53 protein-coding genes (1 of these 53 only partly in view) are annotated in these 57,480 nt (G+C 72.3%); 24 read left to right on the top strand and 29 right to left on the bottom strand.

All coding sequences use genetic code 11. From position 1 onward, the window contains the following. Together A8711_RS08490 and A8711_RS08485 are read right to left on the bottom strand one after the other, a co-directional pair. Positions 1-956, bottom strand: the 5' portion of a protein-coding gene (locus tag A8711_RS08490) for a ParB/RepB/Spo0J family partition protein (protein ID WP_083296958.1). 16 nt of this gene lie to the left of the window's left edge; only the first 956 of its 972 coding nucleotides appear in the window; its start codon is at positions 954-956; its stop codon lies beyond the left edge, outside the window. Positions 957-1,481: 525 nt separating this feature from the next. Further along, positions 1,482-3,134, bottom strand: a complete 1,653-nt coding sequence (locus A8711_RS08485) for a condensation domain-containing protein (RefSeq protein WP_124778784.1) — start codon at positions 3,132-3,134, stop codon at positions 1,482-1,484. Positions 3,135-3,209: 75 nt separating this feature from the next. Between A8711_RS08485 and A8711_RS08480 the strand changes: the two genes are divergently transcribed. The 7 genes from A8711_RS08480 (at position 3,210) to A8711_RS08450 (ending at position 9,320) form a co-directional block, all read left to right on the top strand. Continuing rightward, positions 3,210-4,298 carry an ATP-binding cassette domain-containing protein gene (locus A8711_RS08480; RefSeq protein ID WP_231915555.1) on the top strand — a complete coding sequence of 363 codons (1,089 nt, stop codon included), beginning with the start codon at positions 3,210-3,212 and terminating at the stop codon, positions 4,296-4,298. A 5-nt stretch (positions 4,299-4,303) separates the two neighbouring features. Beyond that, on the top strand, positions 4,304-5,137 hold the full coding sequence (locus A8711_RS08475) for an ABC-2 family transporter protein (protein ID WP_233607695.1): 834 nt from the start codon (positions 4,304-4,306) through the stop codon (positions 5,135-5,137). Further along, entirely contained in the window at positions 5,127-5,930 is an 804-nt protein-coding gene (locus A8711_RS08470) for an ABC transporter permease (protein ID WP_069087891.1), read from the top strand. Before A8711_RS08475 ends, A8711_RS08470 begins: the two co-directional genes overlap by 11 nt. A gap of 58 nt (positions 5,931-5,988) precedes the next feature. Beyond that, positions 5,989-6,927: a hypothetical protein gene (locus A8711_RS08465; RefSeq protein ID WP_069087890.1), complete on the top strand. Its 939-nt coding sequence runs from the start codon at positions 5,989-5,991 to the stop codon at positions 6,925-6,927. A gap of 167 nt (positions 6,928-7,094) precedes the next feature. After that, on the top strand, positions 7,095-8,261 hold the full coding sequence (locus tag A8711_RS08460; RefSeq protein WP_069087889.1) for an AMP-binding protein: 1,167 nt from the start codon (positions 7,095-7,097) through the stop codon (positions 8,259-8,261). Then, complete coding sequence (locus tag A8711_RS08455; RefSeq protein ID WP_069087888.1) at positions 8,258-8,992, top strand: SDR family NAD(P)-dependent oxidoreductase; 735 nt, start codon at positions 8,258-8,260, stop codon at positions 8,990-8,992. The genes A8711_RS08460 and A8711_RS08455 overlap by 4 nt, the downstream gene beginning before the upstream one ends. Positions 8,993-9,041: 49 nt before the next feature. Then, entirely contained in the window at positions 9,042-9,320 is a 279-nt protein-coding gene (locus A8711_RS08450; protein ID WP_051611113.1) for a phosphopantetheine-binding protein, read from the top strand. 78 nt (positions 9,321-9,398) lie between these two features. Here the strand turns inward: A8711_RS08450 and A8711_RS08445 are convergent, their stop codons facing one another. Both A8711_RS08445 and A8711_RS08440 read right to left on the bottom strand, forming a co-directional pair. Then, positions 9,399-9,875 (bottom strand): MarR family transcriptional regulator, encoded by a 477-nt coding sequence (locus A8711_RS08445; RefSeq protein ID WP_231915556.1) that lies wholly within the window; start codon positions 9,873-9,875, stop codon positions 9,399-9,401. Positions 9,876-9,883: 8 nt separating this feature from the next. Next, the gene (locus A8711_RS08440) at positions 9,884-11,131 is read right to left on the bottom strand and encodes an NAD(P)/FAD-dependent oxidoreductase (protein ID WP_043325312.1); all 1,248 of its coding nucleotides are present in this window, start codon (positions 11,129-11,131) and stop codon (positions 9,884-9,886) included. A 90-nt stretch (positions 11,132-11,221) separates the two neighbouring features. Between A8711_RS08440 and A8711_RS08435 the strand changes: the two genes are divergently transcribed. Both A8711_RS08435 and A8711_RS08430 read left to right on the top strand, forming a co-directional pair. Next, positions 11,222-11,605, top strand: a complete 384-nt coding sequence (locus tag A8711_RS08435; protein WP_043325311.1) for a PadR family transcriptional regulator — start codon at positions 11,222-11,224, stop codon at positions 11,603-11,605. After that, positions 11,602-12,498 carry a hypothetical protein gene (locus A8711_RS08430; protein WP_069087887.1) on the top strand — a complete coding sequence of 299 codons (897 nt, stop codon included), beginning with the start codon at positions 11,602-11,604 and terminating at the stop codon, positions 12,496-12,498. The genes A8711_RS08435 and A8711_RS08430 overlap by 4 nt, the downstream gene beginning before the upstream one ends. A 167-nt stretch (positions 12,499-12,665) precedes the next feature. On the opposite strand, the gene A8711_RS31955 is transcribed toward A8711_RS08430, so the two are convergent. Together A8711_RS31955 and A8711_RS08420 are read right to left on the bottom strand one after the other, a co-directional pair. Further along, positions 12,666-13,613, bottom strand: a complete 948-nt coding sequence (locus A8711_RS31955) for a matrixin family metalloprotease (protein WP_124778781.1) — start codon at positions 13,611-13,613, stop codon at positions 12,666-12,668. 551 nt (positions 13,614-14,164) lie between these two features. After that, entirely contained in the window at positions 14,165-15,253 is a 1,089-nt protein-coding gene (locus tag A8711_RS08420) for an epoxide hydrolase family protein (protein ID WP_064447354.1), read from the bottom strand. Between the two features lie 405 nt (positions 15,254-15,658). Between A8711_RS08420 and A8711_RS08410 the strand changes: the two genes are divergently transcribed. Further along, positions 15,659-16,636, top strand: coding sequence for a phosphotransferase family protein (locus A8711_RS08410; protein WP_069087885.1), 978 nt, complete (start codon positions 15,659-15,661; stop codon positions 16,634-16,636). An 8-nt stretch (positions 16,637-16,644) separates the two neighbouring features. On the opposite strand, the gene A8711_RS08405 is transcribed toward A8711_RS08410, so the two are convergent. The 4 genes from A8711_RS08405 to A8711_RS08390 all read right to left on the bottom strand — a co-directional run bounded on the left by A8711_RS08405 (position 16,645) and on the right by A8711_RS08390 (position 19,030). Then, complete coding sequence (locus tag A8711_RS08405) at positions 16,645-17,058, bottom strand: nuclear transport factor 2 family protein (protein ID WP_064447356.1); 414 nt, start codon at positions 17,056-17,058, stop codon at positions 16,645-16,647. Positions 17,059-17,133: 75 nt separating this feature from the next. Further along, a complete protein-coding gene (locus A8711_RS08400) occupies positions 17,134-17,463 on the bottom strand; it encodes a cupin domain-containing protein (protein WP_069087926.1) in 330 nt (109 codons plus the stop codon). A gap of 13 nt (positions 17,464-17,476) precedes the next feature. Next, entirely contained in the window at positions 17,477-18,730 is a 1,254-nt protein-coding gene (gene fmdA / locus A8711_RS08395; RefSeq protein ID WP_069087884.1) for a formamidase, read from the bottom strand. Positions 18,731-18,751: 21 nt separating this feature from the next. Beyond that, the gene (locus A8711_RS08390) at positions 18,752-19,030 is read right to left on the bottom strand and encodes a zinc ribbon domain-containing protein (protein WP_069087883.1); all 279 of its coding nucleotides are present in this window, start codon (positions 19,028-19,030) and stop codon (positions 18,752-18,754) included. A gap of 203 nt (positions 19,031-19,233) precedes the next feature. On the opposite strand from A8711_RS08390, the gene A8711_RS08385 reads away from it, so the two are divergent. Together A8711_RS08385 and A8711_RS08380 are read left to right on the top strand one after the other, a co-directional pair. Then, complete coding sequence (locus A8711_RS08385) at positions 19,234-20,409, top strand: cellulose binding domain-containing protein (protein ID WP_064447358.1); 1,176 nt, start codon at positions 19,234-19,236, stop codon at positions 20,407-20,409. Positions 20,410-20,420: 11 nt separating this feature from the next. Continuing rightward, positions 20,421-21,545 (top strand): glycosyl hydrolase 53 family protein, encoded by a 1,125-nt coding sequence (locus tag A8711_RS08380; protein ID WP_069087882.1) that lies wholly within the window; start codon positions 20,421-20,423, stop codon positions 21,543-21,545. Between the two features lie 36 nt (positions 21,546-21,581). Here the strand turns inward: A8711_RS08380 and A8711_RS08375 are convergent, their stop codons facing one another. Beyond that, a complete protein-coding gene (locus A8711_RS08375; RefSeq protein ID WP_069087881.1) occupies positions 21,582-21,986 on the bottom strand; it encodes a DoxX family protein in 405 nt (134 codons plus the stop codon). 98 nt (positions 21,987-22,084) lie between these two features. Continuing rightward, positions 22,085-22,423, bottom strand: a complete 339-nt coding sequence (locus A8711_RS08370; protein WP_069087880.1) for a hypothetical protein — start codon at positions 22,421-22,423, stop codon at positions 22,085-22,087. A gap of 172 nt (positions 22,424-22,595) precedes the next feature. On the opposite strand from A8711_RS08370, the gene A8711_RS08365 reads away from it, so the two are divergent. Then, on the top strand, positions 22,596-23,186 hold the full coding sequence (locus A8711_RS08365) for a hypothetical protein (RefSeq protein WP_233607694.1): 591 nt from the start codon (positions 22,596-22,598) through the stop codon (positions 23,184-23,186). 12 nt (positions 23,187-23,198) lie between these two features. On the opposite strand, the gene A8711_RS08360 is transcribed toward A8711_RS08365, so the two are convergent. Together A8711_RS08360 and A8711_RS08355 are read right to left on the bottom strand one after the other, a co-directional pair. Beyond that, entirely contained in the window at positions 23,199-25,007 is a 1,809-nt protein-coding gene (locus tag A8711_RS08360) for a hypothetical protein (RefSeq protein WP_069087879.1), read from the bottom strand. A gap of 17 nt (positions 25,008-25,024) precedes the next feature. Further along, positions 25,025-25,750: a DUF899 family protein gene (locus A8711_RS08355; protein ID WP_069087878.1), complete on the bottom strand. Its 726-nt coding sequence runs from the start codon at positions 25,748-25,750 to the stop codon at positions 25,025-25,027. A gap of 94 nt (positions 25,751-25,844) precedes the next feature. Between A8711_RS08355 and A8711_RS08350 the strand changes: the two genes are divergently transcribed. Then, positions 25,845-27,248 carry an NDP-hexose 2,3-dehydratase family protein gene (locus A8711_RS08350; protein ID WP_064447364.1) on the top strand — a complete coding sequence of 468 codons (1,404 nt, stop codon included), beginning with the start codon at positions 25,845-25,847 and terminating at the stop codon, positions 27,246-27,248. 44 nt (positions 27,249-27,292) lie between these two features. On the opposite strand, the gene A8711_RS08345 is transcribed toward A8711_RS08350, so the two are convergent. The 3 genes from A8711_RS08345 to A8711_RS08335 form a co-directional block, all read right to left on the bottom strand. Further along, positions 27,293-27,724, bottom strand: coding sequence for an SRPBCC family protein (locus tag A8711_RS08345; protein WP_176722772.1), 432 nt, complete (start codon positions 27,722-27,724; stop codon positions 27,293-27,295). Between the two features lie 101 nt (positions 27,725-27,825). After that, a complete protein-coding gene (locus tag A8711_RS08340; RefSeq protein ID WP_205798118.1) occupies positions 27,826-28,641 on the bottom strand; it encodes an ABC transporter permease in 816 nt (271 codons plus the stop codon). Between the two features lie 5 nt (positions 28,642-28,646). Next, positions 28,647-29,651 (bottom strand): ATP-binding cassette domain-containing protein, encoded by a 1,005-nt coding sequence (locus tag A8711_RS08335; RefSeq protein ID WP_051611109.1) that lies wholly within the window; start codon positions 29,649-29,651, stop codon positions 28,647-28,649. A gap of 164 nt (positions 29,652-29,815) precedes the next feature. On the opposite strand from A8711_RS08335, the gene A8711_RS08330 reads away from it, so the two are divergent. The 5 genes from A8711_RS08330 (at position 29,816) to A8711_RS08310 (ending at position 34,848) form a co-directional block, all read left to right on the top strand. Continuing rightward, positions 29,816-30,640 (top strand): cyclopropane-fatty-acyl-phospholipid synthase family protein, encoded by an 825-nt coding sequence (locus tag A8711_RS08330; RefSeq protein WP_043325280.1) that lies wholly within the window; start codon positions 29,816-29,818, stop codon positions 30,638-30,640. Positions 30,641-30,675: 35 nt separating this feature from the next. Next, positions 30,676-31,908 carry a class I SAM-dependent methyltransferase gene (locus A8711_RS08325; protein WP_069087877.1) on the top strand — a complete coding sequence of 411 codons (1,233 nt, stop codon included), beginning with the start codon at positions 30,676-30,678 and terminating at the stop codon, positions 31,906-31,908. Continuing rightward, entirely contained in the window at positions 31,905-32,657 is a 753-nt protein-coding gene (locus tag A8711_RS08320; RefSeq protein ID WP_233514704.1) for a trans-aconitate 2-methyltransferase, read from the top strand. Before A8711_RS08325 ends, A8711_RS08320 begins: the two co-directional genes overlap by 4 nt. Further along, the gene (locus tag A8711_RS08315) at positions 32,654-33,637 is read left to right on the top strand and encodes an NAD(P)-dependent oxidoreductase (RefSeq protein WP_069087876.1); all 984 of its coding nucleotides are present in this window, start codon (positions 32,654-32,656) and stop codon (positions 33,635-33,637) included. The genes A8711_RS08320 and A8711_RS08315 overlap by 4 nt, the downstream gene beginning before the upstream one ends. Before the next feature lie 95 nt (positions 33,638-33,732). Next, entirely contained in the window at positions 33,733-34,848 is a 1,116-nt protein-coding gene (locus A8711_RS08310) for a nucleotide disphospho-sugar-binding domain-containing protein (protein ID WP_069087875.1), read from the top strand. A gap of 43 nt (positions 34,849-34,891) precedes the next feature. On the opposite strand, the gene A8711_RS08305 is transcribed toward A8711_RS08310, so the two are convergent. Beyond that, a complete protein-coding gene (locus A8711_RS08305) occupies positions 34,892-36,646 on the bottom strand; it encodes a hypothetical protein (protein ID WP_199744081.1) in 1,755 nt (584 codons plus the stop codon). A 470-nt stretch (positions 36,647-37,116) separates the two neighbouring features. Between A8711_RS08305 and A8711_RS08300 the strand changes: the two genes are divergently transcribed. From A8711_RS08300 to A8711_RS08290, 3 genes are all read left to right on the top strand, one after another. Continuing rightward, positions 37,117-38,226, top strand: a complete 1,110-nt coding sequence (locus A8711_RS08300; protein WP_043325277.1) for a DegT/DnrJ/EryC1/StrS aminotransferase family protein — start codon at positions 37,117-37,119, stop codon at positions 38,224-38,226. A gap of 73 nt (positions 38,227-38,299) precedes the next feature. After that, positions 38,300-38,845: a pyridoxamine 5'-phosphate oxidase family protein gene (locus A8711_RS08295; RefSeq protein WP_030503323.1), complete on the top strand. Its 546-nt coding sequence runs from the start codon at positions 38,300-38,302 to the stop codon at positions 38,843-38,845. An 86-nt stretch (positions 38,846-38,931) separates the two neighbouring features. Next, on the top strand, positions 38,932-40,275 hold the full coding sequence (locus tag A8711_RS08290) for a cytochrome P450 (RefSeq protein ID WP_043325274.1): 1,344 nt from the start codon (positions 38,932-38,934) through the stop codon (positions 40,273-40,275). 55 nt (positions 40,276-40,330) lie between these two features. Here the strand turns inward: A8711_RS08290 and A8711_RS08285 are convergent, their stop codons facing one another. From A8711_RS08285 to A8711_RS08240, 10 genes are read right to left on the bottom strand one after another with little or no spacing between them, the layout of a single operon-like run. Next, on the bottom strand, positions 40,331-40,873 hold the full coding sequence (locus A8711_RS08285) for an EF-hand domain-containing protein (protein WP_030503321.1): 543 nt from the start codon (positions 40,871-40,873) through the stop codon (positions 40,331-40,333). A 29-nt stretch (positions 40,874-40,902) separates the two neighbouring features. After that, entirely contained in the window at positions 40,903-41,763 is an 861-nt protein-coding gene (locus A8711_RS08280; RefSeq protein WP_043325273.1) for a class I SAM-dependent methyltransferase, read from the bottom strand. A 26-nt stretch (positions 41,764-41,789) separates the two neighbouring features. Beyond that, positions 41,790-42,485 (bottom strand): copper resistance CopC family protein, encoded by a 696-nt coding sequence (locus tag A8711_RS08275; RefSeq protein WP_069087874.1) that lies wholly within the window; start codon positions 42,483-42,485, stop codon positions 41,790-41,792. Continuing rightward, complete coding sequence (locus A8711_RS08270) at positions 42,482-43,045, bottom strand: hypothetical protein (RefSeq protein ID WP_051611104.1); 564 nt, start codon at positions 43,043-43,045, stop codon at positions 42,482-42,484. Before A8711_RS08270 ends, A8711_RS08275 begins: the two co-directional genes overlap by 4 nt. After that, positions 43,042-43,605 carry a flavin reductase family protein gene (locus A8711_RS08265; RefSeq protein ID WP_233514703.1) on the bottom strand — a complete coding sequence of 188 codons (564 nt, stop codon included), beginning with the start codon at positions 43,603-43,605 and terminating at the stop codon, positions 43,042-43,044. Before A8711_RS08265 ends, A8711_RS08270 begins: the two co-directional genes overlap by 4 nt. Beyond that, a complete protein-coding gene (locus A8711_RS08260; RefSeq protein ID WP_030503316.1) occupies positions 43,598-44,047 on the bottom strand; it encodes a thioesterase family protein in 450 nt (149 codons plus the stop codon). Before A8711_RS08260 ends, A8711_RS08265 begins: the two co-directional genes overlap by 8 nt. Position 44,048: 1 nt before the next feature. Continuing rightward, on the bottom strand, positions 44,049-49,820 hold the full coding sequence (locus A8711_RS08255; protein WP_069087872.1) for an SDR family NAD(P)-dependent oxidoreductase: 5,772 nt from the start codon (positions 49,818-49,820) through the stop codon (positions 44,049-44,051). Between the two features lie 32 nt (positions 49,821-49,852). Next, positions 49,853-50,824, bottom strand: a complete 972-nt coding sequence (locus A8711_RS08250) for a hypothetical protein (RefSeq protein WP_043325264.1) — start codon at positions 50,822-50,824, stop codon at positions 49,853-49,855. Next, positions 50,821-52,773 (bottom strand): CRTAC1 family protein, encoded by a 1,953-nt coding sequence (locus tag A8711_RS08245; RefSeq protein WP_043325262.1) that lies wholly within the window; start codon positions 52,771-52,773, stop codon positions 50,821-50,823. Before A8711_RS08245 ends, A8711_RS08250 begins: the two co-directional genes overlap by 4 nt. A gap of 4 nt (positions 52,774-52,777) precedes the next feature. Beyond that, positions 52,778-53,749: a DUF1702 family protein gene (locus A8711_RS08240; protein ID WP_064447377.1), complete on the bottom strand. Its 972-nt coding sequence runs from the start codon at positions 53,747-53,749 to the stop codon at positions 52,778-52,780. A 413-nt stretch (positions 53,750-54,162) separates the two neighbouring features. Here A8711_RS08240 and A8711_RS08235 point away from each other — a divergent pair, with 413 nt between their 5' ends. Then, positions 54,163-54,969, top strand: a complete 807-nt coding sequence (locus A8711_RS08235) for an AraC family transcriptional regulator (RefSeq protein ID WP_223201160.1) — start codon at positions 54,163-54,165, stop codon at positions 54,967-54,969. Further along, positions 54,969-55,946, top strand: coding sequence for an adenosine deaminase (add, locus tag A8711_RS08230; RefSeq protein ID WP_176722771.1), 978 nt, complete (start codon positions 54,969-54,971; stop codon positions 55,944-55,946). Before A8711_RS08235 ends, add begins: the two co-directional genes overlap by 1 nt. On the opposite strand, the gene A8711_RS08225 is transcribed toward add, so the two are convergent. Continuing rightward, the coding region (locus A8711_RS08225; protein WP_069087871.1) for an AAA family ATPase at positions 55,937-57,480 on the bottom strand (1,544 nt) is incomplete at its 5' end. The genes add and A8711_RS08225 overlap by 10 nt on opposite strands.

Here is a 57,480-nt window from a genome sequence, read left to right as displayed (position 1 = left end):
TGGACGCGGATCGCCGCTCGCGCGGAGAGTTGCTCCCACTGCTGCGACAGTCCGCGACTGAGGCGGGCCACCAGCGGGAGGCAGTGCGGTGGAAGAGCGTTGATGATGTCGTGGTCGGAGACGAGGCTGAGTTGTTGATGCAGCATGCGCAGCAGGGTGCGCCCGGCCTCGGTGTAGCGCACGGACGGATCCTTGGCGAGGTTCTCCAGCGCCAACGCGGTGACGTCCCGGCTCGGCTCGGGCGCGCCGGGCGCCTCCTTGACCGCGGACAGTGCCCGTGCCGGCGACGGTGAACCCGCCGCACCTTCGTTCTGTTTGCGGCGTATGGTGCGGACCGTATTCGGTGAGACGCCGGCCAACCGGGCGATTTCCCGCAGCGAAGCATCAGGTCGTTCGGCCAGGAGCGCGACGACAGCTTTCCGGCCGGCGTCGGCGTCTGTCGGCCGGACCCGTCCGTCCCGGCCGGTCCGCTCGGCCGGCATCGGCTGGCCGCTGCGCTGCCTCAATGTGCTGATCGTCTTGGCCGACAGCCCGGTGGCGCGGCCGAGTGACCGGTCCGACCAATGCGCGAACATCTCCAGCAGACGTTCGGCCGCCGCCCGGCGGTCGGCCAGGGTCAGCGGCAGGCCGTGCTTGATGTTGCTCGTGACGCTGCGCAGGAAGGCCATCTGGTCGTCGTCGTCGAGCATCAGCGCGTGAATCGAGTCCGCACCACGGAGCAGTGCCGCCTGCAGACGATGCATCCCGTCGATGACGCGCATGGTGCTGCGCTGCACCAGGATCGGCGGGTGCTGGAGTTCGGACTGGGCCAACAGCTGTACGTGCGTCTCGTCGACCCCGTGCCGGCGGGGGCCCTGACCGGGCAGGAGCGACCGGATCGGTACCGATACGGCCTCCTGCTGGCTTCCTTCGGTCCAGCTCTCCACAACCTGCAGCGGATCGTTGGCGTCGATCAACCTGTCCTCCCCGTGAACAGCTGCTGATGCCTCGCTGACCGGCTCTTCGTGGGCTCAGTCGTCGCCTCTCGTGAGTGGAACCGGTCCGATAAATCAGAGAACAACTTGTCGGAAATTTCGGGCTCCGGTGATGCTGCTGGTAATGGGCCGATCCTGAGTGCTCTGGCGGCCCGCGGCATGTGCAACTGTAGCTTCTGACCGCTTGCACAGGTGCCCCGTGGCACCCGGAAATTTCTCGGATTCAATGCGTCGACGCTCTTTTCCCTGCTTGGCGGTCGGTCTCGCTGTGGTGTAGGGCAGGGGGTCACCTACGCGGTCGCGGGTGGCATGCCGTGCGACCCGGTGTCGCGTGCGCAGCTGCGGAACCGCATCAATGCCGCGCCGGGATTCTCGGTGCCTTTCCGTAACTTCCGGGAGTGAGAGGGCCATGGCGACCTGGGCGCCGCCTACCGGTTCGAGAGCGACTGCGGCCTGCTGTCCTCGCGTGCCCGGGCACCCGGGCCGCGAGGCGGTCCACGTCGCCGATCAGTCCTGTACATCCCCTGCCCTCGAGACGAACCGGTGCGGGCGCATGCCGACCCGGCAGCCACGAAGCGCCTCGACGACAACGGTGGCGGAAGGAGCGCTGGTCTCGCGGCCGCTCCGAGGACTGGCCACCATCGCCACCAGGGAAGCCTCACCACCGGGAGTCTCAACCGCAAGTCGTAGGGTCATGCCCGGAAGCGCCGCATGCAGGCGTGCCGCCGTGGTGGGTAGGTGGATCCAGCTGTGGTCGATCTTGACCCAGTCGTCCGTCGCGCGGAACGACACGACGCCGGTCTCCGCGACGAGAGCGTCCGCGCTGAGCTCCGGTCGCAGGACCGCGGTGACGAGAATCGACTCGAACGCACGCAACCACTGCTCCGCCTCGGCGGGAGCGACATAGGCGGTGTCGACGAGCATCAGCACTTCGAGTATGTCGTCGCGGCGGTCCAGGTAGCAGAAGAGGGTGCTCGTGCTGCACTGGTCGCCGCCCAGCCACCGGACCGAGGTCCTGGCCGCTTCCTCCCGTATCCGCGCGGCGTTCGGTGCCTCCGCGGGGAGCGGCACGAACAGTCGGCTGTTGAGCCAGTAGGAGAGATCCAGCGGGAAGCCGCGCCGCTTCTCGACGCGCTCGCGCACCTCCATCAGGCCTCGGTGCGGGAAGCGCCCGGTCAGTGTCGCGTGGTGGATGGCGCCGGCGGATCGCCGCAGCAGCGCGTCGAAGTCGGCGTCGTCGATCGCCACGCAGGTGGGAACGTCCTGGGTGAGGCAACCCACCACGGCAGCCGTGTCCCGACCGGCCCGGTTGCTGACGCACACCTGGAGGTGAGCCCGGCTCAGCCCGCTGACGTGGGCCAGAACGAGGGAGAGGGCCGCGTGGCCGACCGCCGTCTCGCTGACCCCGTGCCGCTTGGCCAGGTGACTCAGGCACCACGCGCCGGCTGACGTCTGCATCACCACGTACCGATAGCGGGGATGCAACGGCTCGACCGGGAGCCGGGGCAGCATGCTCTGAGGCATGCGTGCAAGGCTCCGTTCGTGCCGGAGCAGCGCACGGGCCCCTTCCCGCCGGCCGGCCTCACTGCTCTCCCAGTGGCTGACATCGACGGGGTGGATCGCCGACGGCTCGCCGTCGGAGAAGTCAGCCTGGAGGACGTGGCGGAGGTGCCAGGTCATCCAGTGAGCGCCGAGGTAGTCCGACGCGAGATGGTTGATGGCCAGCAGGACGAAGGCCGGGCCACTCCGATCGGTCAGGATGCCCACGCGAACGGGGAGGTCGTCGGCCCCGAACGGGGTGCCCGCCAGCTCGGCTGCCGATTCGAGAGCCGATGTGAAGGTGGCTGTCACGGCGGTGATCACCGCGACGTGCAGGACTCCCTCGGTTGTGACCCTTTGCTGTGCGGAGGGCGCGTCCGGCTCGAACAGGGTTCGCGCGGACTCGCAGGCCTCGACCATTCCTCTGATGGCGGACGCGACCTCGTCGGCTTTCAGACCCGGCTTGATCCGGTGAGCGAACTTGAGGTTGAGTGAGGCGTTGTTCGGCTGGAGATCCGCCATCAGTTGCGCCATCCTCTGCTGTCCCCAGGTCAGATCGGCGGTTCGCCCGGACGGCGCACGAAAACGAATTTCCAATTTTTCTCCGTCCCGCAGTGACATCTTCTCCGTTGAACAGGACACCGAAAACAATTCGATTCAGAGAGAGGCTTGCGTCGAAGGCTATCGCTGGCATCCGTGCGGGGCAAGGTGGTTGGCGCGGCGATGGAAATGGTGCATGCTCGTCCGGTGACATTGATCCAAGTCGCAGGACTGCGTAAGGTCTTCCGCAAGCCGGAGAAGGCGCCGGGGCTACGCGGTTCCCTCCGGCACCTGCTCCAGCGTAGATTCTCCGAGCACGTCGCTGTGGACGGCATCGATCTGTCTGTGGCACAGGGCGAGGCAGTGGCCTACGTCGGTCCGAACGGCGCCGGCAAGTCCACCACGGTGAAGATGCTTTCCGGGATCCTGGTCCCGACCGCTGGACAGGTCCTCGTCGACGGCTTGGTGCCGTACCGGGCGAGGGTGGAGAACGCGCGACGCGTCGGCGTCGTCTTCGGGCAGCGAACGCAGCTGTGGTGGGACCTGCCCGTACGTGACTCGCTCGAACTGCTGCGGGACATGCACGGTCTGGGCGCCGCGCGGTACCGGGAGACACTGGCCCGCCTCGACGACGTCCTCGGCTTGGCCGACCTTCTCCCGGTGGTCGCCCGTAAGTTGTCGCTGGGGCAACGCATGCGGGCCGACCTCGCCGCGGCGCTGCTCCACGAACCGCGGATCGTCTACCTGGACGAGCCGACGATCGGCTTGGACATCGCGGTGAAGGACCGGGTGCGTTCCTTCGTGCGTCGGCTGGTGGCGGACGGGACGACGGTCATGCTCACCACCCACGACCTCGCCGACATCGAGGACATTTGCCGGCGCATCGTGATCATCGACGCGGGACGTGTGGTGTACGACGGTGACCTGCAGTCGGTGAAGGACACCCATGTCCGCGAGCGGTCGATGTCCTTCGAGCTGGCCGCCGGCTTGCCGGGCGTCGATCGGATCGCCGCGCGACTGCCGGGCGCTCAGGTCCGCGCGGGGTCGGACGACCGCGAGCTCACGGTCACCTTCGACCGGATGACGCTCGGCGCGCGAGAGGTGCTGGCGGCAGTGCTCGCCGAGGCGGAGATCGTCGACATGCACATCGACGAGCCGGCCATCGAGACGGTCGTCCGGAAGGTGTACGCGGGGCAGTTGCGGCCCGAGCCCGGCGGCGGGGTCGATCGGGAGACCGTGTCATGACATTCGTGACCGCCGGTGCGGTGCCGTTGCCGGCTGATACCCGATCACGCCGGATACGTGCCTATCGGAGCATGGCCCGGATGGCGCTGAAGAGCCTTCTCGCCTATCAGACGAGCTTCCTCTTCGGCATGCTGGCCTCGGCGTTCGGCGTCCTGTCCATGCTGTACCTGTGGCGCTCGGCACTCGCCGCCGGCCCTCGGCAAGGATTCGACTGGCCGCAGATGAAGGCGTACCTGTTGGTGGCGTTCGTCGTCGGTTCGCTGGTGTCCAGCTATACCGACTATCGAATGGCCAACCGCATCCAGCAGGGCGACGTGGCCATGGACCTGGTTCGGCCGGTCGACTACCAGTGGTCGCGCCTGGCCGAGAGCGTCGGGTTCGCCGTCTACGAAGCCGGCACGGCGATCGTGGTCGTCCTGGCAGCCGCCGCGATCTTCGGCGGCATGTCGCCGCCGGACCGGGACACCCTGCCGCTGTTCATCCTGTCCGCCTTGCTGGTGCTGCCCCTGCGGTTCGGAATCGTGTACCTGAGCGGTCTGCTCGTCTTCTGGACACAGAACTACGTGGGTGTGCAGGCCGCCCGGATCGCCCTGATCACGCTGTTCTCCGGGGCACTCGTACCGCTGGCCTTCCTGCCCGAGTGGATGCGGGTCATCGCCACGTACCTGCCGTTCGTCGGAATGGCGTCGACCCCGGCGCTGCTCTACACCGGCTCACTGGAGGGCAGCGACGCGACGACCGCCGTGCTGGTGCAGGCGGCCTGGGCGGTCGCGCTGTGGTGGCTGGCGCGGTTGATGTGGTCGGCCGCCGCTCGGAAGCTGACGGTCCATGGTGGCTGAAGTACGACGAGCGCTGTGGCTCTACCGCCGTCTGTTCGGTGCCCAGGTGCGCGCCACTCTCCAGTACGAGGCCGACTTCTGGATCATGAGCCTGTCGGCAGTTCTCGTGCAGGCCGTCGGCGTGGTCTTCCTGTGGGCGATCTTCCGGAGCATCCCGGAGATCAACGGCTGGCAGTTCTGGGAAGTCGTGCTCATCTACGCGCTGGTGGTCGTCGCGGAAGGGCTGAGCGTGCTGGTCGCGCAGGGAGCCTGGACTCTCGCGGTGACTGTCAACTTCGGACAGCTGGACGCGATGCTGTTGCGGCCCTATCCACCGGTCCTCCAGGTGCTCAGCTCCGCGGTGGGAATGAACGGACTGGGCAATCTCGTCCTCGGCACCGGTCTGCTGATCGCCGCGGTGCGGCACGTCGACGTCAGTTGGAACGTCGGTCGCGTCGCGCTCGGGCTGCTGCTCGTGGTTGCGGCGGCCGGTGTGAAGATCGGGCTCAACCTCCTCACGAACTGCGCCGCCTTCTGGTTGCGTTCCCCGTACTCCATGTYCGCGTTCTCCATGCACAGCTTCGGGGAACTGGCTCGTTTTCCGGTCACCATCTACGGCCTTGGGGTCCGGATCACCCTTACCGTCGTCCTGCCCTATGCGTTCATGAGCTTCTTCCCCGCCGCGGCTGTCCTCGCGCACGGGCCGGCTCGTTGGCTGGGGCTGCTGACACCGGTCGTCGCCATCTACTGCCTGTGGATCGGGACGACCGTCTTCCGGTACGGGCTCTCACGATATGAAAGCTCCGGTCACTGATGTGCGAACACATCGGCCGCCACGCCGATTCCGTCGTCCAGTCTCTCGGAGCCCTCGGATGAGTCTCGTCGGAGGGCTGCGGGACGTCGTGCCGACTCCACCCGAGCACCGGGTGTGGATCAGCAGGGCCGAGGCGCTGGACACCTTGCGGTGTACGCCCGAGGAACTGGCGCAACTGGTTGCCGCCGGCCTCGTGGAGGAGGACGGCCGACACGACTACTGCGACGTGTGGAACGTGGGCCTGCTCAGCGGCACCGGACGCAGCAGTCCGGAGCGGATCATGATCTTCTTCGCGAGGATGCTGAAGTCGTACGGCGCGGACTGGGTCTCCGCGCGGGCCTACGAGATCGTCGGCTGGGCCCAGTGTCCCCGCGCGGAGCACTGCCCGTCGTCCGAGTGGAGCGCGCCTGTCCTACCGGACGTGCAGTGGCAGCATGAAGAGATCCAGGCCGGCAGGGCGGAGTGGCGCGGCAGGGTCGAACTGACCGGGAACACCGCCACGGTGCGAGACCCGAGGGTGCGGGAGGTCTGGGACGACCTGCTGCGGCGGTACCGCTTCCACTTCACACCCATGACCCTGTCCTCCGATGTCGCCGGCACCAGGCACCGGGGCGTCGGCGACTGCGACTCGCTGTGCCAGGTACTGATGTCTGAACTGCTGGACCGTGGTGTGGCGGCCGAGCAGGAGTCGGGTTACATCTTCGGAGGCGCACGCCTGGGCCTGCATTCCTGGGTACGGCTCGTGGACGCCGACGGGGAGGTCAAGATTCTCGACCCGGCCATGGCCCTGTTGTCCGACCTCTTCTTCACGCCCGAGTACAAGGCGTTCTGCTGCGGGTCCGGCAGTAACCGGGTGCTACGTCGCGCGAGTCGCGAGGGCATGTTCGCGGCTCATCCGTGCGTCACCGAAGACGGCAGGATCTTCTACGAGTTCACGCTCCGGTCGATCCGCCCCGGTCGGGCGCCGGGCCCGCGGTGCAGTGAGGGAGCAGGATGAACGGTCCTGAGGGGGAAGTCGCAGACCATGACGGGACGCGCGGCGGAGCGGGGGCCGCTGCCGTCGGTCGTCCGGTCGTCATCGACGGCCGGTCTCCGCCGCTCACCTCGCACGACCTGCACGCTGACGTTCTCGGCCTGCGACGTCGCGTACCCCGGGGTGCGACCGTGGCCCTGGTGGGGCAGAGTTCCCGCCTGGTCGCCTCAGCCATCGTCGCACTCGAGGGCTGGGCCGCCCGGGTCGAGTTCGTGGGTGACCTGAGTCCGACCGTAGGCTCGGCGGAGGCGGTGGTCCTGCGCGAGGCCGGGGATGATGCCCCAGCTGCCGCCTACGCATCCCACGGCGAACTGTCGGCCGGCGACGCGAGCACCGACGTGCATACGCTCTGGCGTGTCTTCTCCTCAGGCACGACGGGGACGCCCACCCCGACCGACCACAGTCTCGACTCGCTGACGCGGCGGATTCGCCCGGTACGCCCGGCGCGGAATCCCGGCGACCGCGAGCAGCGGCGGTGGGGTCTCCTGTTCTCTCCTACCCGGATGGCGGGCATCCAGGTCGTCCTCCAGGCGATCCACGGCGACACCCTGGTGGACGCCCACCACGCCGCCGGGCTCGACGAGCGCCTCCAGCTGTTCGCCGGAGCCGGCGTCGACGCACTGTCCGCGACTCCGACGATGTGGCGGATGATTCTGCGCAGCAGGGCCTGTGACGACCTCCGGCTGCAACAGATCACGCTGGGTGGTGAGATCGCGACACAGTCGCTGATCAATGCGTTGCGGCGGCGGTTCGATGCGCGCGTCACGCATGTCTACGCGTCCACCGAGGCCGGTGCCGCCTTCTCGGTGAGCGACGGCAGGGAAGGTTTCCCCCGGCATCTTCTCGAGCCGGCTCCCGGCCGTGTGGCACTGGAGATCCGCGACGGCGTCCTGTTCGTCCGGGCGCCGGGAAGCAGCACGGCGCAGCCGGACGGATTCGTCTGCACGGGCGACCTCGTCGAGCCTCGCGGTGACCGGGTCTACTTCGTCGGCCGGAAGTCGCAGACGGTGAACGTCGGAGGGGACAAGGTCTCGCCGGAGCGGGTCGAGGAGCTGATCCGGCGGCATCCCGCAGTACATGATGCCGTGGTGACGCCCAGGCGCAGCCCGATCACGGGCTGGATCCTGACCGCCCGGGTTGTGCCTTCGCCTCTCGGCAGTGGGCTCGACCCCGACGAACTGCAGTCGGCCCTGCGGTCATTCGTCGCCGACCATCTGCCCCGGTCGCATACTCCTGCCTCGATCACCGCGGTAACCGAGTTCTTCTTGTCGCCCACCGGAAAGGTCAGCAGAGCGTGAACGAGGCGGAATCCCGCGGCGACTGTCCGTACGCGGTAGTGACCGGAACCAGCAGTGGCCTGGGGCGGGCGGTGGCCCGGCGGCTCGGCAGCGACGGATACCGGGTGGTGGGCCTGGCCCGCCGCGAGGTCGAGCCGGAGGAGGTGGGTCCGGGCTATGTCCACGTCCGTGCCGACCTGAGTGATCTGGAGTCCTTGCCCGGCCTGGCACGCGCAATCGTGGAGGCGCACGGCGCCCCCTACGCGCTGGTGAACAACGCCGCTCGCGGCACCGACGGTCTCCTGCCGCTGGTGAAGGACAGAACCATCTGGGAAACAGTGCAACTCGACCTTGTGTCGCCGATGGTTCTGACGAAGCATCTTGTCCGCTCGATGATCTCAGCGGGCCGGGGACGCGTGGTCAACGTCTCCTCGATCGTTGCCTCGACGGGATTCCGCGGTCTGTCCGTCTACGGGGCGGCGAAAGCGGGTTTGGAGGGGTTCACCCGTTCGCTGGCCCGCGACGTAGGGCGGCGCGGCGTGACGGTCAATGCGGTGGCGCCGGGCTTCCTTGACACCGAGATGACCGGCGCCCTGGGGGCGGAGAGCCAGGCGCGCATCAAGGGGCGCAGTCCGATCGGCCGGTTCGCACGTCTCGACGAAGTGGCCGCCGCAGTGACCTACCTTCTTTCCCCGGATGCCGCCGGTGTGACCGGAACGCTGATCACCGTGGACGGCGGCTCCACCGCATGAGGCCCGGACCGGAAATGTGGACGGACAAACACGTAGGGAAGGTGGCGCAGTGCTCGAGCGGGAACGTGTAGCGGAGATCGTTCTTCGTGAAGTGGTCAAGCTGATCAAAGAGGAAGGGGGCGAGGACGGCGAGGTCAGCCTGCAGAGCGGCCTGGCCGACAGCGGCTTGGACAGTCTCGCCTTCGCCGTCCTCGTTACGCGGCTCGAACAATCGATGGGATTTGATCCCTTCCTCGCGTTGGAGGACGAGATCTTCCCCCGGACGGTGGGGGAGTTGGTGGAGGTCTACGTCGGCAATCAAATGGAGAGCGTCCCACCTCACAGGTGATGACTGCCGCTCCCCGGCAGGTTGGACGACTTCCCAAGGGCGCCCATCGGCGCGCCGTCGTCACGGGCGACGGCCGGACTACTCGGTGTCGCCGTCGCGGAGGTGGTCCAACTCGGCGAGGTACATCGCCTGCAGGCGGTCGTGGTGCCGGACCAGCAGCCGGACCTCCTCGGCGCTGTAGCCCTCGACGAGCCGTTCCGCCCGCTCGGCGAAACGCTCGTACGGCCGCTCCAGGTCGGCGATCCGCTCCGGCCGTATGGTGACGACGACCCGCCGCCGGTCTGCCGGGTCGCGCTCGGCCGTCACGTAACCGGCCTGCTGGAGCCGGCGGAGCATGCTGGTGACCGCACCGGTGGTGAGGCTGGTCCGCTCGGCGATCTGCCCCGCGGTGGCGGAGCCGATGTCCGCCAGGTAGTCCAGGCACTCCAGGTCGCTCACGGCGAGGCCCAGCCGCTCCGCGATGGCGTACCGGAACACCATGGACAGCCGCGACGTCTCCCGCCCGGCGCGCATGAGGTCGGTGATCGCGGAGGCGCGGGCCGGATCGTGGGACATGCGGGCAATCATGCCTCCGGCACGGTGACCCGGTGCAGCCGAGGTAGCACGCGGGTCAGCACCCAGTGTGGCGCGGCCGCGCCCCCGGTGAGGCGGCGCATCAGTCCGGAGGCGGTGTCGACGGCGCGGAAGGCGTAGTCCGTCATCTCGTCCTGGTAGGCGGCGATCGCCTCCTCCGCCGAGGTGGCGCCCGCCCGCGCCTCGACCAGCCGGCGGCCGAGCAGGGCGGCGTCGCGGAGCGCGGTGTTGCCGCCGTGGGCGCCGAACGGTGGCATGACGTGTACGGCGTCACCCATCATCGTGGCCCGTGGCACCGCCCACCGGTGCGGCCGTCGGCCGGTGGCGAAGAGGTTGAGCACCGTGGCGTCCAGCTCGGCGGTGTCGACCAGGCGCCGGATGAGCGGATGGAAGTCCGTACTCAATCGGTCGGCCAGTTTCCACAGCGCCAGCAGGTTCCCGCGGACGTCGGCCGGCAGTTCCTCCTGCCGGAGCAGCAGGCCCCACATGACGTAGTCGTCGCCGCTGGGCGCGTAGTTGCCCGGGGCCAGGCGTGCGAACGCCGCCTGCGGGCTCTCGCCGAACCGCATGGAGGTGAAGAAGAAGGCGCTGCCGGGCCGGTCGGCGATGGCCAGGACCCCGCTGGTACGCAGTGCGTCGGGGATGACGCTCTCGCCGTTGCGCAGCAGGGGAGAGCGGCCGTAGATGCCCGCCATCGAGGTGTTCGCCGGGTCCGCGTCCGGCATGAGCTGCGGTCGCAGGGCCGAGCCGACGCCGTCCGCGCCCACCACGACGGTTGCCGCGGCGGCCTCGCCGTCGGAGAACCGCAGTCGAAGCCCTGCCGGGCCGCCGCTCTCCACCGCGACGGCGTCCTTGCCGTAGTGGATGCGCCCGTTCAACCCGGACTGCAGGATCGACCGCAGGGTCAGCCGGTCGACCTGGCGGGTCGCGCCCGGCTCGTCCTTGAACGTGATGGTGAAGGCGTCCCGCAGCCGGCTGTTGGTGAAGCGCAGGTGACCACCGGGCTCGTCGCCGGTGGCCAGCGCCAGGTGGTAGAGCGAGCGGGGCAGGCTCTCGCGAAGCGCCTCCAGCCCGTACCGGTCGAGAATGATCCGGTAACCCTGCCGCCGGATGAAGGGGCCCGGGTCCCGCTCGTAGACGTGCACGTCGATGCCGGCGCGCGTCAGGTACTGGGCGAGGCAGAGGCCGGAGAGGCCGGCGCCGGCGATCGCCACCGAGAAGTCCGTCGATGTGCTCATGCAATTACCTTAATCATTAAGATATTTGGGCAAGTGTCACTGTGAACAGTCACCTTGGACAGATACTCAAGTTGGTTGTATATTCGGCTCATGGGATCGGCTTCGCGTCCCGCGCTACGGGAACCGTCGTACTTCGTCCTCGCCGCTCTGCTCGGCGGGCCGCTCCACGGCTATGCCGTGATCAAGCGGGTCAAGGAGCTGTCCGACGGGCGGGTGACCCTCGCCGCCGGATCGCTGTACTCCGTGATCGACCGGCTGCTCGGCGAGGGCCTCGTCACCGCCGACGGTGAGGAGATCGTCAACGGGCGTGCCCGTCGCTACTACCGGCTCACCGACGAGGGCTGTCTCGTACTCACCGAAGAGGCCGACCGGCTCGCCCAGGCCGCCCGGGTGGTCATGGACCGCCTGCCGCGCCGGGTCCAATCGCAGGCAAGTGCCCGTCACCCTTCTACCGCGAGGATCAGACCAGCATGAGTTCCGATGTCCTGGAGAAGCGCTACCGGATGCTGCTGCGGGCCTACCCCGCCGACTACCGCCGCGAACGCGCCGACGAGCTGATCGACACGCTGATCGGCGACGAACCCACCACCCGCCGCCGGCCCAGCGCCCGGGAGGCGGCCTCGCTCGTCCGGGGCGGCCTGCGGGTGTACGGCGGCGGCGCCGCGCCCCGGCCCACCGCCGTGCTGTTCTGGCAGGGCATCCACCTCGGCGCCCTCGCGGTGCTGGCGCTGGGTGTCCTCATCGGCCTGGACGACATCGTCGAGGCGTTCCAGTTCGGCGGGCTCTCGGACCCCCTGACCGTCCTGCGGAATCAGGGCATCCACGAGATCGTGCTGATCGCCGCGCTGGTGGCGCTCGTCGCGGGCCGCGCCCGTACCGCCGCCGTTCTGGCGGTGACCGCGGCGGTGGTGCCGACCGTGATCTCGCAGTACCTGTTCCTCAACGGCCTGCCGCAGTGGTGGGCGCCGGTCGTCGCCGCGCCGCTGATCGTGCTGGGGCTGCGGCGCCCGGCGGACGTGCCGCCGGCGCCCCGGGCCAACGCCGTCCTGGTCACCGCCGGCATCCTCGCCCTGCATCTCATCCCCGCGGGCGGCCTCCGCATGGCCGACGCCGGTCCGCGGATCGTCGTCGCCGTCATGGTCGTCGCCGGGATTGCCGCATTCCTGTGGGTGGCCACGGCCGACCAGCGGCTGCTGATCGCCGTCGTCCCCACCCTCCTGCTGGGTACGCTCCACCAGTTGGACAACAGCGGGTTGACGGGGGAGTTGCTGCGCCGGCCGGACGCCCTGCCGTCCCTGGTCGTCGCGGTCCTGATGGCTGTCGTCGCGGTCGTGTCGACCCGGCAGCGGCAGCGCACCCGAGCCTGACCGGTCCACAACGGCGGCCGGCAGGGATCTGTAGCCGACTGTGGCACACGGCCACCGCACGTTCATCGGCGGTCCTCAGACCATCGATGAACGTGCGGTGGCCGTCCTCATGGCTCGCCACACCCAACGCCGAAGTCGAGCGACGCCGGAGTACTACGGCTTGCCTGTCAGTACAAGGTGCCCATCCCGGTAAGATCACCGCTTCGCTTGACTCGCTTATTCACTCCCGTGCCGAGCGTCGGGAACATCACCGGATAAGAGCTGCCCGTGTAGTGCGCCAAGCCAAAGCCGTGCCCAGCCTCATGCGTGGCAACGGAGATGAGGTCGAAACGCCCCGCAGGGACAGTCCCGGAAAGGCCGGTGAACCAGTTCGTGACCCGGTTGTTGAATGCTATGTCGACCTCCACCCTGAGGCCGGAGCCGTCGACCCACGAGTAGGTGGCTCCCAAGATGTCCGGATCAAATCCGGCCCATCCGACTACATTTCCGTTGTCCCTCGTTCCCCACGTGTAGCGGGTGGTTGACCCTCGATAGTCGGCGAAGGCGAACGTGTAGTACGTGCCGCATGCGGAAGAAGTGTCAGTTATGAATTGGAAGCCGTACTTGATGGCTTGAAGCGCGTCCGAGGCCGGCTGCGACCGGCTGTTGTAGGTCCACGGAAACACAGATTGCTGCCATACGCCGCCGCTGAAGTTGTATTCGTAGGAGCTTCCGCAGTACGCAGGCACAGCTGCGAGCCCAGATGACTGAGTCTTCGCTGCCCCGGCTGATTCTGGGTGCTTGGTGGCTGGTTCTGCGCGTTTGGCGAGGATGCGCTTGAGAGCGCCCGCTGTGGCAGTGGATCCAAGCGCGGGCGTCTCGTCGATCTGCAACGCCAGCTGACCGTCGGTCGCCCGATAGACAGAAGCAGCGCTCGGGCCCGTCGAGCCGGGCGTCCGCAGAACCTGCACGATGGCGACCATGCCTGGCTCCGGAACTGCAACCTCGAGACCCTCGGCGACTCGGACGACGGTGTCCGAAGCCAATTGGCAAGAAGTGCCGACCGACTTGATCTCGCTTGGTGACAAGGTTGAGCTGCATGGAATCTCGGCAGCGAACGACGGCGTCGTCGGCATCAAAGCGACCGCAGGCATCAAAGCGGTTAATGCGATTACGGTGCCAACTGACCTACTACGGCCTTCTTTTCGAGCCATGGAACACCCAACCCCCGTTGAGAGACATAGTCTTAAATTTTTGGATGTCTGGACACTGTACGAGGCCGGGTTCCCTTAGTCAAGATTCAGGTCCTTCGCCCGTGCGCGACAACTGGACAGGACGAGGCAGCAGGAAGCTCCTCAGTGCGGAAATTACGTCTGGTCGATCATGTGTCCACCCAGGAGCTTCGGCGGCACGAGCGACAGAGAGCTGTTCAGCGTGACGCTCCTGATAACCCCGTACGCGATGAGGCCGCCGCCTCCACCTGCCTTCGGGCGGACGGAGGCGGCGGCCTCTTTGGTCGTTTCCGCGCCGGCTGCCGCAGCATGCCCCGCGCGCCATCTCCGAGCGGCGGGCGCGTAGCTGGTCGACGTGGGCGGCGACGATCGCGGCCACCCGGCTCCTGCGGCGCGCCAACTGGCACCACCAGGTACCGGTCCGGGTCGGCGGTGCCGCCGGTTGAGCTACTGGATCACCGCAGCGCGCTGAAGAAGGCGCGCAGGTCGGCAGCGAGCAGGTCGGGCTCTTCCTGGGCGAAGAAGTGGCCGCCGACGGTGGGCTCGCGCCAGTGGGTGAGGTTGGCGTAGGTGCGTTCGGCGAACGACCGGGGCAGGCCGGCGTCCTCCACGCTGACCGTGATACCGGCGGGCACGGCGACGATCGGCAGTGGTGGGGCCAGGCGGTCGTCACGGTAGGGGCGGAAGGACGTGCCGATGCAGTTGGTCACCCAGTACAGCATCACGGTGGTCAGCAGTTCGTCGAAGCCGAACCGGCGGGAGATGTCGCCGCCGCAGTCGCTCCAGCGCTGGTACTTCTCGATGATCCATGCGGCCAGTCCGGACGGCGAGTCGCTCAGCGCGGCCGCAAGGGTGTCGGGCCGTGTCTCCTGGATGATTCCGTAGCCCCAGTCATCCTGGGCCTTCGCGTCGAGCATGGCGACGAACGCCTCCTCGGCTGGGCTGAGGTCGCCCCTGCGGTCCGCCGGCGGGAACTTGATGTGCTGCGAGAAGACCCCGATGACCCGATCTGCGTGGCGGGCGCCGAGCCACGTCGACACGCCGGACCCGATGTCGCCACCGTAGGCGCCGAAGCGGTCGTAGCCCAGACGGGTCATCAGCTCAGCCCACACGTCCGCGACAGCCGCCTCGGTCGTCGGGCCCTCGGCGAGTGGTCCGGAGAAGACGAAGCCCGGCAGGCTCGGTATGACGAGGTCGAAGTCTGCGAGCCGGGATACCAGGGGCAGCATCTCCGTGTACGTGCTGGGCCAGCCATGGGTCAGGATCAGCGCCGTGGCGTCGGGCGATGCCGAGCGGACATGAACGAAGTGGACCGGCGCGCCTCGGACCGTGGTGACGAACTGAGGGTGCCGATTGAGGGCACGCTCGACCGCACGCCAGTCGAATCCGTCGAGCCAGTACCGCACCAGATCTGCCAGGTACGCAGGGTCGGTGCCGGCGCCCCACGGCTCTCCTGGGGCGGCCGGCGCGAGCCTTGTCCGCGAGAGCCGAGCCCGCAGGTCGTCCAGGACGGCTTCGGGCACATCGATGTGGAAGGGCGTCACCTGATCATGATTCCATCGCAAGGAGTCACTCGGCAGCCGCCCGAATGGGCAGGCTGCAGACTCGATCTCCGATCCGGGCGAGACATCCCCGACACCGAGGTCCTCGTCGACGGCTACGCCTACGGCTCGTTGTCCATGACGGCCTACACCCTGGGCATGTCCTGTCCACCGGCTGCCGGCCGGGGCGGATCCCCGCAGCCACCGCCCGGGCTGCCGCCGGACGGCTCCAACATCTGCGGAAGCGCCGGCTGCTCGGTGGCACCATCGATGAAGCCGACCTGCATCAGCAGCGCGAACACGGTCAGCGCCGGGGCGGGCCGGTCCGCGAAGTCCGCTGCGTCAACTCGGTTGTGTGCCGCTGCTCGGCCTGGCAGCCTGGCTGCCTCGATCTGACGAGAGGCGGCCATGACGCGGACCTTCCTGCAGCCGGACGATCTGCACGACCTCGTGTCGGACCAGTTCGGCTCCGACCGGCGGCTCGCTGCCCTGGACCGGCTGACGGGCGGCACCAAGAAGGGCGTCTACCGGCTCCGGCTGGACGACCGGACAACAGTGATGCTGTACGTGTGGGCCGCGGACGAGAACTACTGGCCCCCGTCACCGACCATCCCGGACGACCCGTTCACCGATGCGTCGGGCGCGGATCTCTTCGCCGCCAGCCACGCGGCGCTCACCGCGGCAGGTGTGCGTGTCCCGCATCTGATGATGATCGACCGGGACGGCCGTCACCTCGACGCCGACGTCGCGCTCGTCGAGGACGCCGGCGCGCGACGGCTGGAGGCGGTGCTGGAACACGATCCGGCCACCGCCGCCAGGCCGCTGTCCGCGCTCGGCGATGCCCTGCGCCGCATGCACACCGCCTTCGGCCCGTACTACGGCAAGGTCGCGGCCGTCGCGCGAGGTGAGGCGTCCCAGACGCGGCGCGCGGAGGACGTTGTCGTCGACCGGGCGCTCGGCCACCTCGACGCGGCAGCGGCCCGCGACGCCCGGCTGGCCGACGCCCATCACCGGATCGCCGCCCACGTACGCCGTCTCAGGAGCGCGGTCACCCCGCGCGTGGAGTACGGGCTGGTGCACGGTGAACTCGGCCCGGATCACGTGCTCGTCACGCCGGCCGGCGAGGCCGTCATGATCGATTTCGAGGGGCTGACGTACTTCGATGTCGAATGGGATCATGCCTGGCTGCAGATGCGCTTCGGCGAAGCGTATTCGGCGCTGCGTCCGGTCGATCTCGATCCCCACCGGCTGGAGCTCTACCGGTACGCGCAGACGTTGTCCCTGATCGAAGGGCCACTGCGGATCGCGGACACCGACTTCCCGGACCGGAAGTGGATGCTCGACCTGGCCGAGTGGAACATCACCAAGGCGCTCGCCGCGACCTGACGGCAGCCTCAGTCGGCCGGACCGACGTGTGCCGCGAGCAGGCGCCACCCCTCGTCCTCGTCGAGGATCCATGTGCGCGTGTAGCGGACCCGGGCGAGAAACGGCTCGCCGGCGAGGGTGCCCTCCACGGTGCCGAGGAACCACGTCACACCGGTGCCGCCGGCCACGAGGACCGCCAGGTCCTCCTCGTCCACCCGGGTCATCGTCTGCTGCCCGGATCGGTGCACGTGCAGGTCGTCCTGCTTGGAGTAGAGGCGGCCGTCCGGCCCGGTGAACACGAGCCGGTCATCGATCAACCGATCCAGCGCCGCGACGTCGGAGGACAGTTGGGCACGTTGAAGACGCCGTTCGGCGGCGCGTAGAGCTTCGACGCCGGGGAGATCCGCGCCGCCGTTCCCCGTGGGGTGATCATCGGTGTCCATTGACGACAACGTAACAGCGATTATCCGGGAGCGCTGACCGCCTGTACTGGTCAGCGGGGACGGCGGGTTCGCCGGTCAGCGCTTGGCGACGGTGAGCAGCACCGCCGAGTCCTCGAGCGCCTCCAACGTGTGCCGGCGGTCCGGCACGATCAGCAGATCGCCGGGTGCGCCGTCCCAGGACGTCTCGCCGGCGCCGAGCCGGACCCGGCCGTGCAGCACGTGGACGGTGGCCTCGCCGGGGTTCTCGTGCTCGCCGAGCGCCTGGCCGGCGGTCAGCGCGATCATCGTCTGGCGGAGCCTGTGCTCGTGGCCGCCGTAGACGGTGGAGCTGCTGCGGCCGCTGGAGGAGGCGTGCGCGAGCTTGAGCTGTTCGCGGGCCAGTGCGGTCAGGGATGACTTCTGCACGAGGGTCACCTGCTCACGGCATGGTGGCTTTCGGGGCGCCCTTGCCCGGGTCGATCCGGGTCGGACCGGCGGCCGAGGGCCGGATGTCGAAGTCGAAGATCTCGGTGGGCAGGTAGACGGTCGCGCAGGAGTTGGGGATGTCCACCACGCCGGAGAGCCGGCCCTCGATCGGTGCGGCGCCGAGCAGCAGGTACGCCTGTTCGGGCTGGTAGCCGAAGCGGGTCAGGTAGTCGATGGCGTGCAGGCACGCGCGCTGGTAGGCGAGCTGCGAGTCGAGGTACCGCTGTTCGCCGTCGAGGGTGACCGAGAGCCCGGAGAAGGCCAGCCACTGGGAGTACTGCGGCGGCGTGTCACCCGGCATGAAGATCGTGTTCTCGGCGACGCCGTACGTCTGCATGCCGTTCTTGATCAGGTCGACGTGCAGGTCGACGAAGCCGCCCATCTCGATGGCGCCGCAGAAGGTGATCTCTCCGTCGCCCTGGGAGAAGTGCAGGTCGCCGAGGGACAGGTTGGCGCCCGGCACGAACACCGGGTAGAAGACCCGGCTGCCGACGGTGAAGTTCTTGATGTCCTGGTTCCCGCCGTTCTCCCGGGGCGGCGCGGTTCGCGCCGCCTCCGCGGCCACCCGGTCGAAGTCGGCGCCGGTGAGGCTGCCGAGGATCGCGTCCTGCGGCTCGGGAGGCAGGGCCAGGGGCGGCACCCGGTCGGGTGCGGTGGCGATCAGCGCCCCCTCCCGCTGGTTCCAGGTCGCGAGCAGCGACGCGGACGGGGCGGTGCCCATCAGTCCCGGGTGGGCGATCCCGGTGAACGAGACCCCGGGGATGTGCCGGGAGGTGGCCTTGCGGCCGGTGAAGTCCCAGACCGCCTTGTACGCGTCGGGGAACTGTTCGGTGAGGAAGCCGCCGCCGTTGCCGGTGGGGAAGATGCCCGTGTAACCCCAGCCCTGACCGGCCAGCGGACCGGACTCCTGCGGGATCGGGCCCATGTCGAGGATGTCGACCATGAGCAGGTCGCCCGGCTCGGCGCCCTCGACGGCGAACGGGCCGCTGAGCGCGTGGACCCGGGTCAGCGGAGCGTCCCGGATGTCCTCGGCGGAGTCGTCGTTGTGGATCGCGCCGTCGAACCACTCGCGGCAGTGGACGCGGAACGACTGTCCGGGCCGTACCGTCGCCACGGGCGGGATGTCGGGATGCCAGCGGTTGTGCCCGACCTTCTCCTGGTCGGTGAACCTCTTCGTGGAGTCGAGGGGGAACAGCAGTTCAGGCACGGTCTTGAGCCCTTCTCGTGGTCACCATCGGGGCAGTCGGGCGTGGGCCGGGTTCGTCGAGCGGCGCGCCGGGCGACGGCCGGGCACCTGCCCGACCACCTCCGGCTGTTCCGCGCTGCGTTCGGTCCGGTCGATGGCCTCGCGCAGCGCCGCCGGCGTGCGGGTGAGCCGGGGCGCGGAGAACACCCGGGTCGCCGGGCCGTCACATCGGGGGCAGCTCGTCGACGGGCCCGCGGTGCCGACGGGCATCACGACGTCGAAGCTGCCGTCCTGCGGGCAGCGGTACTCGAAGGTGGCCATCGCCGATTCCCGTCCAGCCTTCGTGTGTGCGGTGGCCGTTCCGCAGCGGCTCACCCTGTCTCTCCGATTGTGGCTGATTGCTCAGATAGGCGGCGCAAAACGACGAATCAGGCAAAGGTGGTGCCTTGGTCGCCGGGTTGCCGCCCCGACCGAGGTGTGGGATACGTTGGCGATCATCGATGCGTTGGCGGCATCGTCGGCGTATGGCTGCCGTCTCCTCGTCCTCACTTCTGCGCCGTCTGCGGCCGGGTCTGCCGGCGGCCGTCGTGGTGTCCACGGCGGTGCTCGGCGCCGCCCTGACCGCGGTGCCGCCGGCGGGCGCCGGCGCCGCGTACCCCGCTGTCGCACCGGCGCCCGGCGGGGCCGCGGCGCCCGTCGCGGACCCGACCGGGACCGTCTCGCCGCCCACGTCGACGCCCAGCACGCCCAGCACCACGCCGTTCCCGCCGAGCCCGCCCACGAACCTGACCGCCACCCAGGTGCGGACCACCTCGGTCACCCTCACCTGGACGGCCGCCACGCGCGGCTGCTGCCCGGTCGTCGGGTACGACATCACCTACTACCAGGCGTTCGACGACGTGATCTACAGCCTCAGCCTCGGCGACGTCACCACCACCACGATCACCAACTACATCCAGCCGGGCCGGCAGTACTCGTTCCGGGTGTCGGCCCGCGACGGCGACGGCCGCCGCTCGGCCGCCACCGACGCGCTGACTGTGGTCACCCCGGTGACCGACACCGGCCCGGACACCACCCCGCCGAGCGCGCCGCAGAACCTCACAGTCGGCGAGGTGACCGGCTCCACCGCCACGCTGTCCTGGGCACCGTCGACCGACAACGTCGGCGTGCTCGGGTACAACGTCTACCGGTTCGACGGCTGGTTCACCTCGACGCTCGTCGCCACCGTGCCGGGGACCACGTACACCGGGCCGCTGCCCCCGTCGACGCCGCTGCGCACCCTGTACTACGTGCGGGCCCGGGACGCCGCCGGCAACGTGTCGATCGCCTCCAACACCGTCACCGTGCCCACGACGACCACTCCGCCACCACCGCCGCCCTCGACCTGCCGGGTGACCTACCGGAACCAGTCCGAGTGGGCCGGCGGCTTCGTGGCCACGGTGACGGTCCAGAACACCGGGACGGCGGCGGTCGACGGCTGGATCGTCACGTTCGGCTTCCCCGGCGACCAGCAGATCACCAACGCGTGGAACGCCACGGTCGGGCAGGCCGGCGCCACGGTGACCGCCCGCAACGTCGACTGGAACCGCGTCATCGCCCCGGACGGATCCGCGACCTTCGGCTTCCAGGGACGGTGGGGCGCCAGCGACGCGCCGCCGACCGGCTTCTCGCTCAACGGCGCCCCCTGCACAGTCGGCTGAGAGGAAGTCCTGTGACCACACGCCACCGCCGCCGCGCCCTGGCCGGGGCCGTCACGGCCGTCGTCCTCGCCCTCACCACCACGATCGGGGGTACGCCGGCGCCCGTCGCCGCCGCGAACACGCTGAGCATGCGGGGCGCGGACGTCTCGTCGTTGCAGCGCAGCCTGGACCTGGGGGCGAAGTACTACGACGCGGGCGGGGTCGCCCGTGACCCGCTGGACATCCTCAGGTCCGCCGGCGTCAACTACGTCCGGCTGCGCGTCTGGAACAACCCGGCCAGCGGCTACAACAACAAGAGCAAGGTGCTGGTCCAGGCGAGAGCGGCCAAGGCGAAGGGCCTCAAGGTCCTCATCGACTTCCACTACTCCGACACCTGGGCCGACCCCGGCAAGCAGTACAAGCCGGCCGCCTGGGCCGGCCACAGCCTGAACCAGCTGCGCAACGACGTGTACGCCTTCACGTACGACGTCTGCGCCGCCCTGCGCGGGCAGGGCACGCTGCCGGACAGCGTGCAGATCGGCAACGAGATCAACGTCGGGATGCTGTGGAACGAGGGGAAGGTCGTCAACAACGACTTCGCCCCGCTGGCCGGCCTGCTGAAGCAGGGCTACAACGCGGTGAAGGCCTGCGGCGGCGGCATCCAGGTCATGATCCACACCGCCAACGCCGACAGCAACGCCAACGCCCGCTGGTTCTACGATGGCATCCGCGCCCAGGGCGTGCAGTGGGACATGACCGCGCTGTCGTACTACTGCATGTGGCACGGCAGCCTGGCGAACCTCTACAACAACATCGTCGACCTGCGGAACCGCTACGGGAAGCCGGTGGTGATCGTGGAGACCGCGTACCCGTTCACCCGGGACGACGCGGACGGCCAGCCGAACGTCATCGGCGACGTCACCTGCGACGGGATCAGCGCGACCTGGGCCGGGCAGGCCCAGCAGTTCGACTGGGTCCAGAACACCGCCCGCAACGCCGGCGCCATCGGGGTCTTCTACTGGGAGCCGACCTGGTACGCCGTCCCCGGCAACGGCTGGGACCCGGCGAACATCAACGGCACCGGGAACGGCTGGGACAACATGGCCGTCTTCGACTGGTCCGGGCGGGTGAACCCGGGGGTGCGCTGGACGCCGTGACCGGCCGCCGGCCGCACCCCGGGTGCACCCGCCTGCTCATCGCCTGAAGAGGCGGCCTATCGAGTCGCGCCGGCCCCAGGCGACGAACACGAACAGGAAGAACAGCACCACCGGGGTGATGACCAGCGCGCCGCCGTCCAGGATGAACGCCTGGGTGATGGCGGCGCCGACCATGAGCAGCGCCAGCCCGACGGCGGCCAGGCCGGCGAGCCGCGGCACCAGCAGCCCGATGCCACCGGCCAGCTCCACCAGGCCGATGAAGTAGCGGAACCAGGGCGCTGCGCCCATGTCCTCGAAGGACTGGACGGTGTTCGTCTCGCCGAACAACTTGGGGCCGGCCGAGGCGACGATGAAGAAGACGCCGAGGAAACCCTGGAGCACCCACAGCGTGCGGTGCAGCCCACGGGCGACGGGCGGGGGAGTGGTGTCGACAACGCTCATGGCTCTCGTCCTCCTGAAGAATCAGCTGGTGCATCCGAACGGATGCACCAGCTGAGACCGGCCGGGACATGTGAACTCATCGGTGATCCGGCGGACCGCTACCAGGCCTTGCCGCGGATCGGGGGCACGTCGAGATCACGCTCGCCGCCCCGGTGCTCGGCGAGCAGCCGCCGGCGGATCGAACGCCAGGCGACGCGCTCCTGGCGGCGGCCGAGCCTGCGGCAGGCCTGGAACGTGCAGAGCCGGCAGCCGCAGAGGTTGGGCGCCTGCGCCGACACCTCGCGGTGGCAGCGGGTGCGGATCCACTCGGGCGCGGCGAGGAACTCGGCCAGATCGCAGGCGCCCAGGTGGTGCCGGTGGATGTCGGTGAACCAGCGGCGCAGGTACGGATCCCGCTGCTGCACACGCTCGGGTCGGTGGATGTCGGTACGGGCCATGTGACGACCGCCCTTCCGGCCGCCCGCGCACCATGCGCGGGACTAACGCCTCTCTGGCATGCCGGTCACCTCCCGTCGCCGGTGGACGCCCCCATTCTGCTGATCATGGATCGGGCCAGGCATCCGATTTCCGGGGCCGCCCAATGGGTCGATCAGGCCGTACCATCGCCCGGTGAAGCTGCGCCGCCGGCTCGTCGCCGCGTCTCTGCTGCTGGCGGTGGAGACGATGGCGCTCGCGCTGCTCGTCACCGAGTCCCTGACGGGTGCGATCGCCGCCGCCGGCCTCACCTGCCTGTCGTTGTGGCTGCACCTCGCCCTGCACGAGGGCGGCCACCTCGTCGCGGCGAAGCTGCTGCGCCTGCCGGTCGTCGCGGTCCACATCGCGCCCTTCACCGGATGGCGCAACGAGGTGTCGGTCCGGCCGTCGGCGTCGATGCCGGCGTTGCCGCTGCGGATGGCGCTGTTCCATCTCGGCGGCCCGGTGGCGAACCTGGGCGCCGCCGCGGCGCTCGTCGTCGTGGCGACGCACACGGCAACGGTGTCGACGTGCCTGGCGCTGTTCAGCGCCGCGTTCGTCGGAGCGCTGCTCGGCCTGGGCAACCTCGTTCCGGGGAGTTCGCCCCGCAGTGACGGCCGCAACCTGCTCCGCTGGCTCGGGGCTCCGGCGGCCGCGCGTGCCGGACTGCGGGCGTACTACCACCAGGACTTGCGACGGACCGCCGAGGACTGTCCGAAGATCATCGGGAGTCCGCCCGGGCGGTAGCGCGGTCGCGGCTCAGCCGAGCGGGCCGGTCACCGCGGTCACCGTGCCGCCGGGCAGGAAGCCGGAACGGCCGTGCCCGCCGTGCGCCACCGGGCCGGGCAGCGAGACCGCGGCCGCCGCGTACATCCGGGCCGGCCCGGCGGGTGAGCCGCCCTGCCAGGCCAGGTAACCGGAGACGGTGGCGGGTTCGCCGGGGAAACGGCGGGCCAGCTCCGCGACGTACCGGGACACCGGCTCCGCGCGTGGGTCGAACCGGAGCGCGAGCATCTGCCCGGTCGCGGGGCGCAGCACCGCGGCGGTGAGCAGCCAGGGCGCCAGATAGGTGCCGGCCGCCGCGCCCGGCCCCCGCGCGGCGTCGCGCAGCGCCGCCTCCGCCCCGGCCCAGCCGGTGACCACGAGCGTCGGATGCCGTCCGGACCCCGGGGGTACGACACGCAGTCCGGCGCGGCGCGCGGCGTCGGTGACGGCGGCGACCGCCGCGACGGAGCGGGCCGAGGAGTCGCCCACGACGCTGAGGGCGCCCTCGGCCCGGGGCACGAGGAAGGCGACTGTGGCGTCGAGGTCCTCGCGGTCACCGGAGGTGAGGGCGTCCGCGGGGCAGCGCGACAGCGGCTGCGGGTCGTCCCGCAGGAGCACGCCGAGGGCCGCGCTGACGCACTCCGGCCCGTCCGGACCGCGCAGGTCGGGACCGGGCGCGTCGGCCGCCCCGGCGTCCAGCCGAATCACGGCCTGGCGTCCGCCGTACGCGACGTGCAGCCGGCTCGGGCCGGGCGGAAGGTGTACGAGGGCCCAGCCGTTGGTGGCACCGGGCAGCCGGCCGGCGGGGGAGAGGCGGTCCGCCCGCGTCCCGACCGAGACTCCCTCCGCGCCGACGTGCACGAGGTTCCAGCCGGGCCGCTGCGGCGCCACCACCAGCGGGAGGCCCCGGCCGCCGTTGTCCACTGCGACCAGCAGCGGCGCGCCGGGGCGGCCGGGCGGCGCGGGCAGCGCCACGGCGGTCGCGGTGGCGGCGACGATGACGACCGCGGGCAGCACGACCGCCTGTCCCCGCAGCAACGCCCGGTCCGGCTGCCGTCGGCGTCGCAGGCCGGCGCCCAGGCCCACGGCTCCGGCCACGGCGACCGCAAGGCAGACCCAGCGTGCCGGGCCGGCCCATCCGGGGCCTTCCGGGCCGAGGGCGGCGTGGTCGGTACCGAGCCGCACCGCGCCGGCCGCCGCCTCGGCGGTGGCGGCGGCGAGCATCCAGGGCGCCGCCCGGTGGGCGACGCGCCGCCGGGCCGAGTCCGCGCCGAGCACTGTGGCGACGCCGCCCAGCAGCACCGCGGCGGCGAGCCCGTGCCCGGCGGCGGCCGTCGCCTCCGCGACTGTCGCGGTGGGCAGCGCCAGCAGGCCGGCCCCGGCGGACACGAGCAGAGCCAGGGGTACGCCGACCGCGCGCCGCCCGGCGCACCCGGGCAGGGCGAGGCAGGCCGCCGCGAGCACGAGCGTTCCGGCGGCGGGGGCGTCCCCGCCCAGGCCGAGGGTGAGCAGGTGCGCGACGGCGGCGGTCACCGCCGGGGCGGTGAGGCGGCGGGGCGCCGGGGCGGCGAGCGGTCGCAGCAGCACAAGCCCGGCCGTGGTGGCCGTCGCGGCGAGGGCGAGCAGCGCGGCGAACCCGGTGGCGGCCGGCGCGACACCGCCGCCGTCCGCGGCGTGGGCCGGCCCCGCCGCCAGCAGCGTGGCCGCCACTGCGGCGAGGGCCGCGCCGGTGAGCCGTCCGGCCGATCGGGGTACGCCCCGGCGACCGTCGGCGGTACGCGGTGTCGCGGTGCGGTCGGGCACTCGTGTCTCCTCGGCTGTCACACGGGTCGATCGGCCGGGTCGGCAACCGGGGGATACGTGTTGGCGGCGTACCAGTCGCCGCGGCCCCGCGGCAGCAGGTCGAGCACGTTCCACACCGGGGAGAGCAGGTCGATGCCGCGCTCGGTGCCGTCGACGAAGTTGGCCGGCTGGCTGTAGAAGTGCCGGACGCCGTCGCCGTCGCGGACCAGCACGCTGACCATCGGGCGCTGGTCGCCGTTCGGGTGCTCGGCGCGCAGGTCGGCGTTGAAGTCGGTGCCGTGGCTGGAGAGCAGCCGCAGGCCGGCCCAGCCGCGCCGGGCGCCCCAGGCGCGCAGCTTCTCCGCCGGGGCCTTGCCGACCACCACGAACGCGGTGTGCTGCTGGAGGTGGTGGGCGACGCCGTGGAACCCGTCCACCCACATCGAGCACATCGGGCAGGCGGCGTCGGCGTCCGGGTGGAACATCAGGTGGTAGACGAGGAGCGTGCGGTGCGCGCCGAAGAGCGCGGACAGCCGGACGGGGTGCAACGGGCCGGGCGCGGTCAGGTCGGCCGGTCCCTCGGTGAGCGCGACGTCGGCCACCGGCGCGCCGAGCGGCAGCTCCCGCCGGGCGGCGGCGACCTGTTCGATCTGGTCACACAGGCGGCGTTCGGCCTCGGCGAGGCGCAGCCGCGCGGCCACGTATCCGGCGTCGGCGCCGTCCGGCCACATCGGCAGCGCCGGCGCGCTCGCGTCCTCAGTCATCCTCTCGTCCTTCCTCGACCCGCGCTAACGCCGGCCGTTCGCTATAGGATATAGAAGTGATCAACGGGTAGGTGCCGACAAAGGGGGTACGCGCGTGACGGAGACGACCGCGCCACCAGGGCTGCCGCAGCACGGCCGGTTCGCCACCGCCGACCCCGACGCCGACATCCACGAGTGGCTCGCCGACTGGCGCCGCCAGGCCCCGATGCGTGTGGACGTCGTGCCCCTGGCCGGCCTGCGCGGCTGGCGTCAGGACGCCGACACCGGAGTCCTGGCCCACCGCAGCGGCCGGTTCTTCCGGGTGGAAGGGCTCTCCGTCGAGGTGCCGGGCGCGGCCGTGCCCCGCTGGGACCAGCCGGTGCTGCACCAGCCGGAGGTGGGTATCCTCGGGCTGCTCGCCCGCCGCGACGGCGACACGCTGCGGGTGCTGGTGCAGGCCAAGGCGGAGCCCGGCAACCAGGACGGCCACCAGCTCGCGCCCACCGTCCAGGCCACCCGGAGCAACTGGACCGGCGTCCACGGCGGCCGCCCGGTGCCGTTCCTGCATCACTTCCGCGACCCGGACCCGCGCCGGGTGCTCGTGGACGTCCGCCAGTCCGAGCACGGGTCCTGGTTCCTGCGCAAACGCAACCGCAACATGGTGGTCCTCACCGACGAGGACATCGTGCCGCCGCCCGGGTTCCGCTGGCTCAGCCTCGCCCAGCTGCACCGGCTCCTGCGCCACGACGACCTGGTCAACATGGACATCCGTACCGTGCTCTCGTGCCTGCCGGCGGAGCTGACGGCCCGGGCGGCCGGCCCGGCCGGGGACGCCTTCACGGCCGCGCTGCGCCGCTCCTGCCGGCCCGGGCCGGGCAGCCGGCACCACACCGGCGAGCTGCTGCACTGGATCACCGACGTCCGCAGCCGGACCGAGGTGGACGCCGACCGGACGGCGCTGCGCGGACAGGCGGCGTGGCATCTCGGCGAGGTCTCCCTGCGACACGACAGTGGGCTGTTCTTCGAGGTCATCGGCGTGGACGTGGACGCCGAGGGGCGCGAGGTGGCGAGCTGGTCGCAGCCGATGCTGCGGCCCTGCGGCCAGGGGGTGGTGGCGTTCCTGGCCACCCGTCTCGACGGTGTGCTGCACGTGCTGGCGCACGCCCGGGTCGAACCGGGCTTCGTCGACGTGGTGGAACTGGCGCCGACGGTCCAGTGCACGCCCGCCACGCTCGACTACCTGCCCGCCGCCGCGCGTCCGCCCTTCCTGGACCAGGTGCTCGGCGCGCCGCCGGAGCGGGTCCGGTTCCGCGCGCTCCTCTCCGAGGAGGGCGGACGGCTCTACCGGGCCCGTAGCAGCTATCTGGTGGTGGAGACCGACGACGTCGACCTGGAGAGCGACCAGTACCGCTGGGTGACGCTGCACCAGCTCTCGGAACTGCTGCGGCACAGCAACTACGTGAACGTCTCGGCCCGCAGCCTGATCGCCTGCCTGCGCGGGCTGCTGGACGCCGGCTGAGCGGGCGGACCGGGTCGCGCCCGGTCCGCCCGCCGCGACGGCGGTCAGTCGCCGAAGCCGGTCGGGTGGGCGTCGCCGACCGCGTTGAGCAGCACACCCTGCTCCAGCAGCGCCTTGCAGGCGCAGAGCACCATGGTGAACCCGCCCATCGAGTCGATCGCCTTCGCCACGGCCTGGTCGGCGCTGCCGGCGAAGCCGGTCTCGGTGACCCGGACCAGCGTCGTGTCACCCTCGCCCGGCAGGAACCGCCACTCGAGCTGGGTGGGGGACTCCGGGTCCCACTCGGCCAGGATGCGGCTGTTCTTCTCGACGTCCTTGACCGTGACGACGGTGGAGACGCCGTACATCTCCCAGTCCCAGGTGACGGTGGCGCCGGGTTCGAGCCGGCCGCTGCTCTTGGTGAACCAGAACTTCGTCGTCACCGCCGGGTCCGCGAACGCCTCGAAGACCTCGGCGGCGGGCCTGCGGATGAGCATCTGCGCGGTGACGGCAGGCGGTTGAGTCAAACGGTCGCTGTCCACGGGGTAGCCGTGTTCCCTTCTCGTGTCATCGGCACTGCGTACAAACGGTGGCGGGGTCAGGCCCGCCGGCGGTACAGGAACATGGAGAGCGGGGCGAAGACGGCCACCAGCGCCGCGCAGCCGACCAGCGCCGCGCCTACCTCACCGGCGGTCGCCGTGCCGTGGGCCAGGCCGCGCGCGGCGGTGACCGTCAACGCGAACGGGTTCAGGCCGACCACGGCCTGCAGCCAGCCGGGAAGCGTCTCCTGCGGCACGAAGAAGTTGCTGACGAACGACACCGGGAAGACGATCGCCTGGCAGGCGCTCAGCGCGGCGGTCGGTGACTTCAGGGCGAGCCCGAAGACCACGTACACCCAGGAGAAGGAGAAGACGAAGACCAGGGTGATCAGGATCGTGGCGAGGACGCCGAGCACGCCACCGTCGGGCCGGAAGCCGACCGCGAGCCCGACCGCCACGGCGACCGCGCAGCCGACGACGTAGAGCACGTTGTTGCCGAGCAGGGTGCCGACGATCGCGGCGGGCCGCCAGATGGCCAGCGCGCGGAAGCGGTCGGTCACCTCCCGGGAGTTGTCCAGGTTGACCACCGCGCCGATCCGCATGCTGATCATGATCCCGGTGAACACCACGATGCCCGGGATGTAGAACTGCATGTAGCTCGACGTCGAACCGGCCAGCGCGCCGCCGAACAGGAAGCCGAAGACGAGCGTGAACATGACCGGCACGCCGAGCGCCTCGAGGATCTGCGTCGGGTCGCGGCGTACCTTCTGCACCGCCCGCCACGCGAAGGTCAGCGTGGACGACAGCGCGCCGGGACGTGCCGGCCGCGCCGCGGACGGCGCCGAGGCGCCACGGCCGGTGCCGGTCTCCACCATGCTGCTCACGCCGCCTCCTCGGTCTCGGTCCGCGAGCCGTCCGCCCGATGCCCGGTGAGGGCGAGGAACACCTGGTCCAGGGTGGCGTGGCCGAAGGCGTACTCGGCCAGGCCGACGCCGGCCCCGGTGAGGGCGGCCAGCGCCCGGGTGGCCTCCTCCTCGGCCGCGACCTGCGCGGTCAGCTCCATCCGGTCGGCGCCGGCGTGCACCGCCGTGCCCAGCGCCTCCGCCAGCATCCGCTCTGCCGTCTCCCGCTGCCCGGCGTCGCGCAACCGCACCCGCAGCACGCTCGCACCGATCGACCGCTTCAGCTCCACCGGCGTGCCCTCGGCGATGACCCGGCCGTGGTCGACGACCGCGATCCGGTCGGCGAGCTGGTCGGCCTCGTCGAGATACTGCGTGGTGAGCAGGACGGTGGCGCCCTCGCCGACCATGCCCCGGACGAGTTCCCACACCTGGTTGCGGCTGTGCGGGTCCAGCCCGGTGGTCGGCTCGTCGAGGAACATCAGGTCGGGTGTCACGATCATGCTGCTGGCGATGTCGAGCCGACGGCGCATGCCGCCGGAGTAGGTCCGCACCAGCCGGGCGGCGGCCTCCTCCAGGCCGAACGTGGCGAGCAGCTCCTCGGCGCGGCGGCGGGCCGCGCTCCAGGAGAAGCCGCGTAGCCGGGAGAGCAGGACGAGATTGTCCCGGCCGGACAGTTCCTCGTCGACCGACGAGTATTGCCCGGTCAGCCCGATCCGGTCGCGGATCGCCCCGGCCTCGCGCACCACGTCGTGGCCGAGCACGCGGACCTCGCCGCTGTCGGGCGGGACGAGCGTGGCGAGGGTGCGGACGATCGTCGTCTTCCCGGCGCCGTTGGGGCCGAGCACGCCGAACACGCTTCCGGCCGACACGCGCAGATCGATCCCGTCGAGCGCGCGCACCTCGCCGTAGGATTTGCGCAATCGTGTGATCTCGATGGCGGGAGTGTCGGTCTGCTGTGCGGACAACCCAGCCGTACGCGACATTGTGTTCACAAACATATAGTAGCAGGACGTTTCGCTCCGGTCACGCCTCTTGATCCGCGCGTCGCGCGCGTTCCGCCACCACGTGATCGTCGCATGGACACCCGTCGGTCGATAGCTATAACATTCTCAAGCAGCAACTTGCCGCCGAGAGTGGAGGAGCGGACGTGTCCACACGCGAGCTGACCGAAATCGACGAGGTAGCGGAGATCTACGACGACGGTGCCTGGGCCGTCGAGGTGCTCGGCGGAAACATCCACTTCGGATGGTGGGAGGACGACGACGACCGCACGCCCTTCCTGGAGGCCATCAACCGGTTCACCGACATCGTCGGCGACCGCCTCGGGCTGCGCCCCGGCGATCGGCTGCTGGACGTCGGCTGCGGCGCCGGCGAGCCGGCCATCCGGCTCGGCCAGCGCAGCGACGCCGACATCACCGGCATCACCAACAGCGCCGAGCACCTCAAGCGGGCCCGGGAACGGGTCAACGAGTCCGGGCTGCGCGGCCAGGTCCGCTTCGAGCTCGGCGACGCCGCCGCGCTGAGCTACCCCGACGCCTCCTTCGACAAGGTGCTCGCCTTCGAGTCCCTGGTGCACGCGCAGGACCGCCGGCAGTGGCTCGCCGAGATCCGCCGCGTACTCAAGCCCGGCGGCCGGCTCGTGCTCACCGACCTCGCCGAGGACGCCCCGCTCACCGAGCGGGACCGGCAGATCCTCACCGACTTCACCCTCGCCCCGCCCGGCCCGCCGATGGCCGCGTTCGACCTGGTCCGCGACGCCGGATTCGTGGTGGACGAGTTCCTCAGCTGCGGCGACAAGATCAGCCGTTCGTTCCCCGCCTACCACGAGCGGGTGCAGCAGCGGCGCGACACGCTCGCCGCCGCGCACGGCGCCGAGAAGATCGACGCCTTCCTCGCCGAGATGCCGGCCGTGCTCGACGTCCTGCGGACCAAGGTCGGGTGCGTCGTCATCGCCGCCCACAAGCCGCGCTGACCCGCCCGGCACCGGTGACCGGAAGGAGCAGGCAGATGACCGCCCCCGCCGTCACCGGCTGCCGGATCTGCGGCGGCCCGGTGACCGAGATGCTCGACCTCGGCCGCCAGCCCCTCTCCGACGCGTTCCCCCGCCCGGCCGACCTCGACGGCGAGTTCTTCTACCGCCTCGCGGTGGGCCGGTGCGCCGACTGCACGATGGTCCAGCTCGTCGAGGAGGTGCCGCGCGAGCGGATGTTCCACCACGACTACCCGTACCGCTCGTCGCTGTCGTCGGTGATGCGCGCGCACTTCACCGGCACCGGCCGGGAACTGCTCGCCACCGAGCTGACCCGGCCCGGCGCGTTCTGCGTCGAGCTGGGCTGCAACGACGGGGTGATGCTGCGGACCGTGGCCGCGGCCGGCGTACGCCACCTCGGCTTCGAGCCGTCCGCCGGGGTGGCCGAGCTGGCCCGTGGGCAGGGCGTACGGGTGCGTACCGACTTCTTCGAGGAGGAGACCGCCGCCGACGTGCTCGCCACCGACGGGCCGGCCGACGTCATCTACGCCGCCAACACGATCTGCCACCTGCCCTACCTGGACTCGGTGCTGCGCGGCGCGCGGCTGCTGCTCGCCCCCGGCGGCGTCCTCGTCTTCGAGGACCCGTACCTCGGCGACATCCTCGCCCGGACCGCCTTCGACCAGATCTACGACGAGCACTTCTACTACTTCACCGCCCACTCGGTACGGGCCGCCGCGGCCCGCTTCGGGCTGGAGCTCGTGGACGTGCGGCGGCTCCCGGTGCACGGCGGCGAGGTGCGCTACACGCTCGCCCGCGCCGGGGCGCGTACCCCGTCCCCGGCCGTCGCCGACCTGCTGCGCCAGGAACGGGAGCAGGGAGTGACCGGGGAGGCGGCGCTGCGCCGGTTCGCCGCCGCCGTCGCGCGTACCCGGTCCGAGCTGGTCGCGCTGCTGCGCTCGCTGAGAGAGGAGGGCCGCACCGTCGCGGCCTACGGGGCCACCGCGAAGAGCGCCACCGTCACCAACTACTGCGGGCTCGGGCCGGAGCTGATCTCGTACGTCTGCGACACCACCCCGGCCAAGCAGGGCCGGCTGACCCCGGGCGCGCACATCCCGGTCCGCCCGCCCGAGGCATTCGCCGACCCGTACCCGGACTACGCGGTGCTCTTCGCCTGGAACCACGCCGAGGAGATCATGGCGAAGGAGACCGGCTTCCGGGCCGCCGGCGGCCGGTGGATCCACTACGTGCCCACCGTGCGCGTACGGTGACGGCATCGGTGGCGCGCGGCTTCTACCGCGCCGGATACCCGGAGATCTACGACCTGGTGATGCGGCACCGGGGCCGCGACCACATCGCCGAGGCCGCCACGCTCGCCCGGACGGTCCGGCGCCGGAACCCGGCCGCCGCCTCGCTGCTCGACGTGGCCTGCGGCACCGGGCTGCACCTGGAGCACCTGCGGACCCACTTCGCCCCGGTGACCGGCGTGGACCTGTCCGCGGAGATGCTGGCCCGAGCCGGTGCCCGGGTGCCGGACGTGGCCCTGCACGAGGGCGACATGCGCGACCTGGACCTGGCCGACACCTTCGACGTGGTGGTCTGCCTCTTCGCGGTGCCGCACCTGCGCGGCGCCGCCGAACTGGACCGGACCGTCGCACGGCTGGCCGCCCACCTGACGCCGGGCGGCGTGCTGGCGGTCGAGCCCTGGTACACGCCGGAGACGTTCGTCCCCGGCTACGTGGCCCGCGACATGGTGCAGGAGCAGGACCGGGTGGTGGTCCGGCTGTCCCACTCGACGTGGCTCGACGACGCGCGCGACCGGATCCGGATGACAGTGCACCAGGCGTACGCCGACCCGGAGGCCGGTATCCGGCACGACACCGCGACGACCGATCTGACGCTGTTCCGGCCGCAGCACTTCGCCGCCGCGTTCGCCCGGGCCGGGCTCGCCGCCGCGCACGTCACGGCGCCGCCGTTCCGGTGGGGCCTGTGGATCGCCCGGCCCGCAGGTGCGCGGTGACCGGCGACCGGCCTCGCGTGGTCGTGCTCGGCGGCACCGGGTTCGTCGGCGCCCATGTCGCGGACGCCTTCGCCGACGCCGGCCACGACGTGCTCACGGTGGCCCGCCGCGCCCCGGCCGGCGACCGGCACCGGTTCACCGCGCTCGACCTCGGCGGCACCGGTCCGGGGACGCTGGCGCGGCTGCTGGACGCCGAGGACCCGGTCGCCGTGGTCGACTCCACCGGCAGCAGCTGGGGACTGGACCCCGGCCGGATGGCGGAGCGCTGCACCCGGCTCAGCGCGCTGCTGCTCGACGCGCTGCGCCGCGCCGCCTGCCGCCCCCGGCTGGTCCATCTCGGCTCGGTGCTGGAGTACGGGCAGCCGGTCGCGCCGGCCGATCCGCGCCGTACGCCCGCGCCGGACACCGCGTACGGCCGGGCGAAACTGGCCGCGACCCGGGCCGTGCTGGCGGCGGCCGACGCCGGTGAGGTCGACGCGGTGGTGCTGCGGCTGGTGAACGCGCTCGGCCCGGGGCTGCCCGCGACCAGCCTGCTGGGCCGGGTCGCCGCCGCGCTGGCGCCGGCCGCGCGGGCCGGCGTCGCCGCGCGGGTGACGCTCGCCCCGCTGGAGGCCCGGCGTGACTTCGTCGACGTCCGGGACGCCGCCGAGGCCGTGCTGGCCGCCGCCGGGCGCCCGGTGACCGGCCGCGTCCTCGACATCGGCCGCGGCGAGGCGGTGCCGGTGCGGACGCTGGTCCGGCTCCTGGTGCAGGTCAGCGGGGTGCAGGCGACAGTGGTGGAGCGTGCCGGCCCGGCCGGCTGGCGGGCCGGGACCCGGTGGTCGTGCGTCGACCCGGCGCCCGCCGCGGCGGCCCTCGGCTGGCGGCCGCGCCGCGACCTGCGCCGGGCGGTCACCGACTTCTGGCACGACGAGCTGCGCCGCTACTCCGGCGACGGGGAGCCGGCGGCGGCGGGGCCGCCGCGTCAGCGGGCGCCGTAGCGCCGGCGGGGAATCGACAGGTGGCGCGACCGGCGTCACCGGCTCGGCGGTACGGCGTCGGCCGTGCCGCCGCGACGACAGGGAGGGCAGGAGTCATGCGCGTACTGTTCATGCCGGGTCCGGCCATCGGCCACGCGTTCCCGCTGGTACCGCTCGGGTGGGCGTTCCGCGCCGCCGGGCACGAGGTCGTCTTCGTCACCGCCGGTGACGCGCTGGCGGTGGCCCGGGCCGGGCTGCCGGTCCTGGACGCCGTGCCCGGACGCACCACCTCGGACATGCAGGCGCAGTTCATCCGCGACGTGCCGCGCCTGTTCGAGCCGATCGGCGCCGACCCGATCGCGGAGATGGAGGAACGCAAGCCGTACATCGTGTCGGCCTGGGACCCGTTCGTCGACGCCCACGTCGCGCTCGGCGAGTGGGTCCAGCCGGACCTGGTGGTGTACGACCCGATCTTCGCGGTCGGCCCGGTCGTCGCCGCCCGGCTGAAGGTGCCGGCGGTGGCGCACAGCCTCGGGCTGGCCCGGTTCACCCCCGACCTGCTGCGCGAGCTGCCCGGCGCGGTGGCGATGCGCCGGCACGGGGTGACGCTGCCCGAGGGCATCCGGACCGTCGACATCGCCCCGCCCAGCCTGGTCGAGGGCGGACCGGCCGACATCTCCATGCGCTACGTGCCGTACAACGGCGGCGGGGTGCTGCCCGACTGGCTGCGGGAACCGGTCGCCCGGCCCCGGATCGCCGTCACGTTCGGCACGCTCGGCGGGCCGGACCGGTTCGCCGCCGGCATCGCGCGGGTGCTCGCCGCCGCGCCCGGGCTGGACGCCGAGTTCGTGCTGGCGATCGGGGAGTCGGCCGCTCCGGCCGACCTGCCGCCGAACGTGCGGACCACCGGCTGGGTGCCGCTGAACCAGTTGCTGCGCGGCTGCGCCGCCGCGATCCACCATGGCGGCGACGGCACGACGCTGACCTGCGCCGCGCTCGGCGTCCGCCAGCTGGTGCTGCCCGGCTCGCCGGACGAGCTGGTCACCGGCGAGCTGCTGCGCGGCCGGGGGCTGGCGCACGTGCTGGGCTCGGTGGACGAGCTGGACGCCGCCGCGATCGGCCGGCTGCTCACCGACGCGGAGCTGGGCCGGGTGACCGGCGAGGTGCGGGCCGAGATCGCGGCGCTGCCGTCCCCGGCCGAGGTGGTGCCCCGGCTGGCCGCGGCGGTGTGAGCGCGGCGGCGGGCGGCTCGTCGCCGCCCGCCGCCCGTTGCGGTCAGCGCAGTTGCGCGTCGGCCACCGCGAAGAGCAGCCCGTGCGGGTTCGCCTTGCCGGTGTCGCCGTGCGGCCAGCTCGTCCGGTCGAAGCTCACGCAGCGCCGGCCGGTGTGCTCGTCGCGGAACGCGCGGTCCTCGGTGAGCCGGCCCGCCGGGTCGACCAGCGCCATGCAGATCCGGGCGTCACCGTCGAGTCCGGTGGGCGCCACGAAGTAGTTCGAGGTGACCACCCGGGAGACCTGGTCGGTCTGGCGGAAGTGCTTCCCGCCCGCCACCGGCCGGAACGTGTCCATCGCGCCCCAGTGCGGCCCACCGAGTGTGGTGTCCACGATGGGCAGGGCGCTGACCAGCGCGGGACAGTCCGGCTCGGCGCCGCCGCGTACGGTCTCCGCGATCGTGTCGATGCGGCACGAGGTGCGGCTGCCGGCGGCCAGGAGCCGGCGGATGTCCAGCACGTACACCATGCCGGACTCGGCGTTGACGGCCGGTGAGTTGTTGCCGCCGAACATCACCGTGTGGAACAGGAAACGGTCGTCCGGGCTCACCATGAGCCAGCTGCCGCCGTCGGCCGCGCTGGTCGGGGTGTCACGCGGGTAGATCCGGCGGAAGGCGGTCGCGTCGTCGAACACCTGCCGCCAGGTCAGCTCCCGCTTGGTCATGTCCGGCGTGTAGTAGACCGCGCCCATCCCGGTGGCCACGAACGCTCCCTTGTGCCGGGGCTGGTGCGTCACCGCGGGCTCCATGGCCAGCAGACCCTCGCGGCTGTACTCGTCGTCGACCCGGGGCCCGTCGGGCAGGTAGGACAGGGAGAGCAGGCGGGGCCGGTTCCGGTCGCTGATGTCGTACGTGCGGACCGTGCGGCGCTGCAGGTTGGGGTCGGTGACCAGGCCGGCCACGACGTGCCGCACCTCGACGAAGTCGCTGGTGACCAGCCGGTTCAGGTCCTCGCGCAGCGCGATGCCGTGCGGGTTGGCGCAGGTCGGCACCGGCAGCGCGGGCTGGTTGGGGCAGGAGACCGGGTCCTCGGCGGTCTTCTTCGCCGCCGGCATCTCGGCCAGCACCCGGCCGTCGGCGCCGAGCCGGACCACCTCGCCGGGGGAGCCGGCGAAGCCGTTGCCGACGCGGGTCTGCCCGTCGGAGTAGGTGCAGGGCCCGGCGACGTCGGGCCCGCCCATGTACGACCCGTACGCGGTGCCGTCGCGCAGGACGGTGAACGCGTCCGGCACCGAGCCGCACGGGGTGTCGTGCGGCAGCGTCACGCCGCTGAGCGAGACCCGGGGCAGCCGGCTGACGTCGAAGACGTAGACGGTGTCGCTGAGCAGGCCGCCCGCGTACACCTTGTCGCCCTTTCGCCAGGTGTACTGCATGTGGTGCGGCTCGTTGCCGAAGACCGAGTCGACGGTGACGGTGTTCGCCACCCGGCCGTAGTCGGGGGAGCCGGGGGTGGCGTCCACGACGGCGAGGAAGTCGGGGTCGGGCTTGCCGTCGGGGCCGGGCGCGGCGTCACCGGTCCAGACCAGCAGCCACTGGCGGGCGGGCGCGCCCGGACGTTCGGCGGCCTGAGCCGTGCGGGTGAGGTGGTTGGTGATCCGGTACGGCTGGCCGTCGCTGCCGGTCACCGTCGAGGTGACCCGTCGCACGGACGCCCCGGCCGCGGCCGGGGGTGGCACCAGGCCGCTGCTGACGGCGACGAGCGCGATCACTCCGATGTGGGCGGCCCGCCGGAGCGGACCGCGCAGTTGTGGACGGGGCATGGACGTCCTCCTGGTCACGTGCGGGATTGAGGCCGGAACATGCCAGGCGTCGCGGTCGAGGGGGACGGAGAAGTGCCGGGGAGCGGCGCCCGCGGCAGCGAGCCTACTATCCGAATTGCAACTGTCAATTGACGGGAAGTCGACTGCAGGGAGATCCACTGCGCGCAATTTCCATCGATTGCCGGAGGTGCCGCGGCGGTCGACAGTGGCCGATGTCGGGGCAGGTCAGCTCGGTCCTGAGCGCTTGCCGGGAAAGGCTGTTCGCGCGCCCCGCAGGGTTGGTGCCAAGTCCGCGGCGACGGCGTCGCGGCGCGGGTGATTCCGTCCGTTCGGGCCAGTGGCCGGGAGCCGCCTGTACCGACGTCGGTTGACGAACGTGTAGCTAGCTGATGGGGCGGCGACTAGGATGCGGGGTGGTGATGCCGGGGTGAGGCGCCGCGGCGACGACGCTCCCGGGGAGGTCCGCCGCCATGACCGTCGGAGTCTGGAACTACCTGGCCGAGTACGAGAGCGAGCGGGAGGACGTCCTCGGCGCGGTGGACCAGGTCTTCTCCTCCGGCCGGCTGGTGCTCGGTGAGAGCGTGCGCGGCTTCGAGCGGGAGTTCGCCGCCTACCACGGCGTGCCGCACTGCGTCGGGGTGGCCAACGGCACCGACGCCATCTCGCTGGCCCTCTGGGCGCTGGGCGTACGCCCCGGCGACGAGGTGGTCACCGTCGCCAACACGGCCGCGCCGACCGTGCTCGCCATCGACGCGGTGGGCGCGGTGCCGGTCTTCGTCGACGTGGACGAGGCGACCTGCCTGATGCGCGTCGACCGGGTCGCCGACGTGATCACGCCGCGTACCCGGGTGCTGCTCCCGGTGCACCTCTACGGGCAGTGCGTCGAGATGGCGCCGCTGCGGGCGCTCGCCGCCGCGCACGGCCTCGCGGTGCTGGAGGACTGCGCGCAGGCGCACGGCGCGCGCCACCACGGCCGCGTGGCCGGGTCGCTCGGTGACGCCGCCGCCTTCTCCTTCTATCCGACCAAGGTGCTCGGCGCGTACGGCGACGGCGGCGCGACGATCACCGCCGACCCGGACGTGGAGCGGCGCCTGCGCCGGCTGCGGTACTACGGGATGGAGGACCGCTACTACGTCGAGGAGACGCCCGGCCGCAACAGCCGCCTGGACGAGGTGCAGGCGGAGATCCTGCGCCGCAAGCTGCGGCGGCTGGACCGCTACGTCGCCGCCCGCCGCGCGATCGCCCGCCGCTACGACGAGGGGCTCGCCGGCACCGGCCTGGGCCTGCCGGTCACCGCGCCCGGCAACGAGCACGTCTACTACCTCTACGTGGTGCGGCACCCGCGGCGCGACGAGATCCTGGCGGCGCTGCGCCGCCACGGCATCGAGCTGAACGTCAGCTACCGCTGGCCGGTGCACACGATGCGCGGCTTCGCCCACCTCGGCTACTCCGAGGGGTCACTGCCGGTCACCGAGCGGCTGGCCGGGGAGATCTTCTCGCTGCCGATGTACCCGTCGCTGGACGAGGGTGTCCAGGCCCGGGTGATCGACGCGCTGCGCGCGATCCTGCGGGCCTGGTGACGCTCCGAAGCGGGCACCGCAAGAATTGAGAATCATATAGCAAACTGCGCTCGCGCGGATCTACCATCTCGGCATGGAGCCTTCCACGTTCAGCACCCCGGTCGGCGACTTCGCCGACCTCCGTGACGACTTCCTGCGGCTCACCACCGAGATCGGCTGGTGCACCGTAGCCACTGTGGACGGACGCGACCGGCCGCGCAGCCGGATCATGCACGTCTCCTGGGAGGTCGGCGACGCCGGCCCGACCGGCTGGGTCAGCACCTCCCGCACCCCGGTCAAGACCGCCCACCTGGCCCGCAACCCGTACGTCTCGTGCAGCTACTGGACACCCGCGCACGACGCCGTCTTCGTCGACTGCCGCGCCACCTGGCTGGAGCCGGGCGACACCAAACGCCACGTCTGGGACCTGGTCGCCGCCGAGGCGACCCAGCGCGGCTTCGACCCGTACGCGGTCTGGCCCGACGGCCCCGCCGACGCCGGCTTCGAGGTGCTCCAGTTCGACCCCTGGCGGGTCCAGATCACCCTTCAGGACCTGGCCAACGGCCAGACCATCGGCTCGTCGCGGGTCTGGCACGCCGCCGGGCGGCCCGCGTCCACCGGCGCGCTGCTCTCCCGCTGATCCCGACCGGGCCGCCGCCGCACGACGGACCGGCCCGTCACCGCCGACGCGGCGAGCCGCGCGGCCCGACACCGAGGGAACGCACCATGACCACCACCCTGCGCACACCCGCGTCGGCGCCCGGCCGCCTGCCCGTGCTCGGGCACGGCCTGCAGATGAAACGACGACCCGCCGAGTTCCTGCTCGAACTCCAGTCCGGCGAGCCGGTCGTCACCATCGCGCTCGGCAAGCGCCCGGCGTACGTGGTGAACGACCCGACCCTGATGCGGGAGCTGCTGCGCGACGGCGACACCTTCGTCCGGGGCGGGCCGATGACCGAGCGCTTCCGGTCCATGTTCGGCAACGGCCTGGGCATCTCCGAGGGCGAGTTCCACCGCCGGCAGCGGGCGCTGATCCAGCCCGCCTTCCACCGCAACAAGGTCATCCACTACACCGAGCTGATGAGCCGGACGGTCGCCGGCAAGCTCGACTCCTGGCGCGACGGCCAGCGCCTCGCGGTCGAGAAGGAGATGGACGAGCTGGCCCTCACCAACGTCGTCGAGGTCGTCTTCGCCGGTGACCGAAGCCTGGACCGCGCCCGGTTCATGGCCGCGACCACCACCGTCCTGGGCGGACTGTTCCGCCGGATCACCGACGTGACGGGCGTGCTGACCCGCCTGCCCACCCAGGCCAACCGCGACTACGACACCGCGGCCGAATACCTGCGGGCGACCATCCGCCGGGTCATCGCCGAGTACCGCGCGGCCGGCACCGACCACGGCGACCTGCTGTCGATGATGCTCTTCGCCCGCGACGAGGACGGCCGGCCCGCGATGAGCGACGAGCAGGTCCACGACGAGGTGATGACGTTCTTCATCGCCGGCAGCAACACCATCGCCAACACGCTCTGCTGGGCGCTGCACCACGTCGGCGCGGACCCCGAGGTGCAGCGGCGGCTGCACGCCGAGGTCGACCGGGTGCTCGACGGACGGGCCGCCGGCTACGCCGACGTGCCGGCGCTGGAGTACACCCGCCAGGTGCTCTCCGAGACGCTGCGGCTGCGCACCCAGGGCCTGTTCAACAACCGGGTCACCGCCCGAGACGCCGAGCTGGGCGGCTACCTGATCCCGGCCGGCTCGGACGTGCTCTACAGCTTCCACGCCGTGCACCACAACCCGCGCATCTACCCCGAGCCCGAGCTCTTCGACCCGGACCGGTGGCTGCCGGAACGGGCCCGGACGCTGCCCCGCGGCGCGTTCATGCCGTTCGCCACCGGCGTGCACGGCTGCATCGGCGACCAGTTCGCCTGGACCGAGATGATCGTCTCGCTGGCCAGCATCGCCGCCCGCTGGCGGCTGGAGCCGGTGCCCGGCCACGAGCCGAAGCCCGTGCCGGCCATGACCATGCCCGTCGACGCGCTGCCGATGACCGCGCGCCGCCGTACCCGCTGAACGACCGACGCCCGGCCACCGGCCCACACGGACCGGCGGCCGGGCGTCCGGCCGCTCAGAGCTCCCCGGCGATCACGTTGCCCGGCGCGTCCGGGTCGGCGCTGAGGTAGAACTCGTGCGCCGCCCGGCCGTACTCCTCGCTGGTGAGGTAGCCGTCCCGGTCGGTGTCGAGCCGGTCGAAGATCCGTTGCGTGTCCTCCGAGCGCATGCCGCTCTTGCTCTGCGCCGCGAACATCTCCGCGTGGTTGATGCGCCCGTCCCGGTCCGCGTCGGCCACGTCGAACACGGCCAGGCTGAACGGCACCGCCGCGTTCGTCACGAACTCCGGGAACTCCGGCTTGTCGGCCCACGCCACCCACTCGGCGACCGTCACCCGCTTCTCGCCGTCGGGCCCGTCGCTGCCGCGCATCCCGCGCCACATCCGGGCCGCCGCGCCGTGGATCCGCCGCCAGCCCGGCGAGTACGGCGCCACGCCGTACGTGTCGCACCAGATCTGGGCCATCGCGGTGATGTCCAGCCCGTCGATGACGCCGTCCCCGTCGGCGTCGTACGAGGCGAAGACCTTCTCCAGCTTGCGGCGTTGCAGTTCGGTGGTCATCTCGGTCCTTTCGTAGCGATGGATGGGGGTCAGGCCGGGGCGACCGCGCGGACGGTGAGCGCGGTCGAGGTCAGGTCGACCAGTCCGTCCGGGCCGGCGCGTCCCTCGGCGGCGGCGGCCACCTCCGCCCAGAGCGCGTCCCGCCCGGCCGGATCGAGCGCCTCGACCCGGCGGCGTACCGGTGGCGGCGCCACCGCCCGGGTGAACCGCGCGTACTCGGCCGGGTCGTGGAACCGGAACGGGACCGGGTACTCCTCGACTGTCACGTCCCGCAGGCCGGCGTCGGTCAGCCCGGCCGCCAGCGCCTCCGGATCGCACAGGCGGTACGGGCCGGGGGCGTCCGGTGGCCCGGACGGCAGGTCCAGCCGGCGCGCGAGCACGCCGTACCCGAGCGACATCAGCGGCACCCGCGGCGGTGGCGCCCACACCGCCGCGGCGAGCACGCCGCCCGGGACGAGCAGCCGGGCGATCCGGCCGAACGCGGCGCCGGGGTCGACGGCGAACATCAGGCCGAGCCGGCTGAGCACCACGTCGAACGCGTGCGGCGGCAGCTCCACCGTCTCCAGGTCGGCGACGAGGAAGTTGACGTTGCGCCGGCCCTCGGCCCGGCGGCGGGCCACGGCGAGCATGGCGGGGGAGAGGTCGACGCCGGTGACCGTGCCGGCCGGGCCGACGATGTCGGCGGCGCTGAGCGCCGGCTCCCCCGGACCGGTCGCGACGTCCAGGACGCGGTGCCCCGGCCGTACGCCACCCAGGGCCAGCAGCCGCGCGGTGAGCGCCGCGCCGCCCCGCTCGAAGGTCTCCCACTCGCGGGTCCAGCCGTCGCTGACGGCGTCCCAGGTCCGCCGCTGTTCGGCCTTCACCGCGGCGGCATCTGTCGATACGGACATCGCTTTCCCTCCTGTGGTCCGTCAGGTCACCCGCCCGGCCGGGCCGGTTCGCGGTCGGCAGGCCGGTCGCCGGCGTCCTCCGGCTCCCGCAGCACCCAGGCCCGCCGTCGCCCGCCCGGCCCCGGACCGGCCGACGAGGGCGTGCCGCCGGCGGGCCGGTCACGCCGTCCCCGCGCCATCAGCACGAGCAGGACCGCTCCGGTGACCACCGGCGCCAGCAGCAGGGCCAGGCCGGCCGCTCCGCCCGTACCCCCGTGGTGGCCGCCCCCGGCGGACCCGTCCGGCGGCGCGGTGGCCGGCGGGGACGCGGCCGGGGCGGCCCGCGGCGGCGCGCCGAGCCCGGCGGCGACGGTGAACGGGACCACGCCGGTGGCGGTCTGCCCGGTGGCGAGCTGGGCGTGGTAGCCGACCCGGTAGCGCCCGTCACCCATGACCGTCACCGGCACCTCGACGCCGTTGTCGCGGTAGCGCGGCGCGCCCGTCGCGCCGAACGCGCCGCCCGGGCCGATCAACCAGACATGGGTCCGCTCGGCGTCGAGCGGGCCGTTGAAGGTGAGCGTCACCGCCGCCGGGGCCGTGGTCAGCCGGGCGCCGGCCGGCGGGTCGGTGGTCACCAACCGCGCCGGCCGCAGCTGCGCGGCCAGGGTCAGCCCGGCCAGGCCGAGCGCGAGCAGCGTGAGTAGTCCCGCCGCCAGCCACCTCAGCCCCGGCCCGCGCCTCACCGGACTTCGGCCACCCGGCGGCAACTGCACCGCATCCGGGCCAGTTCGTCGGCGAGCGGCGTGCGGTGCAGGTACATCGCCACCACCATCGGCAGGAACACCACCGCGTTGTAGAACAGGTGCAGCTCCACCCGGGGCGCCACCAGTTGCAGCAGGCTCGTCGGCACCGGCTGCCCGGCCAGGTTGCTGCCGGTCAGCGACTGCACCAGCAGCAGCAGGTGCTCCAGGTGGTGCCACACCTGGATCAGCAGCGCCGCCATCCACCAGGTCCGGGCGCGGCCGACGAAGCCGCCGCGCAGCAGCCAGAAACCGGCGAGCATGACCAGCGCGTACCCGTAGTGCAGCCACTCGCTCTCCACCAGCCACGGGAACGGCATGCCGAGTACGCCCCGGGCCTCCGGCCGGGACCAGCCGAACACCCAGATCTGCGCGGCCTGCACCAGGTGCTCGGCCCAGTGGGCGATGACGACGACGAGGAAGATCTGCAGGGCAGCCCGGTGCCGGCTGCCGTTCAGATCGAGCCCCGAAGCGCCGGCGTCGCGCTTGTCCGACAGGGTCACTGCGCCTCCTTCAGGAGCGGTTGGACGTGCCGGCGGCCGGCGGCCGGGTGGGAGTTCCCGTACCTGTCGAACCGGCCTCGCCGGAAGATCAGGGCGTCGCTGTCGGCAGCCGTGCGCGCGGCCACCAGCCGGCCCACCACGATCACGTGGTCGCCGCCGTCGTGGCAGCGCCACGGCCGGCACTCCAGCCAGGCCAGCGCCCCGTGCAGCAGCGGCGCGCCGGTCCGCTCGCCCGGCGACCAGCCGACAGTGGCGAACTGCGCGCGTCCGGGCCGCCGGCGCCGGTCGGCGAAGTGCCGGGCCAGGCGCTCCTGCCCCCCGGCCAGGACGGAGATGCCGAACCCGTCCGCGTCGGACAGACAGGCGGACATCAGGCTGTCCCGGCTCACGCAGAGCAGCACCAGCGGCGGGTCCAGCGAGACCGAGGTGAACGAGTTCGCCGTCATCCCGTGCGGCAGCGGACCACCGACCGTCAGCACCGTCACGCCGGTGACGAACTCGCCGAGCACCGTACGCAGCGCGGCGGTGGCCGGCGGCGCGTCCACGGCGCGCTCAGGCACGGCCGGCCACCCCCTCGGCCGCCCGGTACGGCGCCAGCGCCCGCACCAGCGGCGTCGGCACGCGGGTCGGCACCACCTGCCCGGCGACCTCCCGCATGCAGGCGATCCGCTGGTGCCCCCGGGCCACCGGGACCAGCCCGCCCGGGCCGTCGCGCAGGTAGTCGAAGGCCAGGCCGAGCTGCGTCTGGGTCAGCTCGGTCAGGCTCATCCGGATGCGCAGCTCGTCGAACGCGTCGAGCTCGGCGAGGTACTCGCAGTCCACCCGCAGCGTGAACAGCTTCAACCCGGCGCGCAGGTCGTCGACCACCGCCGGGGCGTGCTCACGCAGGAACATCTCCCGGCAGCGGCCCTGCCAGCGCAGGTAGTTGACGTAGTAGACGTTGCCGACGAGGTTCGTCTCCTCGAACCCGACCACGTGGCGGTACTCGTACCAGGCGGACATGTCACACCCCCGTCGCGGTGAGGACGGCGACGACCACCGGCTGTGGCTCGCCGGTCAGACGGACCGGGCCGGTGGCCACCGTGACCCGGCCGCTGCGCACCAGCACCCACTCGCCGTCGCCGCCGGCCACCGTGAGCGGGGCGTCCACCGGCAGCCCCGCCTTGACCAGGCACTCCTTGGCGCACCAGACCCGGGTGGCGGCGACGTCGGCGTCCTCGCCGAGGTCGGCGGCGATCTGCCCGGCCAGCCCGGCGTGCCGGCCGAGCAGGTCGGCCCACACCTCGGCGGGCCGGGGCCGGACCACCTCCAGGTCGCAGGCGAGCGGCCCGGCGCCGGCCACCAGCAGGCTGGCGACCTCGCTGTGGGCGGCGGAGACGTGCCGGCCGTTGACCTCCTCGGGCCGCCCGTCCGGCCGGTACCGCAGCCGTACCGGCCGTCCCACGGCCCGTCCGACGGCGACGGCGGTGACCTCCCGTCGTGCTCCGCCGGTCCGGTCCGGACGCGGTTCCACCACCACCGCCAGGTCGGCGTCGAGCAGCCGGCCCAGCCGCCGCTCCAGCGCCGGTCCGAGCAGCGCCGGCGGCCACGGCAGGGCGGCCGGGCGGTGGCGCACCGCGCGCAGGCGCAGACCGAGCCAGCGTTCCACCACCGTCCCGGCCGCGCCGAGGACCGTCACGTCGTACCGGTAGGTGTCGTCGCGGTGCTCCCGCTCCACCGCCACGAAGCGGACCTGCTCGGTGGCGGCGAGCTTCGGCCCGGCCGGCTCCACCCGGTCCACGGCGATCGGCAGCAGCGTCGCGTCCGGCACGCAGACCTGGATGCCGTGCAGGAAGGCGTCCCGCGCGCCCGCGTCGCCGAGCAGCAGCCGCTGCGGCAGGAACGCGTGGAACCAGCGCAGGTCCTCGGTGGTGGCGACGTCCGCCTCGGCCCGCCGGGACGCGACCCGGTGGTAGCGCACCAGCCGGCGGAACCGGTCGCCCTGGAAGAGCAGGTCACCGTAGAGGTCCCGGCCCGGCTCCAGTGGCACCGGCGGCAGCCCTCCGGTCACGCCCGGCGCCTCCCGGTCGCCCTCGTCCGGCTCGAAGCGGACGGTGCCCCGGAAGTGGTCGGCCGCGAAGCCCGTCTCGTCGCTGCGGATCGCCACCTCCACCACGCCCGCCTCGGCCTGCACCGCGGCGATCCGGACGGTGACGCGCCCGCCGCGGGCCACCACCACGGGCCGGGGGAAGCTGACGCCGGTCAGCACGGGCACGCCGGTGGCGCCGGCGAGCGCGGTGGCCACCTGCGCCATCGCCTCCATGCCGAGCACCGCGGGCAGCAGGAGGTTGCCGTCCAGGTCGTGCTCGGCGAGGTACGGGTCGCTCTCGGCCGACAGGTCCGCCTCGACCACCAGCTCCACGCCGTCGTACTGCACCAGCGGACGTTCCAGGAAGCGCAGCAGCGGCAGCTCCCGCCGCTCGTGCCGCAGCGTGTCCAGCCCGTCGGTGCGGCCGGTGACCACCACCGAGGCGGGCAGCCGGGGCAGCGCCAGCACCTGGCGCAGCAGCCGGACGCCCTCGTCCGGCGGGATGGGGGTGATGCCGGCGCGCAGCAGCGACTCGACGGCGGAGAGCCGTTCACCCATGCCGACGCCGGACCAGACCGACCATTCCAGACAGACCGCGCGGCATCCGGTGAAGCGCCGGCCGGCCTCGGCGGTCAGCCGGGCCAGCCAGTCGTTGGCCAGCGCGTAGTGCGCCTCCCCGGGCAGGCCGCCGCGCCCGATCACGCTGCCGAACGTCACCAGCAGCCGCAGCTCGTCCGGCTCGACCGCGGTGAGGACGTGCGCCAGGCCGTCCACCTTCGGCGCCAGCGTGGCGCGCAGGGTGTCCGGGTCCAGCGCGCCGAGGGCGGCCGGCCGGTTGACCCCGGCGCCGTGCAGGACCCCGGCGACCGGGCCCAGGTGCGCGCGTACCTGCGCCACCGCGGCGCGTACCGCCTCCGGGTCGGTGACGTCGGCGCGCACGTACCGCAGGCGCACCCCCGCCTCCCGCATCCGGGTCAGGTTCGCGGCCAGCTCCGGGTCCGCGGCCGGGTCGGCCCGGCCGAGCAGGGCCAGCCGCGCCCCGGTGTCCCGGGCCAGGGCGAGCGCGCACTCGGCGGTGATGCCCTTCCCGCCGCCGGTCACCAGCAGGACGTCGTCCGGCCGCAGCGACGGACCGGCCGGACCCGGGCGTGCCGGGCCGGGCGGCGGCAGCGGCCGCAGCAGGGGGACCCGCCGCCGGCCGTCCGGGCCGAGGTGCGACTCGGCGTACCCGTCGGTGGCCGCCACCTCGCGCACCACCCGGTCCACCAGGTCGTCGGCCGGGGCCGCCTCGACCAGCGTCACGTGCAGACCCGAGCCCTCCAGCCGGGCAGTACGGGCCAGCCCGGCGACGCCCCGGCCGTGCTGGACGACCACCAGGCGGCTGCCCGGCGGCTGGGCCACCGCCGCCTGGACGGCGCGCAACGCGAGGTCCAGGTCCACCTCCTCGCCCGGGCAGAGCAGCACGCCGCCGCCGACGCCCGCACCGGCGAGCGCGTCGCGCAGCGTCTCCGCGTACGGGTGCCCGGCCGGCGCGTACCACTGCCAGGCACCCGGGCCGCCGGGGCCGGCGCCGGCCGGCTCCACCGGTTCCTCGACCAGCTCGACTGTGAAACCGCGCACCCACGGCGCGACGCCGTCCACCTGCCGGTCGGCGGGCGGGGCGGCCGGGTCCAGTTCCCGCAGCGCGTCGGCGATCTCCCGCAGCGTGGCGGTGGCGAAGTTCGTCGGCGCCTGCACCGCGGGCAGGCCCAGTTCCCGGGCGGCCTCGTTCACCAGCTGACCCACGGCGATCGAGCTGAGGTGCAGACCGTCGAGGAGCCGGGTGTCCGCGCCGACGCTCTCGGGCGGCAGCTCCGCGCGGGACGCGGCCAGCCGGCGCAGCACCGCCAGCGGGTCGGCCGCCGGTCCGCCTCCGGCCGGGGCCGTCTCGTCGGCGGTCACCGGCCCGCCCGCGGCCTGCGGGGTGGCCCCGGTCGGGGACGCCGCCGCCACGGCCACGGCGGGCGCGGCCTCGCACGGGTTGGCGAAGAAGCGCCGCCGCGCGGCCAGGTCGAGCGGACGGATCGGACGGTCGCTGACCAGCGCGGCGTGGTCCACGGGCGCGCCCAGAGTCCAGAGCGCGCCGACAGTGCCGAGGAAGCCGGCGAGCGTCGGCGCGTCCGTGCCGGTGGCGAACACCGGCACGTCGACCAGGTCCCGGGCCATCCGGGCGAGCACCTGGCCGGGACCGACCTCGACCAGCGCGTCCACCCGCCGGCCGGCCTCGGTGACCGCCGCGGCGAAGCGCACCGGCTCGGTGATCTGCCGGCGCAGCAGCGCCGCCAGGTCGGTGCCGGAGGTCAGCTCCGCGCCGGTGACTGTGGAGACCACCGGCCGGCGCGGCGGGGCCAGGCGGACCCCTTCCAGCCAGTCGCCGAACTCGCGGGCGGCCGACGCCATCAGCGGGGAGTGGAACGCGTGCGAGACGGCCAGGTCCGCCCAGTGCACACCGGCGTCGGTGGCCCGCTCGCACACCCGCCGGACCGCGTCGGACGGGCCGGCGACCACCGTCTGCCGCGGCCCGTTGTAGCCGGCCACCACCACCGGTTCGGCGCCGATCAGCCGGGTGGTGGCGGTGTCGTCGGCGGCGATGCCGGCCATCGTGCCCGGTTCCCGGCAGCCGGCCATGACCGCGCCGCGCGCCGCGGCGATCCGCAGCAGCGCCTCCGCGTCGACGGTGCCGGCCCAGTGCAGCGCGGTGATCTCGCCGAGGCTGTGCCCGACCGCCACCCGCGCCTCGACGCCCAGTTCGGTGAGCACCCGCAGGCCGGCTAGGGAACCCGCGGCGATGCGCGGCTGGGCCACCTCGGTGGCCACCGGGTCCGCGTCGGCCGGCAGCGCCGCCAGGCGGTGCACCTCGGCGGCGGCCGGGAAACGCCGGGCCAGCGCGCCTCCGTCGACGCCGCGGCCGGAGCCCTGGCCGGGGAAGAGGAACCCGAGCCGGGCCGGGCGCAGCGTGCGCCGCAACGCCAGCCCGTCGGCGAACAACTCCTCCTCGCCCCGGTCGAGCGCCGCCAGGGCACGTTCGAACCGGTCCACCGCCTCGGCGGGGGAGGCGGCGACCACCGCCAGCCGCATCGGCCGGCCGCGTACCTCGCCGGCCAGAGCGCCGGCCAGGTCGGTCAGCTCGCCGTACGACAGCCGGGCCAGCGGATCCAGCAGCGCGGCCACCCGTTCCCGCAGCGCCACCGGGTCGGCCGCGTCGAGCAGCAGCAGCTCGGCGTCCTGGGTGTGCCGGGCCAGCCGCAGCTGCTGCCGCCGGACACGTTCCGGCACGGCGGACGGGCCGGCCTCCAGCACCAGGTGGGTGTTGATCCCGCCGAAGCCCATCGCGGTGACCCCGGCGCGCAGCGGCGCCCCGTCCGGCCACGGCTCGGCCACCGGCGCGGCGCGCAGCGTACGGTCCGCGGCGGTCAGCTCCGCGCGGGGACGGGCGCACCCGGCGGTGGGCGGGACGATGGCGTGCCGCAACGCCATGGTCGCCTTGATCAGCCCGGCCACCCCGGCGGCGGCCTTGGTGTGCCCGATGAGCGCCTTGATGGAGCCGATGGCGGCCGGATCGGTGGCCCCGGCGTCGCGCCGGGCGGCGGAGAGGGCACGCAGCTCGGTGGCGTCGCCGACGGCGGTGCCGGTGCCGTGCCCCTCGAAGAGCGGGACCGTGCCGATGCCGAAGCCGGCCCGCTGGTACGCCCGGTCCAGCGCCAGCCGGTAGCCCTGCGCCTCCGGCCGGGTCATCCCGCCGCGCCCGTCGGAGGAGACGCCCCAGCCGGCGATCGTCGCGTGCACGACGCGCCCCTGCGCCACCGCGTCGTCGTGGCGCATCAGCACGACCATGCCGCAGCCCTCGCCCGGCCAGAAGCCCTGCGACCGCTCGTCGTACACCCGCATCTCGTCGCGGGCGAGCGCGCCGGCCTTGGCGAAGCCGACCATCTCGAACGGGTCGATGGACAGGTCCACCCCGCCCGCCACCGCCACGTCGACCTCGCCGTCGGCCAGGGCGCGCGCGGCGGTGACCACGGACAGCAGGCTGGAGGCGCAGGCGGCGTCCACCGTCCAGCCGCCGCCGCCGAGGTCGAAGTGGTTGCAGATCCGCCCGGCGATGGTGTTGGAGAGACCACCGGCGAGCGTGTCCTCGTCGATCGGCGGGAACGGGCTCTTGTACCGCTCCTCGGTCACCGCCAGGAACTCCGCGATCCGCCGGTCGGGCCACCCCTGCTCCTGCAGCCCGGCGGCCAGCACCCGGCGCACGTACGGCCAGCGCAGCCGCAGCACGTTGGCGCGGGAGAACTCGCCGGTGAGGGTGTTGCCGACCACCACGGCGGTTCGGTCCCGGGGCAGCCCGGCGCCGTCCGGCCAGCCGGCGTCGGCGAGCGCCTCGCCGGCCACGTCCAGCGCCAGCCAGTGGGTGAGGTCGGTGGAGCGGTAGGTGCTGCCGGCGATCCGGTGCCGGATCCGGTCGAACGTGTACCCCTCGATGACGGCGGCGTGCCGGTTGTAGAAACGGTCCGGGGTGGCCGGGTCGGCGTCCCAGTAGTCCTCCAGGCTCATCCGCTCCGGCGGCAGCCGGCGGAACGCGCGGCGTCCGCTGAGGGCGTTGCGCCACAGGTCGGCCACCGAATCGGCTTCCGGGTAGCGGCAGCTCATGCCGACGACCGCGATTCTGCTCATGTCGTCACTCCTGGGGTTGTGCGATTCGCGGATCAGGCGGGCACGGGCCGCTTGCCGTTGTCCGCGGAGACGGGACCGGCGGTGGCCGGTGTCCCGGGCGTTGCGGGCGAGACGGGTTGGTCCTGCTCGCGGCGCCGCTGCTCGCGGCGTGAGGCGTGCAGCGACCAGAGGAAGGTGCCGCGGACCAGGCAGACGATCGCGGTGGCGAAGAAGAGCCCGTACGTCACCGAGGCGCCGGTCAGCACGCCGTACACCAGCGCCACGCCGCCACCGAACGCGAACTGGGCGGCGGGCCGGCTCGGCGTGGTGCCCGGATCGGTGATCATGTAGTTGGTGAACAGGACGAACGCGGTACCGGTCATGGTGGCCAGCGCGGCCACGATCGACGTGTCCAGCACCAGGCCCCGGACCACCGACTGCACCACGAAGATCGACAGCCAGCCGGCGATCAGCCACATCCGGCGGGTGAGCTTCGCGTTGAGCATCGTGCCCAGGACGAGGATCACGGCCACGATCGCCCAGTCGGCGGGGCCGGAGAGGTTCTCGGTGAAGTGGTACGGCGGCGCGATGGAGACCCACGGGAACAGCAGCAGCACGATCGCGATGCCGAAGTTCGACGGGTTCATGAAGTGCCGCAGCCGCCCGTTGACCGGCGCCCGCAGCAGCCACTTGCCGCTGATCGCCACCAGCACGCCGAAGAGCATCACCAGCACCCGGTCGTTCGTGTAGAGCAGCATGTTCACCGCCAGCGCGGTGATGTGCGCGGGGAAGAGGAACTCGACCAGGTTGCGCACGCCGCCGGCGTACCGGGGGGCGCGGCCCTCACCCCGGGCGCCCACCGCCTCCAGCAGCAGCTCGGCGGCGTACGCGGTGAGCACGGCGTACACCGGCCAGAGCGCGGGCTGCTCGAAGCCGAGGACCGTGTAGCCGAGGATGTTGAGGACGGTGATCGAGATCGCGAAGCGGCGCAGCGCTGTCACTCGCGGGTCGCGTGGCTTCGTCATGAACTCGCCTCCTGTGCCTGGGTGCCGAGGGTGAGCGCGTGCCGGCCGGGGGTGAGCGTCACCGTCTGCGCGCGTGGCGCGCCGGTGCGGTCCCGCCAGGCCAGGTCGACCTGGACCGGCCCGGTGACGTCGCCGAGGCCGATGTGCACCTCGAAGCTGCGCCGGCCGGAGTGGCCGCTGCCGCCGTCGACCCGGCCGCGCAGCACACGGCCGTCCGGGGTGCGGACGGTGACGTCCGCGCCGATCACCGGGGAGCCGGTGGCGGCGTCGCCGGCCGGCGGCCGGTTCAGCTTCAGGGACAGCTGCGATCCGGTGCCGGGGCTGTCGTTGCGGTAGAACACCGGCGCGTCCCACTGCCGGGCCACCGCCATGTCCAGCCGGCCGTCGCCGTCGGCGTCGCCGAGCGCGATGCCCCGGGTCGGGATGGGCACCGCCAGGCCGAGCTGGCCGGCGATGTCGGCGTAGGCGCCGCCGGGCATCCGGGCGTGCAGGCGCAGCGGCTGCCCGCCGGCGATGTCGTCGCCCTGCCGGACCCGTGGCCACGCCGAGGTGTGCTCCAGCAGCGTGTCGTTGGCGGTGGCCAGCTCCTGCAGCTGCGCCCACCGGTTCACCTCGCCCTTGACGAAGCCGCTGGTCTGCACGATGTCGGGCCGGCCGCTGTTGGTCAGGTCGGCGATCTTGACGTCCCAGCTCCAGCCGCTCCAGGCGAGGTTGAGCGGGGCGCTGCGGTCGACGAACGGCGCCCGCCCGTCGGCGAGCCGCTGCCGCAGGTCGTCGGTGTCCCGGGCCTGGTTGACGAAGGCGAAGTTGCTCTCCTGGATGCCGAACGAGGTGGTGATGTTGCCGACGTACATGTCGTAGAGGCCGTCGCCGTCCAGGTCGCCGACGTCCACGCCCATGCCCTTGAAGGAGTCGTGCCCGAGGATCTTCGACTTGGGCACGGTGAGCCGGCTGCCCTCGCCCTCGACCAGGGCCAGCCGCACCCGGCCCGGTGTGGAGCGGTTGTGCAGCAGCCGGTCGGGGCCGAAGTCGTTCGCCACGTACAGCTCGGGCAGCAGGTCGCCGTCGAGGTCGGTGGCGGTCGACGCGAGTGCCCAGCCACGGGAGACGTCGTCGTCGAAGAGGTCCGGCACGTCGGCGAAGGTGACGCTGTCGGCGGTCGCGCCGGTCCAGCGCAGGACATGGTCGCGCCCGCCGTTGTACGCGGCCGACATGGACCTGTTCATCGCCACGCCGCCGCTGACCGTGTGGTCGAGCACCGGGCCGTCGGGGAAGTAGTTGCCGACGAACACGTCCTCGTGACCGTCGCCGTCGAAGTCCGCCACGCTCACCGTGTTGGTGTTCCACCGCGGCCCGGTGTAGCCGCCGTCGGCGGCGGCGGGCCGGGGGACCAGCTCGACCGGCTGGAACGCCGCCGCGGACAGACCGGTGGCGTCCGGGCGGGCCAGGAAGATCACCGGTGTCCGGCCCCACCAGTAGACCAGCAGGTCGGTGCGGCCGTCCTCGTTGAAATCGCCGGGCGCGCAGCCCATCGGCGCCATGTGCGGCCCCATCGGCAGCGGCGCCGGGTCGAGCACGAACGGCTGGTACCGCTCCTGGCGCGCCCCGGGCGTCGGCGTGACCACCACCCGGTCGATCCGCGGGTCGGTGACGCAGAGGTCGTTGGCCAGGCCGTCGCCGTCGATGTCGTTCATGGCGACCCCGGCGCCCACCGACGAGATCCACGCGTCGATGTGCGTGTACTCCTTGTTGACCCGGCGGATGCTCTGCTGCGGCAGACCACCCGGGATCGCGATGGACAGCGGCGTGAACCGGTAGCCCGCGGCCACCCGTCGCCGTTCCTCGTCGGTAGCAGTGGCCGGCTCGGCGATCAGGAACAGGCCGACGATCAGCAGCAGGGCGGTCAGCCCGGCGAGATGACGTCGGCCCCAACCCAGGATCATGGACACCCGGTCAGCACCTCCCCAGCAGTACGAGATGGTCGGCGATCCGCTGACGCCACACCGCGAAGGCGGGCAGCGACGCCGAGTCGGTCAGATCGGTCAGGGCGGCATCGGTGATCGCGGCGGCCTGCTCGATGCTGGTGACGCAGAACGCGCCGACCGCGACAGCGGTGTGCGTCGGCACGTGTCCGGCCCGCATCCGGGCCTTGGCCGCGAACGCGGCGCCCTGGCCGAGCGCCGCCCGGTGCTCGCCGGCCGCCTCGCGCAGCGTTCGCAGTTCCGTCAGATCGGCGCCACCGGCGTAGCTGGCGGCCAGGCCGACCCCGCTCCACAGGTCGGAGTGCCGGTCGGCGGGGAACCGGTGGAGCAGCCGGACCAGTTCGGCCGGGTCGGCGCCGGCGACGAACCACAGCGCCCGGCCGATGCCCTGGTCCACCGCGTGCGGCGCGTAGTGCCGCAGCTCCGCCGGCCAGATGTGCGCCGGGTCGCGGTGCCGTGCGTGGACGTACCGGCCGGTGTGGAAGTAGGCCTGGTGGAAGCCGTAGCCGTCGAGGGCGAGCCAGCGCAGCAGCGGGTCGGGCGGGAGGATCGCCGGCCGGCGCCAGCGGGGCAGCCGGGCCATGGCCCAGCCGGCGCCCACGTGGGCCATGTAGACGTGCGCGTCGCCGCGCCCGGCCAGGAACCGCGCCATGCCCCGGCCGCCGCCGGGGCGGAGGCCGTCCATCAGGGCGTACGCCATCGCGGCGCCCTCGTAGGCGAAGCCGCGCAGCGGCGCCGGCCGGCTTTCCAGCAGTTCCTCGGCGGCCCGGGGCTCCGGCGCCCCGGCGGCGTCACCGAAACCGCCGATGAAACTCTGCCCGGCGCTTTCCAGGGCCTGCCGCGCGGCGTCGTTCTTGACATGGAAGCCGCGTGTGTCAAACAACGCCTCGCGCTTATCCGGCGTCAGGATTCGTTGTCGCAGTGCCAACAATATTCGGGCCATGGCAAGTCCAATTCGCCGTGGGTGTACGCGTGCGGATCCTGCTCGCCTGCAGAGAAGTTCTTCGATTGGCGTGCCCGCTCTGGCCAATACTCGCGGAACGCCTCGGCGACTGTCTTCTCGCAGGTTGCTGTGTTGCCTCAGGTGACCGTCGGCACCGCTTCGGCGGGCGCGCGGAGCCGGGTGCGCGCAAGCCTGGAAGTGGGTCCCGCACCGGCTCCGGCCAGCACGTATCGCCTGCCGCCGAGGGCGCCCGAGCGGCCCGCGTGCGGCAAATCAAGACTCGTTCAAGAGCCGCACAGCACTATTGGTCACGGTTTCCGGGTAGCGATGGAGGGGCCATGGGGCAGTTTTCAGGTGCCGACTGCAAGGAACATGACGGCCGGTCGGCCGCCATTGTCCGGGTGATTGAGCACATGAAAAGAGAGCTCGGCAGGCCGTTGCCGCTGGAAACGCTGGCGCGCCTTGCCCCGTTCAGCCCCTTCTATTTCCATCGCGTGTTCAAGCAGGCCACCTCGATGACACCGGCACGTTTCCTGGCCGCCCTGCGGATGGCCGAGGCGCGACGGCTGCTGCTGCGTTCCTCGCTCACCGTCACGGCGATCAGCGCCCAGGTCGGGTACTCCAGCGTCGGCACGTTCACCACCCAGTTCCGGCGCTGGGTGAGTCTGCCCCCGGAGCGGTTCCGCCAGCTCGCCCGGCAGTTGGCGGGCGTGTCGGTGGCGGCGCTGCTGCCGGTGATCCGCAGCCGCGCGATAGTCGCCGGCCAGGGCCCCCGGGCGCTGATGCACCTCGACACCGTGGACCTGCCGGGGCTGCTGCTCGCCGCGGTGGCGCCCCACGACGGGGGGCGCAACGAATGGTGGACGGCCGCGCCGCGTCCACTGCCGGCCGCGCTGCCCGCCACCGTGCCGCCGGGCGAGCACCGCGCCCGGGTCCTGCTGCTGCGCCCGGACCGGGACGCCACCTCGGCGCTCGTCGACGGCGCGCCGGACAGCTTCCTGATCGGCGACGCGGACCTGCGGATACCGGCCGAGACGGGCAGCGCCCAGCGCATCACCGTCGCGCGGGCCACGCTCACGGTGCCGGTGCGGCAGGTGCGGGTCACCGATCCGCCGTTGCTCTCCGCCACGCCGCTGCGCTGGCTGCTGGGCGTGTCGCAGGCCGGCTGGCGGGGGCGGACGCCGGTGATGGCCGAGCGGCGCGCGCTCCGAACCGCCTGATGGCCGTGCCGGCCCCGAAGATCGAGCTGCACGTCCACTTCGAAGGGACGGTACGGCCGGAGACGCTCCTGGTCATCGCCCGCCGTAACGGTCAGCGGCTGCCCGCGGAGACGGTCGAGGGTCTGCGTCAGCTCTACGAGTTCACCGACTTCGACCACTTCGTCCGCACCTGGGTGTTGACCACCAACTGCCTGCGTACGGCCGACGACTTCCGGCGCATCGTGGTGGCGTACGCCGCCGAGGCGGCCACGCACGGCGCTGTCTACCTGGAGGGCATCTTCTCGCCGGCCGAGCGGGTGCGCCGGGGCGTCGGCTGGGCGGACATCTTCGAGGGGTACGCCGACGGCGCGGCCGAGGCGTACGAGCGGCACGGCGTACGGGTGCTGTTGACGCCCGACGTGGACCGCGAGCTGGCGCCGGCCGACGCCGAGGAGTGCGCCCGCCAGGCCGTGCGGTACCGGGACCGGGGCGTGGTCGGGTTCGGTCTGGGCGGGCCGGAGCTGGCCGCGCCGGCGAAGGCGTTCGCCCGGGCGGTGGCGATCGCCCGCGACGGCGGTCTGGCGTTCGTCCCGCACGGCGGCGAGGCGGGCGGGCCGGATTCGGTACGCGACCTGCTGGAGCTGGCTCCGGCCCGGATCCGTCACGGCATCCGGGCCGCCGAGGACGACGACCTGCTCGCCGAGCTGCGGGACCGGGGTGTGGTGCTGGACGTGTGCCCCACGTCGAACCTGCGGACCCGGGTGGTGGAGTCCGAGGCCGCGCATCCGTTGCCCCGCCTCGTCGCCGCCGGTCTGCGCTGCTCGGTCGGGACCGACGACCCGGCGATGTTCGGTACCGATCTGGGCCGTGAGCACGAGTTGGCGGCGCGTCTCGGGCTCGGGCCCGAGCGGGCGTACGCCGCCGGGGTGGCCGGGGCGCTCTGCGACGACGCGACGCGTGATCATCTGGTGGCGGTGGGCCGGCGGGCCTACGGCTGACCCGTCGGCACCGGCTTGCCGGCCCGGAAGACGAGTGTGGACGTGTCGGTGTCGTCGGGGTCGCCTTCGCAGTCCACGACGACGATCTGGCCGGGGGGCAGTTCGTTGAACAGGATCCGTTCGGACAGGTTGTCTTCGATGTCGCGTTGGATGGTGCGGCGTAGTGGCCGTGCGCCGAGGACGGGGTCGAAGCCCTTCTTCGCGAGGTACTTCTTGGCGTTGTCGGTCACCTCCAGGCCCATGTCCTTGTTGCGGAGCTGGGTTTCGATCCGGGCGATCATGATGTCGACGATCGAGAGGATCTCGTTCTGACGCAGCTGGTGGAAGACGATCGTGTCGTCGATCCGGTTGAGGAACTCGGGCCGGAAGTGCTGCTTGAGTTCGTCGTTGACCTTCTGCTTCATCCGGTCGTAGTTCGACTCGGAGTCCTCAGAGGCCTGGAAGCCGAGGGAGACGGCTTTGGCGACGTCGCGGGTGCCGAGGTTGGTGGTCAGGATGATGACCGTGTTCTTGAAGTCCACGATCCGGCCCTGACCGTCGGTGAGACGCCCGTCCTCCAGGATCTGCAGGAGCGTGTTGAACACGTCCGGGTGGGCCTTCTCGATCTCGTCGAACAACACCACCGAGAACGGCCGGCGACGCACCTTCTCGGTCAGCTGCCCACCCTCGTCGTAGCCGACATACCCGGGAGGGGCACCGACGAGCCGGGACACCGTGTACCGGTCGTGGAACTCCGACATGTCCAGCTGGATCAGCGCGTCCTCGGACCCGAACAGGAACTCCGCCAGGGCCTTGGACAGCTCGGTCTTACCGACGCCGGACGGGCCGGCGAAGATGAACGACCCGGACGGCCGCTTCGGGTCCTTCAACCCGGCCCGGGTACGCCGGATCGCCTTCGAGACCGCCTTGACCGCGTCTTCCTGGCCGATGACGCGCTTGTGCAGCTCGTCTTCCATGCGCAGCAGCCGGGAGGTTTCCTCCTCGGTCAGCTTGTAGACCGGGATGCCGGTCCAGTTGCCGAGGACCTCGGCGATCTGCTCGTCGTCGACCTCGCTGACGACGTCCAGGTCACCGGCCTTCCACTCCTTCTCCCGCTGCGCCTTCTGGCCGAGCAGCTGCTTCTCGGTGTCGCGCAGCTGGGCGGCCCGCTCGAAGTCCTGCGCGTCGATCGCGGACTCCTTGTCGCGGCGCACCTGGGCGATGCGCTCGTCGAAGTCGCGCAGGTCCGGCGGCGCGGTCATCCGGCGGATCCGCATCCGGGCGCCCGCCTCGTCGATCAGGTCGATCGCCTTGTCCGGCAGGAACCGGTCGGAGATGTACCGGTCGGCGAGCGTCGCGGCGGCGACCAGGGCGGCGTCGGTGATGGAGACGCGGTGGTGGGCCTCGTAGCGGTCCCGCAGGCCCTTGAGGATCTCGATGGTGTGGGCCAGCGACGGCTCACCCACCTGGATCGGCTGGAAACGACGCTCCAGAGCGGCGTCCTTCTCCAGGTGCTTGCGGTACTCATCCAGCGTGGTGGCGCCGATGGTCTGCA

This window comes from Micromonospora sp. II, assembly GCF_001709195.1.
GTDB classification, from domain to species: Bacteria; Actinomycetota; Actinomycetes; order Mycobacteriales; family Micromonosporaceae; genus Micromonospora; species Micromonospora chalcea.
Note: the sequence above shows the minus strand (reverse complement) of the source record. Positions and strands in the feature narration are given on the sequence as shown.

Coding starts and splice junctions, on each gene's coding strand:
- A8711_RS08485 (WP_124778784.1), bottom strand. CDS start 3,134: ATGTCACTGCGGGACGGAGAAAAATTGGAAATTCGTTTTCGTGCGCCG.
- A8711_RS08465 (WP_069087890.1), top strand. CDS start 5,989: ATGAGTCTCGTCGGAGGGCTGCGGGACGTCGTGCCGACTCCACCCGAG.
- A8711_RS08445 (WP_231915556.1), bottom strand. CDS start 9,875: ATGTCCCACGATCCGGCCCGCGCCTCCGCGATCACCGACCTCATGCGC.
- A8711_RS08440 (WP_043325312.1), bottom strand. CDS start 11,131: ATGAGCACATCGACGGACTTCTCGGTGGCGATCGCCGGCGCCGGCCTC.
- A8711_RS08435 (WP_043325311.1), top strand. CDS start 11,222: ATGGGATCGGCTTCGCGTCCCGCGCTACGGGAACCGTCGTACTTCGTC.
- A8711_RS08430 (WP_069087887.1), top strand. CDS start 11,602: ATGAGTTCCGATGTCCTGGAGAAGCGCTACCGGATGCTGCTGCGGGCC.
- A8711_RS31955 (WP_124778781.1), bottom strand. CDS start 13,613: ATGCCGACGACGCCGTCGTTCGCTGCCGAGATTCCATGCAGCTCAACC.
- A8711_RS08410 (WP_069087885.1), top strand. CDS start 15,659: ATGACGCGGACCTTCCTGCAGCCGGACGATCTGCACGACCTCGTGTCG.
- A8711_RS08405 (WP_064447356.1), bottom strand. CDS start 17,058: ATGGACACCGATGATCACCCCACGGGGAACGGCGGCGCGGATCTCCCC.
- A8711_RS08390 (WP_069087883.1), bottom strand. CDS start 19,030: ATGGCCACCTTCGAGTACCGCTGCCCGCAGGACGGCAGCTTCGACGTC.
- A8711_RS08385 (WP_064447358.1), top strand. CDS start 19,234: ATGGCTGCCGTCTCCTCGTCCTCACTTCTGCGCCGTCTGCGGCCGGGT.
- A8711_RS08375 (WP_069087881.1), bottom strand. CDS start 21,986: ATGAGCGTTGTCGACACCACTCCCCCGCCCGTCGCCCGTGGGCTGCAC.
- A8711_RS08370 (WP_069087880.1), bottom strand. CDS start 22,423: ATGGCCCGTACCGACATCCACCGACCCGAGCGTGTGCAGCAGCGGGAT.
- A8711_RS08355 (WP_069087878.1), bottom strand. CDS start 25,750: ATGACTGAGGACGCGAGCGCGCCGGCGCTGCCGATGTGGCCGGACGGC.
- A8711_RS08345 (WP_176722772.1), bottom strand. CDS start 27,724: ATGCTCATCCGCAGGCCCGCCGCCGAGGTCTTCGAGGCGTTCGCGGAC.
- A8711_RS08340 (WP_205798118.1), bottom strand. CDS start 28,641: ATGGTGGAGACCGGCACCGGCCGTGGCGCCTCGGCGCCGTCCGCGGCG.
- A8711_RS08335 (WP_051611109.1), bottom strand. CDS start 29,651: ATGTCGCGTACGGCTGGGTTGTCCGCACAGCAGACCGACACTCCCGCC.
- A8711_RS08325 (WP_069087877.1), top strand. CDS start 30,676: ATGACCGCCCCCGCCGTCACCGGCTGCCGGATCTGCGGCGGCCCGGTG.
- A8711_RS08310 (WP_069087875.1), top strand. CDS start 33,733: ATGCGCGTACTGTTCATGCCGGGTCCGGCCATCGGCCACGCGTTCCCG.
- A8711_RS08305 (WP_199744081.1), bottom strand. CDS start 36,646: ATGCCCCGTCCACAACTGCGCGGTCCGCTCCGGCGGGCCGCCCACATC.
- A8711_RS08300 (WP_043325277.1), top strand. CDS start 37,117: ATGACCGTCGGAGTCTGGAACTACCTGGCCGAGTACGAGAGCGAGCGG.
- A8711_RS08295 (WP_030503323.1), top strand. CDS start 38,300: ATGGAGCCTTCCACGTTCAGCACCCCGGTCGGCGACTTCGCCGACCTC.
- A8711_RS08290 (WP_043325274.1), top strand. CDS start 38,932: ATGACCACCACCCTGCGCACACCCGCGTCGGCGCCCGGCCGCCTGCCC.
- A8711_RS08285 (WP_030503321.1), bottom strand. CDS start 40,873: ATGACCACCGAACTGCAACGCCGCAAGCTGGAGAAGGTCTTCGCCTCG.
- A8711_RS08280 (WP_043325273.1), bottom strand. CDS start 41,763: ATGTCCGTATCGACAGATGCCGCCGCGGTGAAGGCCGAACAGCGGCGG.
- A8711_RS08260 (WP_030503316.1), bottom strand. CDS start 44,047: ATGTCCGCCTGGTACGAGTACCGCCACGTGGTCGGGTTCGAGGAGACG.
- A8711_RS08255 (WP_069087872.1), bottom strand. CDS start 49,820: ATGAGCAGAATCGCGGTCGTCGGCATGAGCTGCCGCTACCCGGAAGCC.
- A8711_RS08250 (WP_043325264.1), bottom strand. CDS start 50,824: ATGACGAAGCCACGCGACCCGCGAGTGACAGCGCTGCGCCGCTTCGCG.
- A8711_RS08240 (WP_064447377.1), bottom strand. CDS start 53,749: ATGGCCCGAATATTGTTGGCACTGCGACAACGAATCCTGACGCCGGAT.
- A8711_RS08235 (WP_223201160.1), top strand. CDS start 54,163: ATGAAAAGAGAGCTCGGCAGGCCGTTGCCGCTGGAAACGCTGGCGCGC.
- add (WP_176722771.1), top strand. CDS start 54,969: ATGGCCGTGCCGGCCCCGAAGATCGAGCTGCACGTCCACTTCGAAGGG.